Origin of the sequence: Brachymonas sp. J145, assembly GCF_036312245.1 — a bacterium.
Lineage (GTDB): Bacteria > Pseudomonadota > Gammaproteobacteria > Burkholderiales > Burkholderiaceae_C > Brachymonas > Brachymonas wangyanguii.
Map to the genome: position 1 here is coordinate 1 of NZ_JAZDCI010000002.1, position 56589 is coordinate 56589.

Genomic DNA, 56589 nt, shown 5'->3' on the forward strand with positions numbered 1-56589 from the left:
TGGAGTTCCCCCTATCTCACGGACGGTTGAGCGCTGAAGAATTCAGCGCGGTAACGGTGGTATTTTCTACCGGGGACTGCCCGGATTGTGCATTGATTTGCTCGAATTCGTTGGGAGCAAGGTAGCCCAGTGCGCTGTGCAACCGATGTGGGTTGTACCAGCCCTCTATCCAGGTAAACACGGCATGCCTGGCCTCGGTCTGGCTTTTCCAGCTTCTTCGGTTGACCAGTTCGCATTCCAGGCTGGCAAAGAAACTCTCGGCCATGGCGTTGTCGTAAGCATCCCCCACCGATCCCATGCTTGGGCGCACGCCCATTTCCTCGCAACGCTTGCCAAACACCGTGCTGGTGTATTGGCTGCCCTGATCGGAGTGGTGGATGACGCCCTGGGGCTTGCGCGTGAAGGCGGCCATCTCCAACGCCTGCACCACCAGATCGGCCGTCATGCGCGTGCCAAAGGCCCAACCCACTACTTTGCGGCTGTATACGTCGATGACTACCGCCAGATAGGCAAACCCGCTCCAGGTAGGCAGGTAGGTCATGTCTGCCACCCAAAGTTGGTTAGGAGCATCCGCCGCAAAGCGGCGATTGACCAGATCGCTGGCCAGCCCAGCCTCTCGATCACGGCGCGTTGTCACGCACCAGCCGCGCCGGCGGCTGACACCCTTCAGACTCGCCTGACGCATCAGGCGTTCGACGCGCTTCTTGTTGACGATCACCCCATCGCGCGCCAGTTGCGCGACCATGCGCGGCACGCCGTAGGTGGTATCGCTCATCTGATGGATGGCTTTGATGCGCAGCAGCAGCTCGGCATTGGCCTGATCGCGTGCACTGGGTCGGCGATTTAGCCAGTCGTGGTAACCACTGCTGGACACACCCAACACCCGGGCCATGGTGCGTATTGGGAGATCGGCCTGGTTCGCCTGCATCAGCGCGTAGACGGCGTGGACGTCTTCTCGCTTTGTCCGGCAAACCAGGCCGTAGCCTTTGCCAGGATGTCGCGCTCCGTTTGAAGACGCTTGACCTCCCGGCGCAAGCGGACGAGTTCCTCGCGCTCGGACGTTGTCAACACATCCTTGCCGGATAACGGCTTGCCAGCATCGGCTGCAGCGCGTGCAACCCAGTTGGCAATGCTCACCGCTGACACATCGAACTCACGTGCCAGCTCGGATTGGCTGCGACCGGAATGAAACAGCTCGACGATCTGCTGTTTGAATGCCTCGGGGTACGGGGGCTTGGTTTTTCCCATGGGGGCTCCTTTCTTCTCAGTGAAAGTGTCCGTCAAATGGGGGGAACTCCAACCAGCCTCGTTGCGCAGGGTTTGCGCTGCCAGCGCATGGGCTGACAAGGGGCTGCCCTGCAGCCGGGTCAGCAGCGACAGTTTGTCCAGCAGATTGGACGGTGCGGACTGGGTCATGACAATTGGAAACAGAAAATGCAAAGACTGCCAAAGTGTACGCCGTGACGGGGTCATAACCGTGTCGAAAGCCTGCTTTTTCCCCGAACACGGGTATTAATTGCCGCAATATCACAGCAATAATGGCAATTAGCCCATATCCAGCTCCTGCATCTTGCGCGAAATCGTGTTGCGGCCGATGCCGAGCCGCTGGGCGGCCTCGACACGGCGCTGCTGCGTGGCCGCCAGCGCCGCCCGGATCAGGGCGCGCTCACACTCCGCGATGAGCCCGGGCCAGATATCGGACTCGCCGGCCTGCAGCAGCGCCGTGGCCTGCTGCTCCAGCCCCTGTTGCCAGGAGACGATCGCGTCCTGTGGCACGACAAGCTCCCTGGCCGTTGCTGCCGGCAAGACGCTGCCCTGACTTTGCCCCAGCACCTCCGGCGGCAAGTCCTTGCTGTCGATCAGCGATGCGGGCGCCATCACCGTCAGCCAGTGGCAGATGTTTTCCAGCTGGCGCACATTGCCCGGAAAGGCAAACTGCTGCAGCTCGCGCAAGGCGGCCTCACCGAGGCGCTTGGGTTCGACCGCCAGTTGCTGCGCGCTACGCTGCAGGAAGTGGCGCGCCAGCATACCGATATCCTGCTGACGCTCGCGCAACGGCGGCAGACGCAGGCGGATCACGTTGAGCCGGTGGTACAGGTCTTCGCGGAACACGCCCTGCTGCACCTGTTGTTCCAGTTGCTGGTGCGTAGCCGCGATGATGCGCACATTCGCCTTGATCGCCTGCTGGCCGCCGACGCGATAGAAATGGCCATCACTGAGCACGCGCAGCAGCCGGGTCTGCAGCTCCAGCGGCATGTCGCCAATCTCGTCCAGAAACAGCGTGCCTCCTTCGGCCTGCTCGAAGCGGCCGCGGCGCAATTGCTGCGCACCGGTGAAGGCGCCACGCTCGTGGCCAAACAGCTCGCTTTCCAGCAGATCACGCGGAATCGCCGCGGTGTTGATCGCCACGAACGGCCCGCTGGCGCGCGAGGAATGGCGATGCAGCGCGCGTGCCACCAGCTCCTTACCGGAGCCGCTTTCGCCGGTCACCAGCACCGTGGCCTGGCTGTGCGCCAGTCGGCCAATGGCACGAAACACCTCCTGCATGGCCGGTGCCTGGCCCAGCATTTCCTGATGTTCGAGCGGGCTGTCATCGGCCGTGGCGGCCTGGCTTTCGCTGCTTTCGATGGCACGGCGCACCAGCTCGACTGCCCTGGGCAAGTCGAACGGTTTCGGCAGATAGTCGAAGGCACCGCCCTGGAACGCCGCCACGGCGCTGTCCAGATCGGAAAACGCCGTCATGATGATTACCGGCAACGCAGGCCATTGCTGCTGCACCCGCTGCAGCAGATCCAGGCCGGACAGACCTTGCGCATCGGGCATGCGGATATCGCTGATCAGTACCGCGGGCTGCCCGCTGGCCTCTTCCAGCGCTTGCAACACCTGCGACGGCTGTTCGAAACAGCGTACCGGCAGCGACTCGCGCTGTAGCGCGCGCTCCAGCACAAAACGGATGGACGCGTCATCGTCCACGATCCAGACTGCATTCATGGCTTTCCTTATCGCATCAGGCATGCACCATATTAGTGCATTACCCTGTCAATTGACTGGCAGCTGCTACCTGTCAACAGGTTCGCCTGCCCGTACACAGCAACCAGAGCCGCTTCACGCCAGCGGAATCAGCACCCGGAATACCGTATGGCCGGGAACGCTGTCGCATTCGATCAGGCCCTGATGCTGTTGCACATAGGTCTGCGCCAGCGTCAGGCCCAAGCCCGTGCCACCGGCCTTGCCCGTGACCAGGGGATAGAACACCTGGTCCTGCATGGCCGGCGGCACGCCCGGTCCGTTGTCGATGACAAGCAATTCCAGTGCCAACTTGTAGCGCTGCTTGCCCAGCGTGACCTGGCGCAGCACGCGGGTACGCAGCACGATCTGCGCATCGCCGGCCTGGCGCCGCGCTTCCAGCGCATGCGCGGCGTTCTGCACCAGGTTCAGCACCGACTGGATCAGGCGCTCACGGTCGCCGGTGAATTCGGGAATCGAGGTATCGTAATCGCGCACCACGCTCAGGCCCTGCGGGTACTCGGCGAGTACCAGGCTGCGCACGCGCTCGCAAACTTCATGGATATTGACCTGGCCCAGCTCGGGGGCACTGCGGTGCGGCTTCAGCAGACGATCCACCAGGGCCTGCAGGCGATCGGCCTCGCGGATGATGACCTGGGTGTATTCGCGCAGTGCCGGCTGTTCCAGCTCCATGTCGAGCAGCTGGGCGGCACCGCGCAGGCCGCCAAGCGGGTTCCTGATTTCGTGCGCCAGATTGCGCACCAGTTCCTTGTTCGCCAGGCCCTGGCTGAGCAGGCGGCCTTCACGATCATGGCGGTTTTGCGTGTCCAGCTGTACCAGTTCAATGACCACCTGCTCCGGATTGTCGGTCTGCGCGATCACCACATGTACCGGCAGCGCATCGGCGCCCTGTCGTAGCAACTGGGCGTCGTAGCGCTGGGTGGCAAACTGTGCGGTGCAGGCCTGGTGGATGCCCTGCAGCAAGGCCTCCGGTTCGGCAAAGCAGGGAGCGAGTGACTGGCCGCACAAGGTCAGGCGGGAATGGCCGAGTACATCTTCCAGCGCGGCATTGACGAACAGCAGCGTGGCATCCTGGCGCACCACGGCGACCAGCGTGGCGAGTGCATCAAACGCCGCCCAAGAGCCAGCCTCTTGCAGCGAGCGAGCATCAGTCTGCCTGCGGCGGCTTGACGGGTGCGACAGGGAATCGGACATGGGCGGTAGTGGCGGAAAAACTCCAGTCTAACGCCTGCCGGGATCAGCCGCCGGCGCGACCCAGTTCACGGCGCAGGCCGGCCAGATCGCTTTCCACGCGCTGGATGTCATTGCGCAGGCCGGCCACGCGATTCAGGTATTTCTGGTGGTTATTCAGCTCGGAACCGAGTCGTTCGGGCTGGCCATGGTTGTATTCCAGCTGCAGTTCGCGCAGGCGGGCGCTGGCCTTGTTCAGTTCGGCCTGCAGGATGGCGCGGGCATCGCGATCACGTGCCCGCTGCTGCTGTGCCGGCACATGGTTGGTACGCTGTACGCGCGGCGGCGTCGTGCTGCGCTTGCTGTTGCTGGCCGGCTTGGCCCAGTTGACATCCGGGCGCGCCACGCGCGTGACCTGGCCGGCGACCGGCACGCAACCGCCCTGCTTGATGCGGCTGGCCTGGTTGGTGTATTCGTTGCCGCAACGGTAGATCGGGCTGGCTGCCGCGCCCTGGCTCATGAGCGACAGCAGCACCAGCAGGCCGACCGGCAGACGGGAATCGATGCGAAACATGTGAATTATTAAGTATTAATTTCTGCAGCTATTCTAGCCGCAGAAACGCATCGATTGTCGGCAAGGCATTTGACATGCCGATGACATGTGCATGACATGCCACAAACAAGACAGCCTCGCCACCGGAGTGACGAGGCTGGTGTACCGGCAAGAGCGACGACTGCCGCCCTGCTGCTACGCTTACAGCGAGTAGTACATCTCGAACTCGAGCGGGTGCGGTGCCATGCGCATGCGCGTGACTTCACCCATCTTGAGTTCGATGTAGGCATCCAGCATGGAGTCGCTGAACACGCCGCCCTTGGTCAGGAAGGCGCGGTCGGCATCCAGTGCGTCCAGCGCCTGGTCCAGGCTGTGGCAGACGGTCGGGATCAGCTTGTCCTCTTCCGGCGGCAGGTGGTACAGGTCCTTGGTGGCGGCTTCGCCCGGGTGGATCTTGTTCTCGACACCGTCCAGGCCGGCCATCAGCAGCGCGGCAAAGCCCAGGTAGGGGTTCATCATCGGATCCGGGAAACGGGCCTCGACACGACGCGCCTTGTCGCTGGCCACGTGCGGGATGCGGATGGAGGCAGAGCGGTTGCGGCTGGAGTAAGCCAGCTTGACCGGCGCCTCGAAGTGCGGCACCAGACGCTTGTAGCTGTTGGTGGACGGGTTGGTGATGGCGTTCAAGGCACGGGCGTGCTTGATGATGCCGCCGATGTAGTACAGGGCGAAATCGCTCAGGCCAGCGTAGCCGTTGCCGGCAAACAGGTTCTTGCCGTCCTTCCAGATGGACTGGTGCACGTGCATGCCGGAACCGTTGTCACCGGCGTAAGGCTTGGGCATGAAGGTAGCCGTCTTGCCGTAGGCATTGGCCACGTTCCAGATGATGTACTTCTGCAGCTGGGTCCAGTCGGCACGCTCGACCAAGGTGCTGAAACGGGTACCGATCTCGCACTGGCCGGCACCGGCCACTTCGTGGTGGAACACCTCGACCGGGATGCCCATGGCTTCCATGATCAGCACCATTTCGGCGCGCAGGTCTTGCGTGCTGTCGATCGGGGGCACCGGGAAGTAGCCGCCCTTGACGGTGGGACGGTGACCCTTGTTGCCGCCTTCGAACTGGCGGCCGGAGTTCCAGGGTGCCTCGTACTCGTCGATCTCGACGAAGCAGCCGGACATTTCCGTCTTCCAGCGGATGTTGTCGAAGATGAAGAACTCGGGCTCCGGACCGAAGTAAGCCGTGTCGCCCAGGCCGGAAGCCTTCAGGTAGGCTTCGGCGCGCTTGGCGATGGAGCGCGGGTCGCGCTCGTAGGCCTTGCCATCTCCCGGCTCCAGCACGTCGCAGGTCAGCACCAGGGTGGTTTCCTCGAAGAAGGGATCGATGTTGGCCGTGTTCGGATCAGGCATCAGCAGCATGTCGGATGCCTCAATACCCTTCCAGCCGGCTACCGAGGAGCCGTCAAAGGCCTGACCGTCGGTGAAGCGGTCTTCATCGAAGTGGGAGACCGGCACGGTGACGTGCTGTTCCTTGCCACGGGTATCGGTGAAACGGAAGTCAACGAACTTGACTTCATTCTCGCTCACCATGTTCATCACGTCCTGGACGCTTTTGGCCATCGTACTTTCTCCTAACAAAGTGACTGTTCAGATCCGCCGCTCCGCCGGGACATTCCGGAGGTCTTCTGGATATCCGGAATTGCATGCAACAAGCGTGCCAACTTTCAGATCAGGGTGTTTTTCACGCCAGAAAGGGCGAAACCCACGGCTGCAGACGGAACTATCCCGGTATTGTGCCTGTTGCCGGCCAACGCGTATCTGTCCGCTCATGAAAAAATTGCATGACGCACCAAAATGAGGACAATGACGCACTTTTTTGGTGCATTGGTCGTTGCCGAATCAGGCCGGATCCGCAGCCTGCGGATACACCAGCTGAATGCCCAGTTCACGCAGGCCCTGCTCCATCTCGGCAAAAGCGGCTGGCACCTGGTCTGGCGCGCCCTTGACGCCCAGGTCGATGTGCGGGCCATGCACCGGATGCTGCAGTGTCGGCAGGCTGAACACCTTGACCAGCGGGTAGCGCGCCTCGATGGCTTCCAGCAGCGGCGTGATCCTGGCCTCGGAGGCCTTGCAGGCCAGTAGCGAACGCTCGGCCCACTCACGCTGGTCAAACCAGCGTGCGTAGTACTGGTCCAGCGTCCAGGCCATCATGGGCCAGGCCATGGCCGGGAAGCCGGGATAGAAATGCACGTGACCGATCGAGAAGCCGGCGATCTGGTTGTAGGGGTTGGGCACGATCTGGCAGCCGATCGGGAACATCGCCATCTGCAGGCGCTGCTGGTGTTCGGCATCGGTCGGGTTGTACGGCACGCCACGCTGCTCGGCCAGTTGCCGGAAGCGCTGCTCGATCAGCACCGCACCCTCGGGGTGCAGCGCCAGCTCCACGCCGAGGGCTTCGGCAGCCGCCTGGCGTGTCTGGTCATCCGGCGTGGCACCGATGCCGCCGCAGGAAAACACCACATCGCCGCAGGCCAGGACATCGCGCAGGGCCGCAACGATATCGGCGCGACCGTCCCCGACGATGCGCACCGAGCTCAGCGTCAGGCCACGCTCGGCCAGGGTCTGGATGGTGTGCGGCACATGCTTGTCCTGGCGGCGGCCGGACAGCAGCTCGTCACCGATCAGCAGCAGGTGAAAGCGCGGCATGCTGGCATGTGCCGGCGGCGCCTGGATGCCATGGGGCAGAACGGGAGCAGTCATGCGGAATCCTTGTTGGAGGCGCGGCTGGCCGCAGCGGGAAGAGTCAGGGTCTCGGCAACCGGCACGACGGGACGGCTCCCGACATCAAAGCCGGGCTGGCTGGCGACAAAGGCGGCGCGTTCACGCTCTTCCTGCTGGCGCTGCTGCTGCAGCACGGCCAGGCAGAAGTGCACGAACCAGAGCGAGGAAAACGCAAATACCAGCATGTAGATCCAGATCGCCGCCGGAATCAGTACGGCAAAAGCGACCAGGAACACCGTGGCCGAGGCCCAGACAATGCTGGGCGCGGTACCGAGCAGACCGGTGATGATGCCGATGATGAGCAGTTCGGTGCGATGGCGTTGCATCAGCTGGCGGCGCTCCGGCTTGCTGGCGTGCTCGGACCAGGCATCGAAACTCATCACGCGGTAGCTGAGCCAGCCCCAGATCAGCGGCGGCACGATTAGCACCAGCGGCGGAATGAACCAGAGCGGGATGCTGAACAACAGCAGCAACAGCGCCAGCACAGTGTGGCCAAGCGACCAGCCGATGCTGGCCAGCAGCGAGGCACCGTGCTTGCGCTCGAGTTGCGGGAAGCGGCGCTCGGCTACCAGCTTGACCAGTGCCGGCGTCATGAAGCCGGCCACCAGCAGCAACGAGGCCAGCACGATCAGCGGCGTGATGGAAAACACCACCACCAGCGGCGCGATCACGTTCTTGAAATGTGGCAGATTCAGCCAGTCCAGCGCCTGGTGCAGGGTGGCGAGCAGCGTCGTGCCTTCCAGCCACTCCAGCACGGTATCGACCGCCGGCCACCAGCCCCACTGGGCAAAGGCGAGCCCGGCCAGCAGCATCACGACAAAAGGCAGCAGCGACAGCAGGATCACGCGCGGCCGCAGGCAGTAGGCGACGGCGCGCCAGAAGGCATCAAGCAGGATTTTCATGATAGACAGCAGTGTAGCGAAGCCGGCCTATTTCTGTTGCAGCGCCTGCAGATCGTCCGGCGTCAGCCAGCGCCACTGACCCGGCGCCAGATCGGCTGGCAGCTGCAGCGCACCGATGCTGTGCCGATGCAGGCCTTCGACCCGGTTGCCGACGGCGGCCAGCATGCGCTTGACCTGGTGGTACTTGCCCTGGGTCAGCGTCAGGTCCAGCGTGGTCTCGCTGGTGATGACACAGGCAGCCGCCTGCACCGGTTTCGGATCGTCATCAAGCACCACACCGGCCAGCAGGCGTTCGACCTGGCGCTCCTCGATCGGGTGCTTGCACTGTACCTGGTAAAGCTTGGGCACCTGATGCCGTGGCGAGGCCATACGGTGGATCAGCTGGCCGTCATCGGTCAGGATCAGCAGACCGGTGGTGTCCTGGTCCAGCCGGCCGATGGCCTGTACGCCTTGCACACTGCTTTTCTGCGGGCGCTGGCGCAGCGGTGCCGGCAGCAACGTATAGATGCTCGGCCAGGCCGAGGGCTTTTGCGAGCATTCGGTGCCGGCCGGCTTGTGCAGCATCAGGTAGGCCTTGGCATGGTATTCCCAGTCCTGCCCCTGCACGCTGAAGCGCAGGCCTTCGCGCGGCTCCACCGGGTGCAGTGCATCCCGCACGATCTCGCCTTCGACCTGCACCAGGCCTTGCTGCACCAGCCCGGCACAGACACGGCGCGTGCCAAAGCCCTGCTGGAACAGCATGTCATCGAGCGCCATCGGACGCAGTTTCTCTGTCTTGGCCATGGCTTACTGTACCTTCTCGATGCGTTGCAGCTTGAAGGTCCAGCCAGCGTCCTTGCCCTTGCGGCCCCTCACGCCGGCGGCGTTGTTGAGGCTGCGGATTTCCAGCGTCTCCTCGCGCGGCTTGCTGCCACGACCGATGCCGCTGACCCGGATGCTGCGGGCATACGCTGCAGCACCAACCAGGCTGGCCTTGTCCTCCAGGCTCATCAGCATCAGGCCGCGACCGCCGTTGGGCATGGTGCGCAAGTCGGTGATGGCAAAAGTCAGCAGGCGACCATCGGTGCTGGCGCAGGCTACATGGGTGGCTTCGGCCAGCTGCTGGCCGGGTGTATCGGCAGCGCTGACGCGGGACGGTGCGCAAATCGTCTCACCCGCGTTGCAGGTCATGAAGGCCTTGCCGGCACGCTGGCGCGAGCTCATGTGCTCGATGCTGGCGAGGAAACCGTAGCCCCCGCTGCCGGACAGCAGCCAGGTACTCTGTGGCGCACCGGCGATAAAGTGCAGCAGATGGGTGCCGGCCTCGAGCTCGATCATGGCCGAGATCGGCTGGCCATCGCCGCGCGCACCCGGCAGGCCGGAGACCGCGACCGTGTAGATGCGACCATTGTTGCCAAAGGCGAGCAGTGTATCCACCGTGCGGCATTCGAAAGTGCCGTAGAGCGCATCGCCGGACTTGAAGCTGAAACTGTCCGGCGCATGGCCGTGGCCGGTGCGCGCACGCACCCAGCCTTTTTCGCTGATCACCACGGTGACCGGCTCGTCCACCACCTTGACCTCGACCACGGCGCGGCGCTCCTGCTGGATCAGCGTGCGGCGCGCATCGGCAAACTGCTTGGCGTCGGCCTCGATCTCCTTGATCATCAGGCGGCGCAGGCTGGCCTCGCTGCCGAGGATATCTTCCAGCCGCTGCTGTTCGGCGCGTAGCTCGGACAGTTCCTGCTCGATCTTGATCGCTTCCAGCCTGGCCAGCTGGCGCAGGCGGATTTCCAGGATGTCCTCGGCCTGGCGCTCGGTCAGACGGAAACGCTCGATCAGCGCCGCCTTGGGATCATCACTGGCACGGATGATGGCGATCACCTCATCGATATTCAGCAGGATCAGCTGGCGCCCTTCCAGGATATGGATGCGGTCCAGCACCTTGTCCAGCCGGTGGCGGCTGCGGCGCTGGATCGTGGTCTGGCGAAAGCTGATCCACTCCTGCAGCATCTGGCGCAGCGATTTCTGCGTCGGCTTGCCGTCGATGCCGATCTGCGTCAGGTTAATCGAGGCCGAGGTTTCCAGGCTGGTGTGCGCCAGCAGCGCGCCAATCAGGTCCTGCTGGCTGACGGTTCGCGTGCGCGGCTCGAACACGATACGCACAGGCGCCGTCTTGCTCGATTCGTCACGCACGCCATCGAGTACCGCCAGCAGGCTGGCCTTGAGCTGCAGCTGCTCCTGGCTGAGCGCCTTCTTGCCGCTCTTGATCTTGGGGTTGGTCAGGTCCTCGATTTCCTCGAGCACCTTTTGCGCGCTGACGTTGGGCGGCAGCTCGGTCACCACCAGCTGCCACTGGCCGCGCGCCAGGTCCTCGATCACCCAGCGCGCGCGTGTCTTGAGCGAGCCACGGCCGCTGCGATAGGCGTCGGCGATGTCTTCGGCGCTGCTGATGATCTGGCCGCCACCGGGAAAGTCCGGTCCGGGCAACAGCTGGAGCAGCTCCTCATCGGGCAGGTTGGGCTGCTTGATCAGCGCAATGCAGGCATCGGCCACTTCACGCAGGTTGTGGCTCGGGATTTCGGTCGCCATGCCGACGGCAATGCCGCTGGCCCCGTTGAGCAGCACGAACGGCAGGCGCGCCGGCAGCTGCGCCGGCTCCTCGGTGCTGCCGTCGTAGTTGGGAATGAAATCGACCGTGCCCTGGTCGATTTCGTCGAGCAGCAGCGTGGCGATTTTCGACAGGCGCGCCTCGGTATAGCGCATGGCGGCGGCACCGTCGCCATCGCGGCTGCCAAAGTTGCCCTGACCATCGATCAGCGGGTAGCGCTGCGAAAAATCCTGCGCCATGCGCACCAGTGCGTCATACGCCGCCTGGTCGCCATGCGGGTGGTAACGGCCGAGCACGTCACCGACGACGCGGGCGCACTTGACCGGCTTGGCACCATTGGCACCGTTGCTGCCGCCAAAGGACAGGCCCATACGGTCCATGGCGTAGAGAATGCGGCGCTGTACCGGCTTCTGGCCGTCGCAGACATCGGGCAGCGCACGACCCTTGACCACGCTCAGGGCGTATTCCAGATAGGCACGCTGCGCGTACATGGCCAGGTTGGGCTGGTCGTCCTGCCCGTCGGGCATCAGTTCGGGGAAAGTGGTATCGGTACTCATGGTGAATCGGTTCAGGCTGCCGGGCGGCAGACAGCCTGCGGCAACCGGCCTGCCCGCTCAGGGGGAGGCCACAGCGCGCAGGCTGCAGGAATCAGGTCAGGGGTGGGCCAGCGATGCCGGTTGCACTACCACATCTGCCCCCAGGCGGGTGGCATCGAGGTCGGCTTCGGCGATCTTGGTCGAGACGGTATCGAGCGCTGACGGCGTGTTACCCACTGGCGCTGGCGGCAGCTCTGCCAACCGGTTCTCGGAGCGCAGGCGCTGGACCACGATCGGATCCGCAGGAGGTGGCGGAGCGACCCTGGCCGTGGCCGGAATGCTCATGCTGACGCGGTTCTTGCCGACCTGCGCCTTGCCCAGTGGCATGGCACGCGCGACGGCCAGCGGGCTGGCACTGGCCGGGTTGAGCGTGTTGTAGAGCGCCATCACGGTGCGCACGTAGTTCTGCGTTTCGCGGTAGCGCGGAATCTGGTTGCCGGCACGCGCCACGGCACCATGGCCGGCGTTGTAGGCCGCCACCGCCAGATCCAGACGACCCGGATACTTGTTGACCAGGAACTTGAGGTAACGCGTACCCAGGCGGATGTTGAGCGCCGGATCGGTCAGCTTGTCCTCGACCGAGTACTGGGCATCGGAGCGCAGGCCGAGATCCATGGCGGTGGTCGGCATGATCTGCATCAGGCCAACGGCACCGACTGGCGATACGGCACCGGCATTGAAGCCGGATTCGGCCGCGATTACCGCCTTGACCAGGTTGTAATCCAGGCCATTGCGCTTCGCTTCGCGCCTGATATGGCTGCTGACCTGGCTGTAGGAACGCGAGCGGTTGATCTGCGATGCCAGCCGGACCGCCTTGCTGCCGGCGGCGGCGTCAGCCGACGCGTTGAAGACCAGGCCGCTGGCCGCCGGGCCAGGCTTGCGTTGCTGCTTCTGCGCCAGCGCCGACTTGCGCGGATCAAAGTCGAAGTTCTCGTTCTTGAAGTAGAGCTTGTAGCGGCTGTCCAGCTGGGATTCGGCGAAATGGGTCATGCCCTGATCGTCCACATAGCCCCAGACATCGGCTTGCGCCGCCAGCGGCAGACCGCCCCCGATCAGGGTGGCCAGCAGCCAGGTACGAAAAACAGGTTTCATGTCAGATATCCAGTTCCAGTTCGAGGGCCGAGCCATGCAACTCCATCAGCTCGCGGCGCGCAGCAGCCTCGCCCTTGCCCATCAGCTTGCCCATCAGTTCCTGAGTCTGTTCCAGCCCCCAGGTTCCCAGATGCACCTGTAACAGTCGGCGCGTATCAGGATTGAGTGTGGTTTCCCACAGTTGTTCGGCCGACATCTCGCCCAGGCCCTTGAAGCGGCTGATGCTGATCTTGCTGTCGGCCACACCATCCTTGCGCAGTTTTTCCAGGATCGATTGCATCTCGGCTTCATCCAGCGCGTAGTGCTTGGAGGCCGGCTTCTTGCCGCGCGCGGGCGCATCGACTCGGAACAGCGGCGGCTGCGCGATGTAGACATGGCCGGCATCGATCAGCGCCGGGAAATGGCGGAAAAACAGCGTCAGCAGCAGTACCTGGATGTGCGAACCGTCCACATCGGCATCGCTCAGGATGCAGATCTTGCCGTAGCGCAGGTTGGACAAGTCGGGGCGGTCGCCCGGGCCATGCGGATCAACGCCGATGGCCACCGAGATATCGTGGATCTCGGTGTTGGCGAACAGGCGGTCACGATCGACTTCCCAGGTGTTCAGCACCTTGCCACGCAGCGGCAGCACGGCCTGGGTTTCCTTGTCGCGACCCATCTTGGCACTGCCACCGGCGCTGTCGCCCTCGACCAGGAAGACCTCGTTCAGGCCAAGGTCACGGCTTTCGCAATCGGTCAGCTTGCCGGGCAGCACGGCAACGCCGCTGCCCTTGCGCTTCTCGACCTTCTGGCCGGCGCGCTGGCGGCTTTGCGCCGCACGGATCACCAGTTCGGCCAGCTTCTTGCCGTCTTCCAGGTGCTCGTGCAGCCACAGCTCAAACGCCGGACGGACAAAGCCGGACACCAGCTTGAGCGCATCGCGCGAGTTGAGCTTTTCCTTGATCTGGCCCTGGAACTGCGGATCCAGCACCTTGGCGCTGAGCACATAGCTGGCGCGCGCGAACACGTCTTCGGGCATCAGCTTGACGCCCTTGGGCAGCAGCGCGTGCAGCTCGACAAAACTCTTGATCGCCTGGAACAGGCCATCGCGCAGGCCGCTGTCATGGGTGCCGCCGGAATGGGTGGGAATCAGGTTGACATAGCTTTCGCGTACCGGGCCGCCTTCTTCGGTGAAGGCGACACACCAGGACACGCCCTCGCCTTCGGCAAACTGCTCGGAACCGTCTTCGGCAAACTGCTCGCCATGGAACAGCGGGATCAGCGGATCGGCGGTGAGCGTCTGCGACAGGTAGTCGGCCAGTCCACCCTTGAACTGCCAGGAAAGCGTCTCGCGCGTTTTTTCGTTATGCAGGCTGACCGAGACACCGGCCATCAGCACTGCCTTGCTGCGCAGCAGGTGCACCAGGTCAGATTGCGGCAGCTGGGCACTTTCAAAATAGCGTGGCTCGGGCCAGACGCGCACTGTGCTGCCCTGGCGACGATCACCGCTGGCGCTGGGGCGCAGCTGCAGCGGCTCGATCACGTCACCGTGCGAGAACACCATGCGCGCCACCTGGCCGTCACGGTAGCTGCTGACCTCGAGCCGGCTGGACAGCGCATTGGTGACGCTGACGCCAACGCCGTGCAGGCCACCGGAGAAACTGTAGGCACCGCCCTGCCCCTTGTCGAACTTGCCGCCGGCGTGCAGGCGGCTGAACACCAGTTCCATGACCGGCGCGTTTTCCTCGGGGTGCATGCCGAACGGGATGCCGCGACCATCGTCCTCGACCGAGATCGAGCCGTCTTCGTGCTGGATCACCTTGATCTTCTTGCCGAAACCGGCCAGCGCCTCGTCTGCCGCGTTGTCGATCACCTCCTGCACGATATGCAAGGGGTTGTCGGTACGGGTGTACATGCCCGGACGCTGCTTGACCGGCTCCAGCCCCTTGAGGACACGGATGGAGCCTTCGGAATAGGAAGGAAGATGGGATGCGGTACTGACCATCATTTCATTTTAGTAGGATTCCTCCGACAATACCTGTGAATTTTTACAGGTATGCGACGGCCAGCAGGCGCAGGTCAAAACTGCTACCATCAGCCTTCTGTTGCGCACGCGCGTGTGCGATCTCTATATTCCAGCCCTCCTGACAGCCCCATGTCCAGCACCCCCACGCCCAGCCCGGCCCATCCCCCGCTCCCCCTGTGGCAAATCCTGCTGTGCGGCGCCATGATCGTGACCCTGTCGATGGGCGTGCGCCACGGTTTCGGCCTGTGGCTGCAACCCATGACCCAGGCCAATGACTGGACGCGCGAGCACTTCTCCTTTGCCATGGCGGTGCAAAACCTGGCCTGGGGCTTCTGCGGCATTTTTGCCGGCATGCTGGCGGACCGCTACGGCGCCTTCAAGGTGCTGGTCGGCTGCGCGCTGCTGTACGCGCTGGGCCTGCTGGGCATGGCGTATTCGACCACGCCGATGATGCTGGCGCTGACCTGCGGCGTGCTGATCGGCATGGCACAGGCCGGCACCACCTATGCCGTGATCTACGGCGTGATTGGCCGCAACGCGCCGGTAGAGCGCCGCTCCTGGGCAATGGGCGTGGCCGCCGCCGCCGGCTCCTTCGGCCAGTTCCTGATGGTGCCAGTGGAAGGCTGGCTGATTGCCACCTCCGGCTGGCAGCTGTCGCTGGTCTGGCTCAGCATGGCGGCGCTGCTGATCATTCCGCTGGCCTGGGGCCTGCGTGAGCCCGGCTTTCACGGCAGCGCGCCGCGCCAGCGCGAACAGAGCGTGGCCGATGCCCTGCGCGAAGCTACCAGCCATCCGAGCTTTCTGATGCTGATTGCCGGCTACTTTGTCTGCGGCTTCCAGGTCGTGTTCATCGGCGTACACATGCCGAGCTATTTGCGCGACTACGGCTTCTCGCCGCAGGTGGCGAGCTATTCGCTGGCACTGATCGGCCTGTTCAACGTGTTCGGCAGCTACCTGACCGGCAGCCTGGGCCAGCGCATGAGCAAGAAAGTGATCCTGGCCAGCATCTACATCCTGCGCTCGCTGGCCATCATCATCTTCCTGCTGGTACCGCTGAGCCCGACCAGCGTCTATATCTTCTCGGCCGTGATGGGTTTCCTCTGGCTGTCCACGGTGCCGCCGACCAACGCGCTGGTGGCGCAGATCTTCGGCGTGGCGCACCTGTCCATGCTCGGCGGCCTGGCCTTCTTCAGCCACCAGATTGGCTCCTTCCTGGGCGTCTGGCTGGGCGGTCTGCTGTATGACCAGACCGGCAGCTACGACATCGTCTGGTATCTGGCGATTGCGCTGGGCATCATGGCAGCGGCGCTGAACCTGCCGATCCGGGAATCCGCCATTGCGCGACCGACCCGGGTCGTGGCATCCTGATGGCCATGACACATCGATCCCCCCTGCTCCGCATCGGTGCCTGGCTGCTGGCCGGCCTGGCGCTGCTGTTCGTGTTCCTGCTCTACACCCAGCCCGACTTCATGCTCAACGTGGACGCGCTGATGTGGAGCTGCTTCGGGCTGGCGCCGCGCTGACGTGTACGTTAACCTGCCGTAACCTTTGCCGGCCGGCAAGTCCTGCACGAAGTCGGCAAAATGTGGCAACATCCCGGGATTACAATCCGAGGCAGAGGCAGCCGCTGCATGGCGTGCTGCGTGCACCGTTTCGCACCGTACCTGAAAAGAGTCCTGCATGACCACCCTCACCGGAAGCATTGTCGCCCTCGTCACTCCGTTCCAGCCTGATGGACAAGTCGATTACGCCTCGCTGCGCAAGCTGATCGACTGGCACATCGCCGAAGGCACCGACTGCATCGGCGTGGTGGGCACCACGGGCGAGTCCCCTACCGTCAATGTCGAAGAGCATTGCGAAATCATCCGCGTCGCTGTCGAGCAAGCCGCTGGCCGCGTGCCGGTAATGGCCGGCTGCGGTGCCAACTCCACCGCCGAAGCGATCGAGCTGGCGCGCTACGCCAAGGGCGTGGGTGCCAGCAGCCAGCTGCAGGTGGTGCCCTACTACAACAAGCCGACCCAGGAAGGCCAGTACCTGCACTTCAAGGCGATTGCCGAAGCCGTGGGCGACCTGCCGATGGTGCTGTACAACGTGCCGGGCCGTTCCGTGGCCAACATGGACAACGCCACCGTGCTGCGCCTGGCGCAGATCCCGGGCATCATCGGCATCAAGGAAGCAACTGGCGACATCGCCAAGGCACAGTGGCTGATCCGTGACGTGCCCGAGGGCTTTGCCATCTATTCCGGCGACGACCCGACCGCCGTGGCGCTGATGCTGTGCGGCGGCCAGGGCAATATCAGCGTGACCGCCAACGTGGCACCGCGCCTGATGCACGAGCTGTGCGTGGCCGCGATTGCCGGCGACCGCAACACCGCCATGCAGATCCAGAACCGCCTGCTGCCGCTGCACCGCGATCTGTTCGTGGAAGCCAACCCGATTCCGGTCAAGTGGGCGATGGAACGCATGGGCCTGTGCGGTGGCACCATGCGCCTGCCGATGACCCCGCTGAGCAGCGCCAACCACGCCGTGGTGGAAGCTGCACTGAAGGCCTCCGGCCTGATCTGACGACCGACTCCCGATGTACCAAGGACATTCCCCCGTGAAGAATCTGCACAAACTGACGCTGACCGCCCTGGCCGCCAGCCTGCTGGCTGCCTGTTCCCCGTTTGCCGGCGGCACCAGCGGCATCGATTACAAGTCTGCCGAACGCGGCAACGCGCTGGAAATCCCGCCGGACCTGACGCGCCTGGACACCAGTACCCGCTACAACGTACCGGGTGACGCCAGTGCCGCCACCTTCGAGGCGCAGCGCGCCGTGACGGACAAGCAGGTCGGCACCGTGCAGAACGTCGCCACCGACCAGATCGGTGACGTGCAGATCAAGCGTGAAGGCAACCAGCGCTGGCTGGTGGTGCCGCGCAAGCCGGCACAGCTGTGGAATCCGCTCAAGGCCTTCTGGGAAAACAACGGCTTCGTGCTGACCACCGATGACCCGCGCCTGGGCGTGATGGAAACCGACTGGGCCGAGAACCGCGCCAACATCCCGATGGATCCGGTGCGCCGCCTGCTGGGCAAGGCGATCGATTCGCTCTACTCCACCGGCGAGCTGGACCGCTACCGTACGCGCGTCGAAAGCAATGCCGCTGGCGGCACCAACATCTTCATCACGCACCGTGGCATGGAAGAAGTGCTGACCGGTCGCGAGAAGGAAACCTCGACCTGGCGCTCGCGCCCGAACAGCCCCGAGCTGGAAAACGAAATGCTGCGCCGCCTGATGGTGTCGCTGGGCGTGCCGCAGGCGCAGGCCGATGCCGTGGTACGCCAGCAAGGCGCTGCTGCCAAGACCGCCAGCCAGCAGGCCCGCGCCACCGTGCAACACGATACGGCTGCCGGTACGCTGCTGCTGCAGGACGGTACCGAACAGGCCTGGCGCCGCCTGGGCCTGGCCCTGGACCGCACCGGCTACACGGTGGAAAGCAGCAACCCGCAATCGGGCAGCTATCTGGTGCGCTATGTGCAGCCCAGCGCCGAACGCGAAAGCAATCCTGGCATCCTGACGCGCCTCTTCGGCAAGAGCAAGAAGGACACGCCCAAGCCGGTGCGCTACCAGGTACAGGTGCAGCCGCAAGCCCAGGGCAGCCTGGTGCGCGTGCTGAACGAAGGCGGCCAGCCGGTGAGCCAGGCCGAAAGTGCCCCGATCCTGCGCGTGCTGGCCGAGGACCTGCGCCAGTTCTGAGCCTGATCCGCCAGCCCTCCTGCAACGCCCGCCTCCTGAGCGGGCGCTTGCTTTTGGAGGCTGGCTTGGCACGATTCCATGAGTATCCGATTCAAGAGCCTGGGCAGCGGCAGCGCTGGCAATGCCACCCTGATCGAAGCACGCGAAGGCATTTCCGTCAGCCGCCTGCTGGTCGATTGCGGCATGCCGCAGCGCCAGCTCACGGCGCGGCTGCAGCAGGCCGGCGTGGAGCCGGAGCAGCTCAGCGGCATCTTCATCACGCATGAGCACAGCGACCATATCGGCTGCGCGCCTGGCTTTGCCGCGCGGCATCGTATTCCGGTCTGGATGAGCCGCGGCACCCACGCCGCCGTCGGCCAGCCGGAATCGCTCTCGGAGCTGATCCGCTTTGCGCGCGACGGCGAACCGATCGATTTTGGCGCGATGGAGCTGCAGCCGTTCACCGTGCCACACGATGCGCGCGAGCCACTGCAACTGGTCTGCAGCGACGGCGACCGCCGCATGGGCCTGGTGACCGACCTCGGCCATGCCAGCATCCACGTGGTACAGATGCTGCAACAGTGTCACGCGCTGTTACTCGAAAGCAACCACGATCCGGCTATGCTCGAAGCATCCCGTTATCCCCGATTCCTGAAAGCGCGCGTGGCGGGAGCCTATGGCCATCTGAGCAATGCGGCTGCCGGTGAACTGGCACGCCTGCTCAAGCACGACCGGCTCGGCCATGTGCTAGCCGCTCACCTGAGCGAACGCAACAACCGCCCGGAACTGGCCGCTGCCGCGCTGGCGGCCGGGCTCGACCGTGCGCTCGACGAGATCATGCTGGCCACTGCCGAAAGCGGCAGTGTCTGGCTGGAGGTCTGATGTCCACCCCCCCACCTGATGCCGGACTGCAGCAGCTGCTGCAGTTGCAGCGCGATGCCGCGCTGGTCCAACCCTACCCCTCGCACGCACAGCGCCAGGATCGCCTGGCGCGGCTGCAGCGCCTGCTGGAACTGCAGGGCGAATCCCTGGCCGAAGCGATTTGTGCCGATTTTGGCCAGCGCAGCATGGTACAGACGCGCATGGCCGAGCTGCTGGTACTGCAGCAGGAGTTGCGCCATGCCCGCCAGCGACTGGGCCGCTGGATGCGCATGCGCCGCGTGCGCACCGGCTGGGCCTTCTGGCCGGCCGGCAACCGCCTGCTGCCGCAGCCGCTCGGCGTAGTCGGCATCGTCTCGCCCTGGAACTACCCGCTGCAGCTGGCGCTGTCGCCGGCGATAGGCGCGCTGGCCGCCGGCAACCGGGTGATGATCAAGCCCTCCGAATCGACGCCGCGCTTTGCCGAAGCACTGCAACAAGCGGTGGCACGCCTGTTTGACCCGGCCGAACTGGCCGTGGTGACAGGAGATGCCGATGTCGGCCGCGCCTTTGTCGCGCTGCCGTTTGACCACCTGATGTTTACCGGCTCCACCCAGGTGGGCCGCCAGGTGGCCGAAGCGGCGGCCAGCCAGCTGGTACCGGTGACGCTGGAACTGGGTGGCAAGTCGCCGGCGCTGATCGACCTGTCGGCCGACATGGCGGAGGCGGCACGCCGCATCGCGCACGGCAAGCTGCTGAATGCCGGCCAGACCTGCGTCGCACCGGACCATGTGCTGGTGCATCGTTCGCAGCTGGCATCGTTTGTATCGCACTACCGCGAAGCCGTGCAGGCGCTCTACCCCGGCCTGCCGGCCAATCCGGACTACTGCGCCATCATCAATGCGCGCCAGTTCCAGCGCCAGATCAGCCTGCTGCAAGAAGCGCACGACGCCGGCTGCCAGATCGAGGTACTGGCCGAGACCGACATGCAGCGCCGCCTGCTCGGACCGAGCCTGGTGCTGCAACCGGCACCCGACCTGCGCCTGATGCAGGAGGAGATCTTCGGCCCGATCCTGCCGGTGCTGGTGTACGACCAGCCGGAGCAGGTGCTGCAGCAGCTGCGCCAGCAGCCTCGCCCGCTGGCGCTGTACTGGTTTGGCCAGGACCGGCAGGCGCAACAGCAGCTGCTGCGCGAAACCCATGCCGGCAGCGTCGGCATCAACGACTGCATCTGGCAGGTGGCGCAGCTGCATCAGCCGTTTGGCGGCATTGGCCCGAGTGGCCAGGGCGCCTATCGCGGCGTCTGGAGCTTCCGCCGCTTCAGCCACGAGAAGCCAGTCTTCCTGCAATCGCGCTGGAGCGGCACGCGCCTGCTGTATCCGCCCTACGGCCCGCGCATCGAGAAACTGCTGGCCTTGCTGCAACGCTGGAGCTGATGTTGCAGCGCGTCAACAATCGCAAGAAAAGTAACGATAACAATTCTCATTTGTGTACAATGCGGGTTCGTCAGCATCTGGACTGACGTTCCTGCAAGCCACACTGCCATCTGTCCCGCCTCTGGCGCACCCTCTCCAGGACGGTTGATGCAGACATAGCCAGCATGTGTTTTTCACCTCTGTTTATCTGGCCATGACTCCATCTGCACGACCACTTTCTCCTGCCGACACCCCTGTTTCCTCTTCTACTTCCCGCATCCTGCCGCTGGGCGCTGCCCTGCTGATGGGATCGGTCAGCGCTTCGGCACTGGCCCAGCCCGTGATCGACGGTGGCGAGACCATCCTGGACACGGTGGAAGTGACCGACACCCTGGTCACGCCCGCCAGCAAGGTCGATCTGCGCGCCACGCGCACCCAGATCGGCAAGGGCGACCAGGCGCTGCGCGACATTCCGCAAAGCGTCACCGTGATGACGGAAAAGCTCATCAGCGACCGCAACCTGGATGATTTCCGCGAAGTGCTGCGCACCACTGCCGGCGTGACTTTCCTGGCTGGCGAGACCGGCGAGGAAGATGTGCGCCTGCGCGGCTTCTCGCTCGGCACCGCCGGTGACATCTACCGCGACGGCCTGCGTGATGGCAGCCTGTACGAACGCGACACCTTCAACGAGGACCGCGTGGAAGTGATCAAGGGATCGGCCTCGATGCTGTTCGGCAAGGGCTCGACCGGCGGCGTGATCAACCAGGTCAGCAAGCAGCCCTTCCTGATGACCCAGCACGAGGTCAGCGCCACCGTGGGCAGCGGCGATGAAAAGCGCATCCAGGGCGACTTCAACTGGCAGACTGGCGACGATGCCGCCTTCCGCCTGAACGTGATGAAGCAGGAAGCCGACAACTGGGGCGCCGAGCAGGACAAGTGGGGCGTGGCACCGACCTTCCGCTGGGGCATCGGCACCAGGAACGAGTTCTCCGTGGGCCTGTACCACCTGGATACCAAAGGCCGCTCCAGCTACAGCCATCCGTGGTACCTGAGCGACCCCGCCAATCGCTCCGGCACCATCATTCCGACGCTGGAAGCAAAAAGCTTTTACGGCCTGGACAGCGACAAGCTGAACACCCAGGCCACCTATGGCACGCTGCAGCACACGCATCGCTTTGACGATGGTGGCGAGCTGAAATCGCAGCTGCGTCATGGCCGCTATGAGCGCGACCTGTGGGCCAGCGTGATCCGCCTGGGCGAGACCAACGGCCAACCCACCACGATCGAGAATTTTGGCCCGGACACTACCATTACCCGCACACCCAAGGGCCGTGTCGGTCGCAGCGACGTGACGCAGTTCCAGAGCGATTACAGCAATACATTCCACTGGGGCGGCCGCGAGCACAAGCTGCTGGCCGGCATCGACCTGTACCACGAAGATGCCAAACGCAACAACAACTTTCCTGGTGCTGCGAGCGGTCTGACGACCACCGTCGGCCAGCCCAACAATGGCGACTGGCGCCCGGACCTGCGCGGCGAGCCAGTCTACAACACCTTCCAATCGAAGAATATCGGCGTCTACGTACAGGACACGGTGGCACTGAACGATCACTGGAAGGCCATTGCCGGCCTGCGCCTGGACCATTTCAAGGGCAGCTACAACACGGCGGCTACTGCCACTGCGGACGCCTACAGCTTCGACAAGAGCGAAACCCTGCTCAGTCCGCGCCTGGGCCTGCTGTACCAGCCGAATGACTTGTCGTCCTACTACCTGTCCTACGGCACCTCGTACAACACCTCGGGCGATGCCTACCAGTTTGCGCCCAACCCGACCTCAGATGCCAACCGCAAGCTGGCCAACACGCCAGCCGAGAAGTCGCGCAACTTCGAGATTGGCGGCAAGTGGGACGTGCTGGACCAGCGCCTGTCGCTGGGGGCAGCCGCCTTCTATTCCGAGAAGTACAACGAGCGCAACCAGGACCCGGATAGCGCCGCCGAACAGTACCTGCTGTCCGGCAAGCGCCACGCCATGGGCATGGAATTCAACGCTGCCGGCCGCCTGACGCCCAAGTGGGAAGTGTTCTGGAACCACACCTGGATTCCGACGGCGAAGATCGACAAGAGCAACCAGGTGCTGGCCGCCAACGGCGGTGGTGCCCAGGTCGAAGGCGATCGCCCGGGCCTGACGCCCAAACACAGTGGCAGCCTCTGGACCACCTACCGCGTGCTGCCCAAGCTGCGCCTGGGGGCCGGTGCCAACTACCGCAGCAGCCAGCATCCGGATGGCAGCCGCGCCGTCAAGGCCGACAGCTTCGTGACCTGGGATGCCATGGCCGAATACAGCTTTACCGATGCCACCGCACTCAAGCTCAACGTCAGCAACCTGACCGACGAGCTCTACGCCGACACCCTGTATCGCGGCTTCTACGGCCCGGGCCAGCCGCGTCGCGTTCAGCTGACGCTGAAACACCAGTTCTGATTTCCGCCACTCGACCGGCGCTGCCTGCAGTCGCCGGTCTTCTTCCCTTGTCCCGCCATGCTGTTGACAATTGATTCCGTGCTGGATGCCAGCCAACTTGCCGAAATCCGCCAGGTGCTGCTGCACGATGCCGACTGGCGCGACGGCAGCCACAGCGCCGGCGTGGTGGCGCGCCAGATCAAGCGCAACCAGCAACTGGCACCCGACAGCGCGGCCTCGCAGCGCATCCGCGAGATCGTGCTGGGGGCGCTGCACCAGCACCCGCTGTTCTTCAGCGCCGCGCTGCCGCACCGGATCTTCCCGCCACGCGTCAACCGCCATGGCCCGGGCGAATACTACGGCCCGCATTACGACAATGCCGTGCTGCGCGGCCCGGACGGTTATGTACGGTCGGATGTCTCCTGCACCGTATTCCTGAACGATCCCGCCAGCTACACGGGCGGCGAACTGCAGATTGCCGATACCTTTGGCGAGCAGCGCATCAAGCTGGCCGCCGGCAGCGCTGTGATCTATCCCTCCAGCAGCCTGCACCAGGTCCTGCCGGTAACGCAGGGCGAGCGCATCGGCTGCTTCTTCTGGCTGCAAAGCCTGGTGCGCAGTGACGAACAGCGCCGCCTGCTCTACGAACTGGATATGGCGCTGACGCGCCTGCGCCAGCAGCATGGCGAATCGGCCGAGACCACGCAGCTCACCGGCACTTATCACAACCTGCTGCGCCTGTGGGCCGAAACCTGATGCAGCCGCCCCGCCTCGATCCGTTGCCGCCCGGTCTGGTTTCGCTCGATGCGCACCAGCGCCATGCCGAACAATGGCTGGGTCCGGACCGCCTGGCCTTCTTCACCGGTGCCGCTGCCGATGGCCTGACCGATGCCGAGAACCGTGCGGCCTGGTCACGGCTGCAGCTGGCACCGCGCGTGCTGGCATCGATGCAGGACAGCCACACGCGCACGCCCCTGCTGGGCCAGACGCTGGACTGGCCGCTGCTACTGGCACCGGTCGCGCACCAGCGGCTGGCCCATCCCGATGGCGAGATCGCCACCGCCTTTGCCGCCCAGGTCAGCCAGACCGGCATGGTGCTGAGCACGCTCTCGAACACGCCGGTGGAACAGGTGGCCGCCATTCTGCAGCACGAACCAGCGTTGGCACCGCCGCTCTGGTTCCAGCTCTACCTCCAGCCCGATCGCGCCGACACGCTGGCGCTGCTGCGCCGCGCCGAAGCCACCGGCTGCCAGGCGTTGGTACTGACAGTCGATGCACCGGTGCAAGGCATCCGCGATGCCGAACGGCGCCATCCGCTGCAGTGGCCGCCGGAGATCCGTTCCGCCCACCTGCCCGCAGCCGTGCATCAGCCCGGCGCCGGCCTGTGCCAGGGCCTGGCCAGCAGCGCACCCACCTGGGACGATGTACGCTGGCTGCTGGACCAGACCGCGCTGCCGCTGCTGCTCAAGGGCATCACGCACCCGGACGATGCACGCCTGGCGCAGACGCTGGGGGTGGCCGGCCTGATCGTCAGCAACCATGGCGGCCGCACGCTGGACACCATGCCCGCTACCGCCACCCTGCTGCCGCGGGTACGCCAGGCAGTGGGCAGTGGCTTCCCCGTGCTGGTCGATGGCGGCATCCGCCGTGGCACCGACTTGTTCAAGGCGCTGGCGCTGGGTGCCGATGCCGCCCTGCTCGGACGGCCACAAGTCTTTGGTCTGGCCAATGCCGGTGCGCGCGGCGTCGCCCATGTTCTGCGGTTGCTGCGCGATGAATTCGAGGCCGCCATGCTGCTGTGCGGCTGCCCGCACGTCGCCAGCATCCAACCCTCCCATCTTTTTATTGATTGAGAATCATTTCTATTTATAATGCACTTCTTTAATTTGAATGAGACTTGTTTCCATGATCTGGAGCCTGATTCTGTCGCTTGCCGTGGTGGCGCCCTGCGCCTGGCTGGTGTCACAGCGTTGAACCGCCACCCTGCCCCATGAGCACCCTGATCCTGTCTTCCCCCCGTTTCACGCCGGCCTGGCGCGATGGCGCCATCGTGGCCGCTGTCCTGCTCGCCCATGCAGCCTTGCTGGCCAGCCTGAACGCCACGCGCCCGACGCCGCCGGAGCCACCCACGCCACTGACGGTGCAACTGCTGACACCGGCTCCGCTGCAGGCTGCCCCGCAGCCGGAGCTCGTTGCCGCGCCAGAGCCAGCAAAGCCACCGGTCGCCAAACCGCTGCCCAGGCCAGAGCCACGGCCCCAGCCCAAGCCTGCCCCGCAACCGGTCAGCAACAAGCCAGCGCCGAACCCGCTACCGCGCATGACCGCAGCGGCTGCACCAACCCAGCCCAGCCCGGCCGCTGAAAGTACCGCACCCGCCGCCAAGCCAGCGCCAGCCACGAACACCAGCCCGGGCCCGAGCAGCCAGGACAAGGCCCCAGCCGAAGTCGTGCTGCCCAGCACCCGCGCCAGCTACCTGCACAACCCCAAGCCGCCCTACCCACCCGCCAGCAAGCGCAACGGCGATACCGGCACCGTGCTGCTGCGCGTAATGGTTGATGCCAAGGGCAACGCCCAGGACGTGACGCTGCGCCAATCCAGCGGCTACCCGGAGCTGGACCAGTCGGCACTGGAAACGGTACGCCGCTGGCGCTTCGTGCCCGGCAAGCGCAACGGCGAAGCCACTGCCATGGCCGTGACAGTCCCGATCGCCTTCCGCCTCAATCGCTGATTCCCCCTGTTTTTCCCTTTCTTCATCCAAAGGTTTTTTCACCATGTCGATTCCCTCTAGCTCCTCCATGGACCTGGCCCTGCTCTGGACACAGGGCGACTGGGTCACCCGCACCACGGCGCTGATCCTGCTGCTCATGTCGGTCGCCACCTGGGCCGTGATCCTGATCAAGGCCTGGGACCTGTGGCGCCACAACCGCCTCGCCAGCCGCACCGACCAGTTCTGGCACAGCGCCAGCCTGGCCGAAGGCCTGGACCAGCTCGGCGGCAACAGCAGTCCGTTCCGCCAACTTGCGCTGCAGGGCAAGGAGGCCAAGAAACACCACGAACAGAGTGACAACGAGCTGCACAGCAGCCTCAGCCTCAGCGACTGGATCCACATGAACCTGCGCAGCAGCCTGGACGGCAGCCAGGCACGCCTGCAATCCGGCCTCGCGATCCTCGCCTCCATTGGTTCCACCGCGCCGTTTGTCGGCCTGTTCGGCACGGTCTGGGGCATTTACCACGCGCTGATGGGCATCAGCAGCTCCGGCTCGGCCTCGATCGACAAGGTCGCCGGCCCGATCGGCGAGGCACTGGTCATGACCGCCATGGGCCTGGCGGTAGCGATTCCGGCGGTGCTCGGCTACAACTTCCTGCTGCGCGGCAACAAGCGCGTCGGCCAGCGCATGCACCGCTTCGCCCATGACCTGCACGCCTGGCTGGTGACCGGCTCGCGCGTGCAGACCGCCCCGGACAGCCACTGAGCCGCAGCGCAAGGAGTCTTCCCATGGCATTTTCTTCTTTCGAATCGGATGACACCGACGTGATGAACGAGATCAACATGACCCCGCTGGTGGACGTGATGCTGGTGCTGCTGATCGTCTTCATCATCACCGTGCCGGTGCTGAACCACGCCGTACCCCTGTCGCTGCCGCAAGCCAGCAGCGAACCCGAACAGCGCAAGCCCGATGCGATCCAGCTCGGTATCGATGCCCAGGGCGCGCTGTTCTGGAACGGCCAGGCGCTGCCAGCCAGCGAACTGCAGCCGCGCCTGCAGGCCGCCGCCACGCAACGGCCACAACCGCAGCTGCAGTTGCAGGCCGATCGCAATGTGCGCTATGAGGCCGTGGCCCAGACCCTGGCCGCGGCCCAGCAGGCCGGACTGAGCCAGGTCGGCTTCGTCACGGAGCCACAGCGATGATGGCGTCGGACGAGCCTCGCCCGCCCGCTGCCGCCCCGACTCCGGCGGCAGCCACGGACGGCACGCCAGCAGCCGCGCCGCCAGCGATCCCGAGCGAGCAGCTGATGCGCGGTCAGCGCAGCATCACCATCGTGCACCGCGGCGTCACCTACCAGCTGCAAGCGACGCGCCAGGGCAAGCTGATCCTGACCAAGTAGCCCAGCCCACCATTTACCTTCGCTCACGATTCGCTACAGCTGCAGCAGACCGGCTTGCGTTACCCTTGTATGCAAGGAGTACTACGCATGATTCACATCTCTTCTTCCCGATTCCGCACCACGGCGGCTGCCATTCTGGCGATCAGCGCCGTGTCCCTGCTCTCGGCCTGCGCCGGCGTGCGCTCGACCAATACCTCGGGCGTTTCCGGCAGCGGTGTGCAGGCCTATGGCCTGGCCGATATCAGCGTCGGCAGCAGCCGCTCCACGGGCTATAGCCGCAGCGGCCTGTCCAGCCACCAGTCGCATATCGGCATCAGTGGCTCTACAGACCTGAACTGACGGATACATCTCTCCGTCATCGGAATGCGACATACTTGTTTACAATGATTCGCATCTTGCAGTGAACTGCAAGCTTTGGCCCACATCCAAATCATCATGGTGGGCCCAAAGACCACCTGACCTTTCATTACTACAGGAGCTACCCGCCCATGAACGACCGATTGCACTCCCCCAGCTGGGGCCGCGCTTCGATCACCCCCGTACAGCGCAACCGCGTGCTGCGCAACACTTTCTGGCTGCTCGCACTGAGCATGATCCCGACTGTCATCGGCGCCTGGATCGGTGTCAGCACCGGCATCGTGTCCGGCCTGGGCACCGGCCTGAGCCTGATGCTGTTCTTCGGCGGCGCCTTCGGCTTCATGTACGCCATCGAGAAGACCAAGAACTCCGCTGCCGGCGTGCCGGTGCTGCTGGGCTTCACCTTCTTCATGGGCCTGATGCTGTCGCGCATCCTGGGTGCCGTGCTGGGCATGGGCAACGGTGCCGGCATCGTGATGAGCGCCTTCGCCAGTACCGCCGGCGTGTTCGGCGTGATGGCAGCGCTGTCCACCGTGATCAAGCGTGACCTGTCCGGCATGGGTTCCTGGCTGTTCGTCGGTGCCTTGGTCGTCCTGTTCGGCATGCTGGCCAACATCTTCATTGGCTCCGGCCCGATGATGATGGCGCTGTCCGTGCTGATGACCGGCGTGTTCAGCCTCTACATCCTGTACGACCTGAAGCGCATCATTGACGGCGGCGAGACCAACTACATCTCTGCCACGCTGGCGCTCTACCTGGACATCTACAACGTGTTCCAGGGCTTCCTGGCCATCTTTGGCCTGGGTGGTGGCAGCAGCGACTAATCAGCTGACCGCCTGAACGACGAAAGCCCCGCTCTGCGGGGCTTTTTCGTGGGTGATGGGCTGTAACGATCCAGACTGGTCGGATCCCTAGCACTTACTGCGCCAGCCCCCAGCGCGCATCATCGCGCTCAAACACCGCCATGCTTTCCACGTGCGCGGTGTGCGGGAACATGTTGACCACGCCCGCCGCACGCAGGCGGTAGCCGGCCTGGTGCACCAGCAAACCGGCATCGCGTGCCAACGTCGCCGGGTTGCAGCTCACATAAACGATGCGACGTGGCGGCTGCCAATCAGCGGGTGCCACATACGCATCGGCTTCGGCCTGGCCAATGCGCTGCTGGTGGATATCGGCCAGCGCCTTGGACAGCGCAAACGCGCCCTCACGCGGCGGATCGACCAGCCACTTGTCGGCAGCGCCGTCGGCTACCAGCATCTCCGGCGTCATCTCGAACAGGTTGCGCGCCACGAACTGCGTCGGCGCCAGCGTGCGGCCATGGGCGTTCGGGTTGTTGGCAGCATAGTTCTCGCGCGAACGTGCCACCAGCGCCTCGCTGCCCTCGATGCCGAACACCTCGCGCGCCTGCGTCGCCAGCGGCAGCGTGAAGTTGCCCAGGCCACAGAACCAGTCGATCACGCGCTCATCGGGCTGCACCTGCAGCCACTGCAGCGCCTGGCTCACCAGCACGCGGTTGATATGCGGGTTGACCTGGGTGAAATCGGTCGGACGGAACGGCATGGTGATGCCGAACTGCGGCAGACTGTACGAGAGCTGCGGCGAATCGGTGCTGATGCAGTGCACCGTATCCGGCCCCTTGGGCTGCAGCCACCATTGCACGCCCGGATGTTCGGCGGCAAAGGCGTGCAGCTTGTCCAGATCGCCCTGGCTCAGCGGCTCCAGATGGCGCAGCACCAGTGCCGTGACATGGTCGCCACAGGCCAGTTCGATCTGCGGGCAGGTGTCGCGCGCATCCATGCTGGCAATCAGCGCGCGCAGCGGCAGCAGCAAGTCACTGACATGGCGCGGCAGCACGGCGCAGCTCTGCATGTCGGCAATGTAGCGGCTCTTGCGCTCGTGGAAGCCGATCAGCACCTGGCCCTTCTTGACCACATGGCGCACCGACAGGCGTGCGCGCCAGCGGTAGCCCCAGTCCGGACCGTGGATCGGGCGCAGCAGCTGACCGGCGGTGCACTTGCCCAGATGCCAGAGGTTGTCTTCCAGCACGCGCTGCTTCATCGCCACCTGCGCCGCCGGATCCAGGTGCTGCATCTTGCAGCCGCCGCAGGCGCCAGCATGCAGGCCAAAGTGCGGACAGGCCGGACGCGCGCGCTGCGGCGATTCCTTGTGGATCCGCGTCAGCGTGGCGGCTTCCCAGTTGTTCTTCTTGCGGTGGCTGGTGGCACTGACCCATTCGTAAGGCAATGCGCCATCGATAAAGATCACCTTGCCGTCATCGCGGCGCGCCACGCCCTTGGCGTCCAGGTCCATGGCGTGTACCAGCAGCCAGTCGGGCTGCACGCCTGCGGGCGGTGGGCCAAACTGCGCACGCAACTGCGTGATGGCATCGTGTTCCTGGGAGGCTTCGGGGGATTCGGGGTTTTGCGTGGTTTCCATGGGCAGCATGCTAGCAACAAAAATCGCTTCTTGCGCCAGGCACAAGAAGCGATGCGGGTCAGGCGCGATCAGGCGCTGGTGCGATCAACGCAGATAGCTGGTCGGGTTGACCGACTGGCCGTTGCGGCGCACCTCAAAGTGCAGCTTGACGCGATCGGCATCGGTATTGCCCATTTCAGCAATCGTCTGGCCTTTCTTCACGTTCTGGTTCTCGCGCACCAGCAGCTTGCTGTTGTGGGCGTAGACCGTCAGGTAGGTCTTGTTGTGCTGCACGATGGCCAGGTTGCCATAGCCGCGCAGGCCGGAGCCAGCGTAGATCACCTGGCCGTCAGCAGCGGCCATCACCGGATCGCCCTGCTTGCCGCCAATGCCGATGCCCTTGTTCTTCACGGAATCGAACGGAGTCACGATGCTGCGGCTTTGCGTGGGCCAGGACAGCGCGATCTCGCCCGCTGCGGCAGTTGCCGTGCTGGTGGCGGACGGGCGGCTGGGCGCCGACGTGGCAGCCGGACGGCGCGGGGTGCTGGTCACCACCGGCGCACTACCGGCCGGCGGATCCACGCGCAGCACCTGGCCGACTTCGATCAGGTTGGGGTTCGGCACCCAGGCGGTGTTCCAGCTCATGATGTCGAGCGGGCTGCGGCCATGGGTACGGGCAATGCCGTAGATGGTGTCGCCGGGCTGCACCGAGTAGTAGCCGGGCTGGTTGCGGAATTCGTAACCGGGCAGCGTGGCCGGATCAACACGGACGATGCCACCCGTGGAACGGTTTTCGACAGGCGCTCGCGGAGAAGAGCCACAGGCAGCAATCAGGGCCACCATGCCAGCACACACCGTGATGCGCAGCGCGTGGCGCCAGGTGTCGGGGGCAAGGGCTGAAGTGCGGGTCATGCGGAAAATCCTTGTAACAGCTAGCAGAATGATCCCGCCCGGAAAGGGATCGACAGGTGCAGGGCGGGACAGGAAATGGCGGAACAGCCCGGATGCCGCAGCATTCAGGCCATGCCCGATTTTAAGGGAACAAAAAGTACTGGTTCGAGTAAAGCCTGTTGCAAACCGTTAGCAGTCTTGTCCAACACCACCAGCACCTGCTGGCCGGTGCCCATGGCGGCCGGCGCCACAATGCGTCCGCCCATGGCCAACTGGTCGACCCAGGCCTGCGGGATATGCTCGCCACCGGCAGCGGCAATGATCCCGGCATAGGGTGCGCCGGACGGGTAACCGATCATGCCATCGCCCAGGATCAGGTGCACATTCGGGATGCGGAACGGGCGCAGGTTGGCGCGCGCCTTCTCGTGCAGGCCCTTGAGTCGCTCGATGCTGTAGACCTCGGTCGCGACCTGGCCGAGCACGCAGGCCTGGTAGCCGCAGCCGGTACCGATTTCGAGCACGCGGCCTAGCCGCGCCTGCGGCCCCTGCTCGCGCATCGCCGGGCTGGCCAGCAGCAGTTCGATCATGCGTGCCACCACGCTCGGCTTGGAAATCGTCTGTTGCAGTCCGATCGGCAGGCTGGTGTCCAGATAGGCCTGGGTGAACAGCGCGCTATCGACAAAGCAGTGGCGCTCTACCGCCAGCAGCGCCTGTACCACGCGGCCATCGTGCAGGCCGGATTGCTGCAACGATTGCACCATGTGGGCGCGCATCGCCGCCGCATTGCCGGTACCAGAACTGCCGACGGTGCCGGGACGGCTCACCTGCACGATGTGCGGCATGAGCGGCTGGGCCGGACGGCGTGCCGCCAGTGCCTGGCGCGCCGCAGCCAGCTCCTGTGGCGTGGCATCCAGCGGCAGGGTCGGCACCAGCGGACCAGTGCCCAGCGGCAGCCGCGCTGCCGGACGGCTGGAGGCTGCCGGTGACGGCGCTTCCGGATTCCACTGGTTGCGCGCCGGAAAAGTCGGGCGAGCCACTTTAGCCGCCCTCCCCATCGTGCAGCTTCGGTCCGCCCACGGCAAAGGCCTGCGCCCAGTAGCCCAGCGCGCCATGGTCGGTCAGGTCCACCTTGAGCGGCGTGATGGCGATATGGCCTTGCGTGGTGGCGTGGAAATCGGTGCCTTCGGCATCGTCCTTGGCGGCACCGGCAGCACCGATCCAGTACATGGTCTCGCCGCGCGGGTTCTGCTGCACGATCACGCTCTCGGCCGAATGGCGGCGACCCAGGCGGGACAGGCGGAAGCCCTTCAACTCGTCCAGCGGCAGGTTGGGGATGTTGACGTTGAGCAGCCAGGGATCAGCCGTGCCGGGCTTTTCCGGCAGGAACTGCATCATGTGCTGCACCAGCCGGCGCGCGGCCTGCGCCGCGGCATCGAGATGGCCCCAGCCGCGCTCGACCTGCGAGAACGCGATCGCCGGGATGCCGAACAGATAGCCTTCCATCGCCGCGCCGACGGTGCCGGAATAGATAGTGTCGTCGCCCATGTTGGCACCGTTGTTGATGCCGGAAACGATCAGGTCCGGCGGGTCATCGAGCAGGCCGGTGAGCGCGATATGCACGCAGTCGGCCGGCGTGCCGTTGATGTAGCGGAAGCCATTGGCGGCGCGCTGCACGTACAGCGGCGAATGCAGCGTCAGCGCGTTGGACTTGGCGCTGTTGTTGTATTCGGGGGCGATGACCTCGACATCCGCCAGGTCGCGCAAGGCATCGTGCAAGGCCTCGATGCCGGTGGCCTGGTAGCCGTCGTCGTTACAAATCAGGATTTTCATGGGCGTGGACTGGCACCCGGCATGGGTGCAATGTAAGCCATTGTAGTCGCTGCACAAGTGCCGGCCATGACAGCCGCGCTACTCCCGGAGGCCGGGTATTGGCACTGTCGGCCAGGCGCCAATAGTTACGTTTACACACGACTGTTGCGTGATTTACGTCACATCAGTTGTTAAAGTAAACGAAATCAATTTCTATTCACAGTCCCACAGTCCCCCTGATTCCCTCTGGAGATTCCCATGCAAAAACTGCTCACCCTGGCCGCCGTGGCTGCCCTGCCCCTGCTCGCAACTGCACCGGCCCAGGCCGCTACCTACGCGATCGACCCGATGCACACTTTCACCACGTTCGAGATCGGCCATTTTGGCGCTTCGGTGAACCGTGGCCGTTTTGACGAGAAGTCCGGCACGGTGGAATTCGACCAGCGCCGCAAGACCGGCAAGATCGACATCACCTTCAAGGCGGCATCGATCAACACCGGCACCAAGGCCTTTGACGACCACCTGAAGAGCGACGACCTGTTTGCCGCCGAGAAGCACCCGGACATCCGTTTCGTGTCCGACAACTTCATTTTTGATGGCGACAAGGTCAAGGCCGTGACCGGCAAGCTGACGCTGCTGGGCCAGACCCACCCGATCACCTTCAACGCCAACCAGTTCAACTGCTACCCCAACCCGATGGCCAAGACCGAAGCCTGCGGTGGCGATTTCGTAGCCGAAATCGACCGCACCCAGTGGGGCATGAACTACGGCGTGGACTTTGGCATGCCCAAGAGCGTGCGCATCCTGGCCACGATCGAGGCCTTCAAGCAGTAATCTGCCCAACGACGGCCGGCCCACGCGAGCCGGCCCGCTCCATGTCACCGGCGTGACACGGAACTTTCATGCTGGCCCGGGACAATGCTTGCAGCGCCCGGGCAGCTTCGCGTCCATGCAAGCGGCTGCCCTCTTTTCACAGACAGGACACCCGCCTTGCAAAAAGACAAAGCCGTTGCCTCCCTCGGCCAGCAGTCGCTGCTGATGCCCGCCTGGATCACCGCTGCCCTGGCAGCCAATGACCGGCTCAAGCTCTATCTCTCGCTGTTGCAGGCCGCCTCGCGCCATGCCCTGACGGCCGATGACTCGAATATCAACTGGAGCCAGGAACTGGCGCGTGCCGGCCTTGGCCAGACCGGCTGGACGCAGGATCTGGTGCGCCATGCCTACATGGACGACCAGCTGCTGGTGCTGCCCAACATGGCGCAGCTGCTGCAGGCGCTGGACGCTGACCTGGAAACCATGGCCCGCCCGATCACCGACGGCGGCATGGTGGCCGATGCCGAGTCCTTCCGCAAGCGCCGCGAACACTGGCATGACTGGCTGACATCGCGCCATGACGACGAAGGCCTGAGCGCCGCCAACCTGAACAGCCTGACGCATGGCGACCGCAGCTCCGGCGACAGCTTCCACCTGCTGGTGATGGACCTGCACAAGCAGATCAACGGCCTGGCCAGCGCGATCGCCACCGAGAACCTGGACGGCGCCCACGTCTGGCATATCCAGCCGGAAGACCGCCCGCTGGTGCGCGCCTTCATGCGCGGCCTGAACCGCACGGCGCCGCTCAAGTTCGGCCACCCGGGCCTGGACACCGCCGTCACGCGGGACGGCGAGCGCCTGCTGATCCAGAACGACATCGGCACCAACGATGCCCACGTGCTGGTGATCACGGTCGAAGGCCGCAGCATCCGCCTGACCTACTCCGAGCTGCACGTGATCCGCTTCAAGTTCTTCCAGCGCCTGCTGGAACAGGCCGGTTTCAGCTGGGAAGTGGCGGAATCGGTGATGACGCCGGGCATGAACGAGAACAAGCCCTATACCGTGGGCCAGGCCACGCTGCACGCCGAAGACGATGCCGCACTCGAGCAGGGCCTGGAAGACGTGGCGGCACGCATCGTGTTCGTGATCGACTGGAACCGCGCACGCAAGCGCCTGCAGATGTTTGTCAACAAGGCGACGGCGGTGGACCTGCTGGAGCGCGCCTCCTCGCGTGGCCATGGCCACATGGGCTGGCTGATGTCCGGCGGCGAGCAGCTGGTCTACAGCACCATGGAAGCCGTCGGCAGCGATGCCTTCCGCTTTGGTGACCGCCTCGACACCGTGCTGGGTGAAACCGGCGCGCGCCAGTTCCTGCTGGAGCTGATGCGCATGTGTACCGCACTGATGCTGGAACAGCAGCCGCAGGCGGTGATCGAGGACAAGGCACGCCTGCTGATGGGCCGCGCATTGGCCCAGCACCATCTGGAATTCGACCTGATGGCGGAACATGCCGCCTACTGCCACGCGCTGGCGCAGACCGTGTGCGACCTGATCGCGCAAGGCGAGGAAGACAGCAGCCAGCTGGTGGCGCGCATCAAGCGCTGGGAGCATCGCGCCGACGGCCTGGTGGTGCAGGCGCGCCAGCGCGCCGAGCGCCAGCCGCGCTGGAAGCCGGTGGTGCAGCTGCTGCTGCAGGCCGATGACGTGGCCGACGCGCTGGAAGAAACTGCCTTCCTCTGGACCCTGGTGCAGCTGCATCCGGCACCGCTGCCGGCCGCCGTGCAGGCCACCGTCGGCAAGCTGGCCGACACCACGCTGGCAGCGATCCAAGATCTGGTCAAGGCGATCGAGATTGGCCGCCTGCTGGACCCGGAGCTGGACAGCCGCGACAGCGATGTGTTCCTGGAAACCCTGTGGCGCATGCTGCGCGCCGAGCGCACCTGCGACGAACTGCTGCGCGAAGCGCGCCGCACCATCGTCATCACGCTGCATGACCAGCCTGCCGCGATGCAGCTGGCCACCGAGCTGGCCACCACGCTGGAAAAGGCCTCCGACGCGCTGGTCGCGACCGGTTACGCCCTGCGCCAGATGGCATTCGAGAAATCCGGAGTCCACGCATGAACGCCCCCCTGAGCACCCAGGCCACCGTCTGGCCTGACCATTTCTACCTGATCGATTCCTCCCGCACGCTGGAACACAGCCTGGCCGAAGACGCCGGCCGCGACAGCATGGGCTCCAAGGCCTTCAACCTGCTGCGCATGGCGCAGGCCGGCCTGCCGGTACCGGCGGCGCTGGTCGTCGGCACCTACTTTGCCCACCACCGCAAGCAGTACCAGACACCGCTGCGCGAGATCGGCCTGCCGGCGCTGGAACAGGCCACCGGCCTCAAGCTTGGCGATCCGCGCAAGCCGCTGATCGTGTCGGTGCGCTCCGGTGCGCCGGTATCCATGCCCGGCATGATGGAAACGCTGCTCAACATCGGCCTGTGCGATGCCACCGTGCCCGGCCTGCTGCGCCAGACCGGGAACCCGCGCCTAGTCTGGGACGCCTACCGCCGCCTGGTCGCCAGCTATGGCGAAGTGGTGGAAGGCCTGCCAGCCGCGCTGTTCGAAAACGAGCTGCAGCGCGTGACCCAGGGCCGTGACGAGCGCCAGCTGGACTTCAGCGAGCTGCGCGAACTGACACAGAGCTTTCTGCTGCTCTACCAGCAGCACGCCGGCCACGCTTTCCCGCAGGACGTGCACACCCAGCTGCTGCAGGCAGTGCAGGCGGTATTTGCCTCGTGGGAAGCCGACAAGGCACGCGAATACCGCCGCCTGAACGGCATCGATGCCGCCATGGGTACCGCCGTGACGATCCAGCGCATGGTGTTCGGCAACGCCGGTGGCCGCTCCGGCGCCGGCGTCGGCTTCACGCGCAACCCGAGTACTGGCGAGCCGCTGCTGTGGATCGACTTCCTGGCCAATGCCCAGGGCGAGGACGTGGTGTCCGGCCGCCGCAACGCGCATGGCCACGAGGTCATGGCCGACCTGCTGCCGGAAGCCTGGCAGGCGCTGGAACAGGCCACTGACGCGCTGGAAGACATCTTTGCCGACATGCAGGATTTCGAATTCACCGTGGAGGAAGGCGAGCTGCACCTGCTGCAGGCGCGCTCCGGCAAGCGCACGCCGCTGGCCACTGCCCGCATCGCGCTGGACCTGCATGCCGAAGGCCTGATTGATACCGACACCGCCCTCGAGCGCACCGCCGCGCTGCAGCCGGAGGACTTGGCCACCAGCCATCTGGCCGATGACAGCGGCACGCCGGCACAGCCCGCCGGCCAGGCCGCCAGCGCCTGCTCCGGCGTCTGCAGCGGCGAGATCGCGCTCGATACCGCGCGCGCCCTGCAGCGTGCTGCCGAAGGCGCGGCCGTGATCCTGGTGCGCCCCGATGCGGAAACGCACGACATCGCCGCACTGGAAACCTCGGTCGGCCTGCTCACGCGCAACGGCGCGCGCACCTCGCACGCCGCGGTGGTGGCACGCCAGCTGGGCAAGGTCTGCCTGGTCGGTTGCGAAACACTGAGCATTGACATGGGCAGCCGCAGCCTGCAACTCGGCGCGCTGCAACTGCGCGAAGGCGACACGCTGACGCTGGACGGCAACCAGGGCCTGATCTACCAAGGCACGATTGCCACCGTGAAGCAGCCTGATCCGCAAGTGATCGCGCGCCTGCAGGCGCTGCGCGAACAGCAGTCGGCCTGATCGCCAGCCACGACCACAGCAACGACCGGGCCAGCCCCGGTCGTGCTGTTTACAGCGTGAAGATCTTGCCCGGGTTCAGGATGTTGCGCGGGTCCAGCGCCTGCTTGAGCGTGCGCATCAGGTCAATCGCGGCATCTCCCGCTTCTTCCTGCAGCAGCTCCATCTTGTGCAGGCCAACGCCGTGCTCGCCGGTGCAGGTGCCGCCAGCGCGAATGGCGCGCAGCGCCTGACGGCGATTGAGCGATTCTGCCAGCTCGCGCTCGGCCGGAATAGCCGGATCGGTCAGGTACAGCATGTGGAAGTTGCCGTCGCCCACGTGGCCGACCACCATGTAAGGCAGGCCCGAGGCATCGGCCTCCTGCGCCGTCTCGACCACGCATTCGGCCAGGCGCGAAATCGGCACGCAGGTATCGGTCGTGACGGCACGGCTGCCAGGCTTGAGTTGCAAGCCGGCAAACAGCGCATTGTGGCGCGCCTTCCACAGGCGGCTGCGCTCCTCCGGCTGGTGCGCCCACTCGAAAGCGCTACCGCCATGGCCGGCGGCAATCTCCTGCACCAGCTCGGCCTGCTCCTGCACGCCCGCGGCACTGCCGTGAAACTCCATCAACAGCATCGGCGATTCGGCCAGCTCCAGCTTGTCGTAACGGTTCACGGCGCGCACGGCATTGGCGTCCAGCAGCTCGCAGCGCGCAATCGGCACGCCCAGCTGGATGATCTGGATGGTGGTGTTGACGGCATCGGCCACCGTGGGGAACTGCACCACGGCCGCCGCCACATGCTCTGGCTGCGGGTAGATACGCACCGTGATTTCGGTGATCACGCCCAGCGTGCCCTCGCTGCCGACGAACAGGCGCGTCAGGTCGTAGCCGGCGCTGGACTTGCGCGCATGCGTGCCGGTCCGCACGATGCGGCCGTCGGCCGTGACCACCGTCAGGGCCAGCACGTTCTCGCGCATGGTGCCGTAGCGTACCGCGTTGGTGCCGCTGGCACGCGTGGCCGTCATGCCGCCAATGCTGGCGTTGGCACCCGGATCCAGCGGAAAGAACAGCCCGGTATGGCGGATCTCGCTGTTGAGCTGTTCACGCGTCACGCCGGCCTGCACGGTCACGCTCAGGTCGTCCTCGCTCACGCGCAGCACGCGGTTCATGCGCGATACATCCAGGCTGATGCCGCCCTGCACTGCCAGCAGATGCCCTTCAAGCGAGGAGCCGGCCCCGTAGGGAATCACCGGCACCGCATGCGCATGCGCCTGCTGCATGACAAAGGCGACTTCTTCGGTGGACTCACAGAACACCACCAGCTCGGGCGGGTCCACATCAAACGGCGATTCGTCACGGCCATGCTGCTCGCGCACCGCCAGGGACGCCGAACAACGCTCGCCAAATCTCTGTTGCAAGGTATCGCGCAGCGCGTCGGGCAGCGGGCGCGGGGAATGGGATACAGGCGCAGTCACGGTCAATTCCTCCAAGAATCAGGCCGCTAGCCTAACACGATCAGGCTGACAGCCGCCCCGCCGCATCCACGCCCTGATCGCCTACGATAGACGCTTGACCAGACATCCCTTATTGCACAGGAGCTTCACTTGACCCCCATCGCCCAAGACCGTTTCGCCCTCGTCCTCGGAGCCCAACAGCTGGAAAGCAGCTTCGAGCAGGCCATCTTCCGCATGGACATCACGCCAGAGCACACCAACATCCTCGGTGGCGTCCATGGCGGCGTGATCTTCTCGCTGGCCGATTTCGCCTTTGCCTCGGCCTGCAATGCCGGTGAAGGCAGCTTTATCGGCTTGCAGGCCGAGATCCGCTACATGGCCGCGGCCAAGGACAAGCAGCTGATCGCCACCGCCAAGCGCGTTGGCGGCACGCGCAAGTTCGCCCACTACGAAGTCATGGTCACCGACGGACTGGGCAACGCGCTGGCGCTGTTCACCTCGACCGCCTATCGCGTGGCCTGAGCTCGCTTGCGGGTCATGCGGCATCGCTGCACACTTTATATCTTTCGATATTAAAATGCATGGATTATTCCACCCATGCTGCAAGGAGACCCGCATGACCAAGATCCTGACCGCCACCCTCGCCGCCGGCCTGCTGGCCCTGGGCACTGCCGCCCAGGCCGAAGAGCTGCTCGTCAACATTCACTCCGGCCAGCCCATGGCCCAGGGTGCCGGCCTGGTCCTGGCCACGCAAGCCCAGGCGCAAAAGCACTCCGTGCGCGTGCTGCTGTGCGATGCTGCCGGCGACATCGCCCTGAAAGGCCAGCAGATGCCCGCCCTCAAGCCGAACAACGTCACGCCGCAGCAATTGCTGCAGGGCCTGATCAAGAACGGTGCCAAGGTCGAAGTCTGCGCGCTCTACCTGCCCAACACCGGCAAGCAGCCGTCCGAGCTGATCGACGGCGTGACGCCGGCCAAACCGGCTGACGTGGCAGCCCACCTGGTCAAGCCGGGCATGCACACCCTGGGCTTCTGATCCCCTCGCCCACAACCTGCAGCGAACCTCGTCCCCGGATCAGGTTCGCTTTTTTGACTGTTCCCGGAGCGCCACATGTCCAACTTGCTCAACTGGATGCAGAAAAACCTGGTCTGGAGCATCCCGATCTCCATGCTGCTGGGGCTGCTGTTCGGCCTGGCCACCAATGCCAGCTTCCTGCGCGATGCCATCCTGCCGCTGACCTTCCTGATGGTATATCCGATGATGGTCAGCTTCCAGGCACGCGCCCTGGTACGCATGGATTCCGGCAAGCTGCAGCTCACCGCCATGCTGATCAACTTTATCCTGATGCCGGCGATTGGCTATGGCCTGGGCCTGCTGTTCTTTGCCGACCAGCCGATGGCGCGCCTGGCCCTGCTGCTGACCTCCCTGCTGCCCACCTCCGGCATGACGATTTCCTGGACCGGCTTTGCCAAGGGCAACGTCCCGGCCGCGGTGCAGATGACGGTACTCGGCCTGCTTGCCGGTTCGCTGCTGACACCGATCTACCTGAAACTGCTGCTCGGTGCCACAGTCGAGATCCCGCTGCTGCAAGTCTTCACCCAGATTGCCCTGATCGTGTTCCTGCCGCTCCTGCTCGGCCTGCTGACGCAACGCTGGCTGATTGGCCGCCATGGCGAGCAGGCCTTCCACCAGAAGATCAAGCAGAAGTTCCCGCCCTGGTCCACGCTGGGCGTGATCGGCATCGTGTTCGTCTCCATGGCGCTGAAGGCGCGTGACATCGTCTCCGATCCGGCCCTGGTACCGGCCTACTTCCTGCCGCTGCTGGTCATGTACGCCATCAACTTCGTGCTCAGCACCGTCATCGGCAAGCGCCTGTTTGCGCGCGGTGACGGCATCGCACTGGTCTATGGCACGGTGATGCGCAACCTGTCGATTGCGCTGGCAATTGCCATGGGCGTATTTGGCGCTGCCGGTGCCGATGCCGCGCTGCTGATTGCACTCGCCTACATCGTGCAGGTGCAGGCCGCCGCCTGGTATGTCAAGCTCACGCCGCGCCTGTTTGGCCCGGCCCCCGAGGCCAAGGCCTGATGCCATGCACCGGAGGCGTGCCGCCCTGCGCCACGCCGCTTTACTTCGCCTGCAGTTGATTTAAAATTCAAACAAGTATTGAAACAATAAATCCTCTGCAAGGGTGACGGCATGGAGATCTTCCGCTGGTTCAACAACCAGGTGCTGCGCATGGACTGGCTATCTGCCGGGGTGCGCAGCCTTCCAGAGCCACTTCCCGCCCGAGCGCACGCGCCAGATCCTGAAGCGCTTCCAGGGCATCCGCGGCAAGCTGCTGGGCTAAGTCGCCCGCCTCAGTCCTCGAAACGCCGGTCTGCGCGCAGCTGCGTCAACGGCGGATTTTCATTGCGCGCCAGCCAGCCAATGCGCACCCCCTCTGGAGCACGGTTGTCATAGCGCGGGTAGAACGGCTTGATATCCAGTAGCGGCGAGCCGTCCAGCATGTCCACCTGATCGATCAGCAGGCGACAGCCCTGCACCTCCAGCAGCCGCACCGTGCTCAGTCCGATGCGGTTCGGCCGCTTGGGCGAGCGGGTGGCAAAAATGCCATGTTCCTCGGTATCCATGAACGGCACCACACGCAGTGCCGGTGTGCGGATCTGGTGGAACTGGTAGACCAGGGTCAGGTGGCTGAAGCCCTCGATATCCTTCAGCCCGTCGGCATACTCCGGCAACAGATCGATATGGCCGCGCACGCCTTCAGCTGCCAGCGGCTGGATCGGTGTATTGACGGCCTGCCGGAACGGCGTGTGGATGGTGCCAATCGGATGCAGCAAGAAGGGTTCCATCATGCGCGGCGTGCCAGTGCGTGATGGCCACCTGCCATGACCCAAGCCTGCACAAGCGCCTGTCGGCCACGCCCTTGCGCTACCTGCTGCGGGGCAAAATCCGGCAGATAGTGCTGCAGCAGGCGCATCTCGTCAGCGGGCTGACGCAGACCCAGCCCCTGCCACCAGTCGCGACTGTCGCAACAGATCAGGCACGCCAGCATCTGTGCCAGCCAGCCGGCGGCCACCTGTGGTGCATGCGTCGGTTGCTGCGGCTGCAACAGGGAGGCCAGCACCGCCACGTCGGGTGGTACCTGTTGTTGCAGGTGTCGATACTCAGCGGCGGGCATCGGCTGTACTGCGCCCAGTCGTGGCAGGCAGAAACGCACCACGGCCAGCAATTCGTCCTGGGGCAGGCCCTGCGTCCAGACAAACAGCGGCAACTCACCCGACTGCGCATCTGACAGAACACGCGTCAGGCCATGACGCAACAGGTTTTCCGGGGAAGCGGTAGCGGACATGGACAGCTCCTGGCAAGGCAGATTCCGGGTGGACTCCGCATCGTTATATATTTGATTATATTTCGATGGCCTGTCAGGCACCAGAGGCTCTCAGGCCTGCCCGGCCAGCACCTGCTGCACCCAGCGCTGCAAGTCTGCCGCCGGCATGGCGCCAGACTTGCGCGCCACTTCGCGCCCGCCCACATACACCGCCAGCGTGGGAATGCTGCGAATGCCCAGCGCGGTGCCGGTCTGCGGGTTGGCTTCGGTATCAAGCTTGGCAAAGATAGCCTGGCCCTGCATGGCCTGCGCCGCCTGTTCGAACTGTGGCGCCATCATGCGGCAGGGGCCGCACCAGGGCGCCCAGAAATCCACCACCACCGGCAGTTCAGTGCCGCTGGTATAGCGCTGGAAGCTGGCATCGGTCAGCGCCACGGGCTGCTGCGGCAGCAGGTTTGTCTGGCAGCGGCCACAGTTCAGTTCCTTGGCCAGATCGGATTCGGCCACGCGGTTCTTGGCCTGGCATTGGGGGCAGATGAGATGCATGAGGGTCTCCACGGCTTGTGTTCAATCTGGCTGTACATATGGAGCAAGGCGCTGCCGCTTTCAAGGCAGCTGTTGGCCGCATCCGTCAGCACTTGCAACACGATCCGGGGGTATCTCACGCCATGAGACTCGGGCTCCCTAGCATGACAGCCATCACGTTGACAGGAGGTTTTCATGCAGATTCCCGTTTTCTATTCCGAACAAATGGTGGCCGATTCCATGGGTTTTTCGCCCAGCGCTGGCAAGCCAACTGAGGTCGTGCAATCGTGGCAGGCACTCGGTCTGCCGCTGCAGATCCTGCCGCCGACGCCCGCCAGCCGCACCCAGCTGGAGCGCGCCCATGAGCGCTGGTATGTCCAGGGCGTGCTGGACGGCAGTATCCAGAACGGCTTTGGCAACCACTCGCCCCAGGTTGCGGCATCGCTGCCCTACACCTGCGGCGCCATGATCGATGCCTGCCTGGCCGCGCTGCACAACCGCACGGCAGCGGTGGCACCCTGCTCCGGCTTTCACCATGCCGGCTACGACTTTGGCGGTGGTTTCTGCACCTTCAACGGCCTGATGGTGGCGGCGCTGGATCTGCTGATAACCGGCAAGGCGGCAAAGGTCGGCATCCTCGACCTGGACATGCACTGGGGCAATGGCACGGCCGATATCATCCAGAAGCGCGGCCTGGGCCAGGTCGTGGTGCACGATAGCCGCAGCGTCAGCCAGCACCGGGCCGAGGCTTTTCTTGACCAGCTGGCGCAGGATATCCGGCAGCGGTTTGCCGATTGCGACCTGCTGATCTACCAGGCCGGTGCCGACAGCCATATCGATGATCCGCTGGGCGGCTACCTGACGACGGCGCAGATGCTGCGCCGCGACCAGATCGTGTTTGCCACCTGCCGCGAACTCGGCCTGCCGGTAGCCTGGAACCTGGCCGGCGGCTATCAGCGCGACGACAACGACAGCATCCGTCCGGTGCTCGACTTGCACGACAATACGATGAAAGCCCACGCCCACACCTTTCTGCTGGAGGCCGCTGCCTGACATGGAACGTTCCGTCCGTCTTTCCCGCATCCAGGCCCTGATGAGCCGGGCCACCGGCGTGACCCTGGCCCAGCTCATGGCCGATCTGGAAGTCTCGCGTGCCACCATCCACCGGGACCTGGAGCTGATGCGCAGCCAGATGAACACGCCCATCGTCTGGAACCGGGATACCGGCACCTACCATATCGATCCCGAACAAGGCTTTGGCGTGCCCAGCCGCATGCTGCCCGGCATCTGGCTCAAGCCGGCGCAGGCCTATGCCTTCCTGACGCTGAACAACATGGTCGAGAAGATCGCGCCGCAGCTGCTGGGGCCGTTCGTCTGGCCCATGCGGGACATGCTCAAGCGCATGCTGTTCGAGACTGAGTACCCCATGCACCGCCTGGACAAGAAGATCGCCATCGAGATGCCAGGCGTGCCGGAGCTGTCAGACCTGACATTCACCACGCTGATCGATGGCCTGCTGCGCGAACAGCCATTGCGCATCACGCTGAAAACGACGGAAGGCGCACCTCCTCCCATCATCAGTGGCACGCCCACCCAGCTGCGCATCCGGCACGATGGCTGGCAGCTGCAGCTGGAGACCGCGCCGGCACAGGAGCAGCAGGTGGATCTGCGCGATGTACTGGATGTCGCCCTGGTGCAGCCCGCCAGGCGCCAGCCCTCTGCACCGTCAACGTAGACGGCCTTCATTCCCCCCTGAATCCACCCAGCGCGAACCCCGCGCCAGCATGGTGCTGCCCGTCAGCGCCCGCCCTGCTGCATTCTTTTTTTAGGAAAACCTCATGCAAGCCATCATCGCCTATCTGGTCGGACTGTTCATCATTACGCCCCTGATCATCAACATCACCGGCCTCGTATTCGCAAAAATCGCCGCGGAAGAAGCCTCCCGGACCTTGCTGGTAATCGGAGCCGGCATAGGTGCCGTGGCCAGCTACCTGATCCTGAAACCCTGGTTCGGCATCATGGACACCAGCTTTCCGTGGTACGCCTACCTGATCTGCATGACACCCGTCATCCTGAATGATCTTCACCGCATTGGCCGCGGGTCAAATCCCGATTACCTGATGGCGCTATTGGTGGGTATGGGTGTTGCCCTGGCGGTTTTCTGAGAGCACGTATTTGAATCAACAGGAGAAAGACATGAAACCAGCACCATACCGTCACACCAGTCTTGATGAGGAGATGGACGAATACCCATCAGAGGGTCCTCTGAGCAGCCATATGGGGCCGCATCTCGAGAAGCTGATGAATGCCTTGCAAGAAGCCAGCCGGCATTTGATCCAGGCATCCGACGCGGCAGAGGATCTGCGTCGGGATCTTCGCATGCAGTTCCATATCCGCTCTCGCGGCCTGCATTCCGATGCCAACAAGACCTGCCAGTTTGTCGAGATGGCAAAGGCCACACTGGCTCGCAGTACGGCCGCTGCCTATGCTCAACTCGAGGCCATCGGGCAGTACCGTGACTGACATCCTGGCCAGTCACACGGGAGCAGACAAGAAAAAGGCACCTGGCGCATCAGCCCCAGGTGCCTGTCTGTCCGTATGGCAGCAAGCGCTTATTCGTCGCCCACCAGCACCTCATTGCGCCAGACGCTGAACGAGATATTGCTGGTTTTCAGGAAGCTCACGATACGCGCCTGCGTCACGCCACCTTCCAGATCCAGGTCGAGTTCCAGCACCGGGTCGTTTTCGTCATCCAGGTAGCTGCGGGAGTATTTCTTGGTGCGGTTCCAGCTGTTGATGCGGCTCAGCGGCACGTTCCGGTCAAACGAGGCACGGAACAGGATCGATTCCTTGTCCTTGGGAATCAGCAGCAACGCCGAATAGCCATCGATTTTCCAGACCAGATCGCCATCCTTGTCGACGGTGTAGCTGTAGCCTTCCTGTTTCATGATGGATTCCAGCTGCGCGGTCGATGTCTTGCTGACCACGGCCTGCGCCTGGGCAGTGCCGGCTACGCCCAGCATCAGGGCCAGTGCGGCCAGCATGGTGAAGAAACGGTTTTTCATGTTATCTGCTCCCTGTCAACGTGTATGAATGCCAAGCATGGGCATGCCCTAGCAGCAAGCGCACAGTATAGGGACTGCCACAGCGGATAGTAACACCAAGCCCTGCATGACAGGGAAAATCCGGCCTTCAGACAATAAAAAAGCACCCAATTTTTACATTGGGTGCTTTCTATATTGGTAGGCGCGACTAGATTCGAACTAGCGACCCCCACCATGTCAAGGTGGTGCTCTAACCAACTGAGCTACGCGCCTGAAACTTGTTCAGAAGTGAGATTATAGACCGGATTTTTGCGTTTGTGCAAGACGTGCGGTCAACTTTCCACATTTTTTCATCGACGGCGCGCGCCATGCACCCCTGGCAGTCCCTGCAAGGCGTGCAGCACCTTGCCCAGCTTGTGCGTATCGCTCACCTGCACCGTCATGGTCATGTGCGTGATGCCCTTGCTGACATCATTGTGCATGCCCAGCACCGGCATCTTCTCGGCGGCAAACAGCTCGCTGATGTCGCGCAGCAGGCCGGTACGCGCATTGGCCTGGATCAGCACGTCCACCGGGTACTGCCCGGCCGTGCTGTCAGATCCTTCCCACTCCACATCGATACAGCGTTCGGGATGATCGCGCACCATGCTGCGGTAGTTGGCGCAATCCAGCCGGTGTACGCTCACGCCCTTGCCGCGCGTGACAAAGCCGCCAATCGCATCAGGTGGTGCCGGCTTGCAGCACTTGCCGAGCTGCGTCAGCAGCGACCCCATGCCCACCACCAGCACGCCACCCTTTTGGCCGGCACGCCGGGCGCGTTCGCCCATGGCGGTGGTCTTCTGCAGCACCACCTCATCCTCGGTCAGTTGTGGTGCCTGCGGCTTGAGCACGGCCTCGATATTGCGCAGCGAGAACTCGTCCTTGCCCACCACCTCGAACAGCGCATCCGGGCTGTCAAAACCCAACTGCTCGGCCAGATGCACCAGGTTGGTCGAGGTCTTGCCTTCGCGCTGCAGCAGTTTTTCCACCGCCTCGCGGCCGCGCGCCACGGTTTCCTGCGTGATCTGCGCGTTGTACCAGGCACGCACCTTGGCACGCGCGCGGTTGCTGACCAGATAGCCCTGCTCCGGATTCAGCCAGTCGCGTGACGGGCCACCTTCCTTGACGGTGACGACTTCCACCGTCTGGCCGCTCTGCAATTTGGTCTGCAGCGGCACCATCTGGCCGTCCACGCGTGCACCACGGCAGCGGTGGCCGACACTAGTATGCACCGCATAGGCAAAGTCCACCGGCGTGGCCCCCTGCGGCAACTCGACAATCGCGGCATCGGGCGTCAGCACATAGATGCGGTCTTCCAGCAAGGCATGCTGGGTGCCGGCGCTTGGGCCTCCGGGCTGCTCACTGCCAGTCTGGGCAAAATCACGCTCCCAGGCCAGCAGCTGGCGCAGCGCTGCGATCTTGCTGTCGTAGCTGCTGTTGGCGCTGTGGCCGGCATAGCCCTTGGCTCCGGCTTCCTTGTAGGCCCAATGCGCCGCCACGCCGGTTTCGGCATGGTCGTGCATCGCCTGGGTGCGGATCTGGATCTCCAGCGGCCGCCTCGGATGGCCCTCCTCGGCATGCATCACCACCGTATGCAGCGACTGATAGCCGTTGGCCTTGGGCTTGACGATGTAGTCATCGAATTCGGACGGCACCGCCTCGAAAGTGCTGTGCACCCAGCTCAGTGCCGCATAGCAGTCCTTCAGCTCCGGCACGATGACGCGCAGCGCCATCACGTCGTAGATGTGGTCAAACTCCAGCTTCTTGCCGCGCATCTTCTTGACGATGCTGTAGATGTGCTTGGGCCGCGCCTGCAGGCTGGCGCTGATACCCTGGCCCAGCAGGCCCTCATGCACCTGCATGCGCAGGCGCTCCACGCGCTGCTCGCGCTCGACGCGCTTCTCGTCCAGCAGTCGCGCCACATCGCGGTAGACATCGGGCTCGAGAAAGCGGAACGCCAGGTCTTCCAGCTCCCACTTGATCTGCCAGATACCGAGCCGGTTGGCCAGCGGTGCCAGCACATGCAGCGATTCGTAGGCCATGGCATACGGGCATTCGCTCTTGCTGGCGGCAAAGTGGCGCAGCGTCTGCAGCCGCGATGCCAGCCGCAGCAGCAGCACGCGCAGGTCGCGCGAGAACGCCAGCAGCATCTTGCGCACCGCCTCGAGCTGGCTCGACATGTCGGCGACCTGGTCGCGACCCTGTTCGCGGTGGTGCTTCTGCAGCTGCATCAGGCGCATCGCCTGCAGCACCAGCTCGGTGTATTCCTGGCCAAAGTTCTGGCCGATGATGTCCTCGGGCTTGCTCAGGTGCGAGGCGGTATAGATCAGGTAGGACGCCGCCTGCAGCGCCGGCGCACCCCCCATCTGTTCCAGGATGCGCGCCATGCCATCGGCATGCTGCAGTTCGTTCTCGCCGGTGCCCAGCTTGCTGTTGGCCAGCAGCGGCGCGGCAAAATGGCGCGCCCGCGTCAGGATGTCTGCCGATTCCGGCAGCATGTCCGAGGCGGCCTGCACCACGTCCGACACCCCCTGTCCCGGCTGGGGCAAGGGTGGGACGGGATTCTGTCCAGTGTTCATGTCTTTCTTCAGGGTGCCGCTGCGGCACAAAAAAAATATCAGGCAGCCTGGGCTTCAGGCTCCGGCAAGGGGTTCAGCAGGAAACCGGTGACGGCATCACGCTGGTCCTGCGCCACGATGGTGGGCGCATGGCCAACGCCGGCAAACTCGACCAGTTGGGCGCGCGGGCCGCGCTGCCGCATGGCCTGCGCGGTTTCGTGCGGCAGCAGATCGGAATCGGCACCGCGCAGCAGCAGCAGCGGCGCCTGGATCGCGTCGTACATCTGCCACAGCATGGCCTCGCCCTGCGCCCAGGCGTCCTGGCTGATATCGCCAAAGGCACGGCCAATCGCCGGATCATAATGCTGACGCCAGCCGCCCTGCGGGTGCGGCATCAGCTGCGCCTGGTTCAATTGCGTCCATTCCTCATCCGAATGCGGGCCAAAGGCGGCAAAGCGTTCACGCAGATGCGCCACTGCCTCTGCCTCACTGGCGAAATGACCGGTGTCGCCCACATAGCTGCCGATGCGGCTCAGCGCCTGCCAGGACAGCGTCGGGCCCACATCATTCAGCACCATGCGGCTGAAGTGCGGCACGCCCTGCGGCCAGACCGGCATTGCCTGCGCCGCCGTCATGCCCAAGCCGATCAGGCCGCCCATGCTGGTACCGACCCAGTCGAGACGGGTGATGGGAGCCTGCTGCTGCAAGTGCGCCAGCAGCTGCAGCATGGCGCCCACGTAAACCGGTACCTGGTACAGCGTGTGGTCACGCAGCCATTCGCTCTGGCCACGACCGGCAATGTCCGGGCAGATGATGCGCAGTGGCGGCAGACCACGCGCAGCGGCATCGGCCAGCAGCGTCTGGGCCAGCGCGTCAAAGTCGCGGCCCTGACGCGTCAGGCCGTGCACACAGACCACCACGTGCGCGGCATCAGGCTGGCCCCACTGCCACCAGGCCTGCCGGAAGGCCTGCGGCCCTGCGTTGCAAACCATGTGATGAAGGGCGGGTGCCGATGTCGTCATGTTGTCTCCTCGCTCGCCGTAGGGATGCCAATAATCTGGCCCCGCGGCGCTGTTATGATGATTTTTGATACTACCTGATATTCACCTATTTGCGAGGAGAGACACATGTTGAAAGGCAAGACGGCATTGGTTACCGGTTCCACCAGCGGCATCGGTCTGGGCATTGCCAAATCACTGGCGGCCCAGGGTGCCAACGTGGTACTGAACGGTTTTGGCGATGCCGACGGGCCGCAGCGCGAAGTACTGGAAGCCGGTCGTGACCACGGCGTGCGCGTGGCCTACCACGGCGCCGACATGAGCAAGCCGGACCAGATCGAAGCCATGATGCAGTTTGCCGCGCAGGAATTCGGCCGCGTCGACATCCTGGTCAACAACGCCGGCATCCAGCACGTGTCCAACATCGAATCCTTCCCGGTCGAAAAGTGGGACGCCATCATCGCCATCAACCTGAGCAGCGCCTTCCACACCATGCGCCTGGCACTGCCGGCCATGCAGCAGGCCGGCTGGGGCCGCATCATCAACGTGGCCTCCATCCACGGCCTGGTGGCATCGGCCGGCAAGACCGCCTACGTCGCCGCCAAGCACGGCATTGTCGGCATGACCAAGGCCGTGGCACTGGAAAACGCCCAGAACGGCGTGACCTGCAACGCAATCTGCCCGGGCTGGGTGCTGACCCCGCTGGTGCAAAAGCAGATCGATGATCGCGCTGCCGCACAAGGCATCAGCGTGGAGCAGGCACAAAAGGACCTGCTGGGCGAAAAGGAACCCTCGCTGCGCTTCACCACGCCCGAAGAGCTGGGCGCGCTAGCGGTGTTCTTCTGCTCGCCGGCCGGCAACAACATCGTGGGTGCGGCCTGGAACATGGACGGCGGCTGGACGGCGCAGTAATCCGGCAGCACTCCTGGCAGGCTGTGGCCTGCCCCGGACGGCATGCGGTCATTGACGGCATGCCGTTTTTCTGGCCCGCTGATCTCCGACTGGCGTTACAGCGCATTGCAACTGCGTCCCGTTTGCGCGCGCCATTCCCGGCTACATTCACGGGATGTCCTTTTATTTCCGCATGCTGCTATTGCTGTCGGCGCTGACCATGGTCGGCCCGCTGGCGATCGACGCCTACCTGCCCGCGTTCCGTTCGATCCGGGCCGATCTCGGCACCACCGATGTGCTGATGCAGCAGACGCTCAGCCTGTTCCTCTACGCCATGGCCGGCATGATGCTGTTCTATGGCACGCTGTCCGATGCCTTTGGCCGGCGCAAGGTGATCCTGGGCTCGCTGGTGCTCTACACCTTGGCCTCGATTGGTGCGGCATTCAGTCCGAGCATCGAATGGCTGCTGGCTTTCCGCGTGCTGCAAGGGCTGGGATCGGGCGGTGGCGGTGTCGTTGGCCGTGCCGTGGTGCGCGACCTGTTCCACGGCCCGGATGCGCAGCGCATGATGTCGCACATGACCATGGTGTTTGGCCTGGCGCCGGCGCTGGCGCCCATCATGGGCGGCTGGCTCGAGGTGCACCTGGGCTGGCGCTGGATTTTCGGTGCTTCGGCGGTCTTCGGCGCGCTGCTGCTGGTGCTGTGCTGGCGCTATCTGCCGGAAAGCCTGCCGGAGGAAAAACGCCAGCCATTCAAGGCCTCGCAGCTGGCGCGCGGCTATCTGTCCTCGGTCACCCACCTGCGCTTCATGCTGCTGGTGTTCCTGATGGCGCTGGCCTTTGCCGGCTTCTCGCTCTACGTCGGCTCGGCTGCACACTTCATCATGGATCTGCTGCACCTGGAGGAAACCGATTTCGGCTGGATGTTCATCCCGCTGGTCGGCGGCCTGATCACCGGCTCGGCGCTGGCCGCGCGGCTGGCGACGCGGCTGACACGGCGCCGCTTCGTCGTGCTGGCCTACTGGATCACCGGCCTGGGTGTAGCCCTCAACCTGGGCTACAACCTGTGGGCCGGTCCGGCCATCAGCGTGCCCTGGGCGGTGCTGCCGCTGTTTGCCTATTCCTTTGGCCTGTCCTTCCTCACGCCCAGCGTGACCATGGCGGCGATGGACTACTTTCCGCGCAACCAGGGCATGGCGGCATCGATGCAGTCCTTTGTGCAGATGTCGGTGTTTGCCACGGTGGCCGGCTTTGTCGTGCCGCTGCTATTTGGCAGCGGGCTGAAGCTGGCGATCGGCATGGCCAGCGTCTGGGGCGCCAGCCTGCTGCTGCTGTGGACCTTCATGGCGCTGCAGGCGGCACAGCGCCGACAAGACGGCCAAGGCTGACGAGGCCCCATCGCCAGCAGGGAGCCAGCGCCAAATGGCTGGCGCTGGCAGCCCAATGCGCGATAATAGGGAAATACCCCTCCCAGCAGCGCCCAACGCGGGCGCCCACTTGAAGATACCCATGACCGATACTTCCCGTGCGCCGGCCGATGCCGTGCTCGCTCCCATCTCCCCCGTGGCCGATATCGTGGCCGACATGCGCGCGGGCAAGATGGTGATCCTGATCGATGACGAAGACCGCGAAAACGAAGGTGACCTGATCCTGGCCGCCGACCATGTCACGCCCGAAGCCATCAACTTCATGGCACGCTATGGCCGCGGCCTGATCTGCCTGACGCTGACGCGCGAGCGCTGCCAGCACCTGGGCCTGTCGCCGATGACGACTAACAACGGCACCGTCTACGCCACCGCCTTCACCGTCTCCATCGAGGCCGCCGAAGGCGTCACCACCGGCATCTCCGCCGCTGACCGTGCCCGCACCGTGCAGGCCGCCGTGGCACCCGATGCCAAGGCCAGCGATCTGGTGCAGCCTGGCCATATCTTCCCGCTGCAGGCGGTGGATGGTGGCGTGCTGATGCGCGCCGGCCATACCGAAGCCGGCTGCGACCTGGCCAGCATGGCCGGCACCAGCCCGTCCGCCGTGATCTGCGAGATCATGAACGATGACGGCACCATGGCGCGCCTGCCCGACCTGCAGAAATTTGCCGCCGAGCACGGCCTGAAGATCGGCACCATTGCCGACCTGATCGAGCACCGCAGCCGCACCGAATCCATGATCCGCAAGATGGCCAGCCGCAAGCTGATGACGGCGCACGGCGAATTCATGGCGCACGCCTACCAGGACCTGCCGAGCGGCAACCTGCATCTGGCGCTGGTCAAGGGCAGTTGGGACGAGGCCGACGAAGTGCCGGTGCGCGTGCACGAGCCGCTGTCGGTGCTGGACGCACTCGAGGTCGATCGCCAGCTGCACAGCTGGAGCCTGGAAGACAGTCTGCGCTACATCCACGCCCAGCAGCGCGGCGTGGTGGTGCTGCTGAACTGCGGCGAAAGCGCCGAGCAGCTGCTAGCCCAGTTCAACGGTACGGCGCAACCCAGCGTGGCCCCGGGCAACCGCAGCCACGACCTGCGCAGCTACGGCATTGGCGCCCAGGTGCTGCGCGAGTGCGGCGTGCGCAAAATCAACATCATGGGCAAGTCGCGCCGCATGCCGAGCATGGCCGGCTACGACCTGGAAGTGGTCGGCTTCACCTCCCCGCCCAGCCAGTCCTGAACCCTATCTGAGAGAAACATCCATGAAAGACGCCAACAAGGGCTCCCCCGAAATCACCAGCCAGCTGGATGGCAAGAAGCTGCGCATCGGCATCGTGCAGGCCCGCTGGAACGCCGACATCACCGACACCCTGACCGAAGCCTGCCTGTCCGAGTTGATGGAGCTGGGAGTCAAGGCCAAGCACGTCACCTTGGTGCAGGTGCCAGGTGCACTGGAAGTGCCGCTGGCGCTGCAGGCGCTGGCCGACCGCTCCGGCTACGACGCGCTGATCGCGCTGGGCTGCATCATCCGCGGCGAGACATACCACTTCGAGCTGGTGGCCAATGAATCCGGTGCCGGCGTCACGCGTGTGTCGCTGGACCATGCGCTGCCGATTGCCAACGCCATCCTGACGGTCGAGAACCTGGAGCAGGCCCAGGCACGCCAGGTCGAAAAAGGCGTTGATGCTGCCCGCGTGGCCGTGGAAATGGCGCTGCTGATGCAAACCATGGCAAGTTGATCCACCATGCAGACTCCTGATACCCCCGATACCCCGCAAACGCCGGAACAGGCGCTGGCGGCCTCACTGCAGCCGCAACAAGCGCAACAGAAACCGGCCAAGACGGCCGGCAAGCCGCGCAGCAAAAGCGGCAAGTCTCCGCGCAGTCTGGCACGCGAATTCACCGTGCAGGCACTCTACCAGTACCTGGTCGGCAAGAACGATGCCGCCGCGATTGACGCCTTCACGCGCGACCTGAGCGGTTTCCACAAATGCGATCTGGCGCATTTCGACGCACTGTTCCACGGCTGCGTGGCCGAGGCCGAACAGCTGGACGCCCTGATCACGCCGCAGCTGGACCGCAGCTGGCCGGAAATCTCCCCGATCGAACATGCCGTGATGTGGATCGGCGTGTATGAGTTCCAGCATTGTCTGGACGTGCCGTGGCGCGTCGTGCTCAATGAGTGCATCGAGCTGGCCAAGTCCTTTGGCGGTACCGATGGCCACAAGTACGTCAACGGCATCCTGCATGCGCTGGCCGGCCAGCTGCGTGCCACCGAGGTCGAGCACGACCGCAAACCGCGCGCATGAGCAGCCCCGCCGCCCTGCGGCTGGCCGAGCGCGCCCGCCATATCGAGCCCTTTCATGTGATGGAAATCGCCAAGGCGGCGCAGGCGCTGCAGGCCCGGCTGCCGGCTGGTGCCGATCCGATGCTCTACCTGAACATCGGCGAGCCGGATTTCACCGCCGCACCGCTGGTGGCCGAAGCCGCGCAGCGCTGCATCCGTGACGGCCAGACCCAGTACACCGCTGCCAACGGCCTGCCGGCACTGCGCAAGCGCATCAGCCAGTGGTACGCCGACCGTTTTGGCCTGCAGATTGACCCGGATCGCATCGTCGTCACCGCCGGTGCCTCGGCCGCGCTGCAACTGGTCTGCCTGGCACTGATCCAGTCCGGCGACGAGATCCTGATGCCGGACCCGAGCTACCCGTGCAACCGCCACTTTGTCAGCGTTGCCGGTGGCACGCCACGCATGATCCCGGCCACAGCGGAACAGCGCTTCCAGCTCAGCGCGCAGCAGGTGCTGCAGCACTGGACCGATGCCACACGCGGCGTCATGCTGGCCTCGCCGTCCAACCCGACCGGCACCTCGATTGCGCCGCAGGAACTGCGTGCCATCCACGAGGTGGTCAAGGCCCGTGGCGGCGTCACCATCGTGGACGAGATCTACCTGGGCCTGAGCTACGACGATGCCTACAGCCACAGCGCGCTGGCAATCGATGACAACATCATCAGCATCAACAGCTTCAGCAAGTATTTCTGCATGACCGGCTGGCGCCTGGGCTGGCTGGTGCTGCCGCCGGCACTGGCACGCCAGGTCGAACTGCTGGCGCAGCACCTGTTCATCTGCGCCAGCACGGTATCGCAGCATGCGGCACTGGCCTGCTTCGAACCGGAGAGCCTGGCGCTGTACGAGCAGCGCCGCGCCGAATTCCGCGCACGCCGCGACTGGTTCGTGCCACAGTTGCAGGCTCTCGGCCTGGACGTGCCGGTGATGCCCGATGGTGCCTTTTACGCCTGGGCCGATTGCAGTCCCTGGTTCGAACGGCTGGGCGTGGACAACAGCTGGGACGCGACTTTTGCCCTGATGCAGCGCGCCCATATCGTGGCCACGCCGGGGCGTGATTTCGGCACCGCCGATACCAGCCGCTTCCTGCGTTTTTCTACTGCCAGCGCCCTGCCGCTGCTGCAACAGGCGATCACCCGCCTGCAGCAGCTGTAACCGACTGCTGCACCGCAACATCATGTTTCACTTTGCCATCCGCGTTTACTGGGAAGACACCGATGCCGGCGGCATCGTCTTCTATGCTAACTACCTGAAATTCTTCGAGCGGGCACGCACCGAATGGCTGCGCGCCAAGGGCATCGAACAGCAGGCGCTGCGCGAGCAGACCGGCGGCATGTTCGTGGTCACCGGCACCGAAATGAAGTACCACCGTCCGGCACGACTGGACGATGTGCTCTGCGTCAGTGCCACACCGCTGCAGCTGGGCCGCGCCTCGGTCGTGATCGGCCAGAGTGCGCGCCTGGGTGCCCCGGACGGGCCGCTGCTGTGCGAAGGCACTATCCGCATCGGCTGGGTGAATGCCGAGCGCATGCAGTCGGCCCGCATGCCGGCCGATCTGCTGCAGGCACTCGAGGATGGCACCGCCTGAGGGCGGCCAACAAGGGAATGGAATGAACAACGACATGAATATCCTGCAGCTGGTGCTGAATGCCAGCTGGATCGTGCAGGCCGTGATGGCGGTACTGCTGGTGGTATCGGTGGCCAGCTGGGCCGCGATTTTTGCCAAGATCGGCCAGCTGCGCCGCTCGCGCACGCAAAACGCCGAATTTGACCGCAACTTCTGGTCTGGCAAGGGCCTGCAGGAATTGCACGCCGCCGCCAGCCAGAACGCCAAATTGGCCGGTCCGCTGGAACGCATGTTCGCCAGCGGCATGCGCGAATTCCTCAAGCAGCGCGAGCGCCAGGTGGACGATGCCACCACGCTGGACGGCACGCGCCGCGCCATGCGCGCCAGCTACCAGCGCGAGCTGGATACGCTGGAAGGCAAGCTGTCCTTCCTGGCTTCGGTCGGCTCCATTTCGCCCTATATCGGCCTGTTTGGCACGGTCTGGGGCATCATGCACGCCTTTACCGGCCTGTCGGCCATGGAACAGGTGACGCTGGCCAGCGTCGCGCCCGGCATCGCCGAAGCCCTGGTGGCCACCGCACTCGGCCTGTTCGCCGCGATTCCGGCGGTGCTGGCCTACAACCATTTCAGCCGCGATATCGATCGCCAGTCGGTGGCCATGGAAACCTTTGCCGAGGAGTTCCTCAACATCCTGCAGCGCCAGAGCCACGCTGCGGCGCACTGAGCGGAGCCTGTCATGCCCGGATTTGCGCCCCGCCACCGTCGCCGCCGTGCCATGAACGAGATCAACATGGTCCCGTTCATCGACGTGATGCTGGTGCTGCTGATCATCTTCATGGTCACCGCGCCGATGATCCAGCCTTCACGCGTCGATCTGCCCAGTGTCGGCAGCAGCGCCAGCCAGCAGCAGGACGCGGTGCGCATAGTGCTGACGGCAGACGGTGCCATCAGCGTTGGCCGTGATCGCCAGGGCCAGCCGCAGACCGTGACAACAACCGATCTGGCCAGCGCCGTGCAGGCGGCCCAGGCCGGCCAGGCCGATGTGCCGGTGCTGATCAGCGCCGACAAGACGCTGCAATACGACAGCGTGATGCAAGTCTACAGCCAGCTGAAACAGGCCGGCGTGCAGCGCATAGCGCTGGCAG

At 64.6% G+C, this 56589-nt stretch carries 56 protein-coding genes and 1 tRNA gene (1 of these 57 only partly in view); 34 read left to right on the forward strand and 23 right to left on the reverse strand.

Going from position 1 to position 56589, the window contains the following annotated elements:
- Positions 1–16: 16 nt before the first annotated feature.
- From V1261_RS02290 to V1261_RS02340, 11 genes are all read right to left on the reverse strand, one after another.
- Positions 17–1248 (reverse strand): IS3 family transposase gene (locus V1261_RS02290; protein ID WP_405197982.1). Its coding sequence is split into 2 segments (ribosomal slippage): positions 17–981 and positions 981–1248, totalling 1233 coding nucleotides; the frame shifts between segments, so codons are not numbered across the junction.
- Positions 1249–1545: 297 nt separating this feature from the next.
- On the reverse strand, positions 1546–2991 hold the full coding sequence (gene ntrC / locus V1261_RS02295) for a nitrogen regulation protein NR(I) (RefSeq protein ID WP_329769827.1): 1446 nt from the start codon (positions 2989–2991) through the stop codon (positions 1546–1548).
- 114 nt (positions 2992–3105) lie between these two features.
- Positions 3106–4221, reverse strand: a complete 1116-nt coding sequence (glnL, locus tag V1261_RS02300; protein ID WP_329769828.1) for a nitrogen regulation protein NR(II) — start codon at positions 4219–4221, stop codon at positions 3106–3108.
- Between the two features lie 43 nt (positions 4222–4264).
- Positions 4265–4771 carry a hypothetical protein gene (locus V1261_RS02305; protein ID WP_329769829.1) on the reverse strand — a complete coding sequence of 169 codons (507 nt, stop codon included), beginning with the start codon at positions 4769–4771 and terminating at the stop codon, positions 4265–4267.
- Between the two features lie 180 nt (positions 4772–4951).
- Entirely contained in the window at positions 4952–6367 is a 1416-nt protein-coding gene (gene glnA, locus V1261_RS02310; RefSeq protein ID WP_329769830.1) for a type I glutamate--ammonia ligase, read from the reverse strand.
- Between the two features lie 279 nt (positions 6368–6646).
- Positions 6647–7507, reverse strand: a complete 861-nt coding sequence (locus tag V1261_RS02315; RefSeq protein WP_329769831.1) for a competence/damage-inducible protein A — start codon at positions 7505–7507, stop codon at positions 6647–6649.
- Positions 7504–8430: an EI24 domain-containing protein gene (locus tag V1261_RS02320; protein WP_329769832.1), complete on the reverse strand. Its 927-nt coding sequence runs from the start codon at positions 8428–8430 to the stop codon at positions 7504–7506. Before V1261_RS02320 ends, V1261_RS02315 begins: the two co-directional genes overlap by 4 nt.
- Before the next feature lie 27 nt (positions 8431–8457).
- Positions 8458–9186, reverse strand: a complete 729-nt coding sequence (locus V1261_RS02325) for a pseudouridine synthase (protein WP_329770113.1) — start codon at positions 9184–9186, stop codon at positions 8458–8460.
- A 30-nt stretch (positions 9187–9216) separates the two neighbouring features.
- Positions 9217–11574, reverse strand: a complete 2358-nt coding sequence (gene parC, locus V1261_RS02330; RefSeq protein WP_436231781.1) for a DNA topoisomerase IV subunit A — start codon at positions 11572–11574, stop codon at positions 9217–9219.
- Between the two features lie 96 nt (positions 11575–11670).
- A complete protein-coding gene (locus tag V1261_RS02335) occupies positions 11671–12705 on the reverse strand; it encodes a lytic transglycosylase domain-containing protein (RefSeq protein ID WP_329769833.1) in 1035 nt (344 codons plus the stop codon).
- A 1-nt stretch (position 12706) separates the two neighbouring features.
- Entirely contained in the window at positions 12707–14692 is a 1986-nt protein-coding gene (locus V1261_RS02340; RefSeq protein WP_329769834.1) for a DNA topoisomerase IV subunit B, read from the reverse strand.
- A gap of 147 nt (positions 14693–14839) precedes the next feature.
- On the opposite strand from V1261_RS02340, the gene V1261_RS02345 reads away from it, so the two are divergent.
- The 15 genes from V1261_RS02345 to V1261_RS02415 all read left to right on the forward strand — a co-directional run bounded on the left by V1261_RS02345 (position 14840) and on the right by V1261_RS02415 (position 28444).
- Positions 14840–16078, forward strand: coding sequence for an MFS transporter (locus V1261_RS02345; protein ID WP_329769835.1), 1239 nt, complete (start codon positions 14840–14842; stop codon positions 16076–16078).
- Positions 16079–16083: 5 nt separating this feature from the next.
- Positions 16084–16233: a hypothetical protein gene (locus tag V1261_RS02350; RefSeq protein ID WP_329769836.1), complete on the forward strand. Its 150-nt coding sequence runs from the start codon at positions 16084–16086 to the stop codon at positions 16231–16233.
- A 157-nt stretch (positions 16234–16390) separates the two neighbouring features.
- Complete coding sequence (gene dapA, locus V1261_RS02355; RefSeq protein ID WP_329769837.1) at positions 16391–17275, forward strand: 4-hydroxy-tetrahydrodipicolinate synthase; 885 nt, start codon at positions 16391–16393, stop codon at positions 17273–17275.
- A gap of 34 nt (positions 17276–17309) precedes the next feature.
- Complete coding sequence (gene bamC / locus V1261_RS02360; RefSeq protein ID WP_329769838.1) at positions 17310–18446, forward strand: outer membrane protein assembly factor BamC; 1137 nt, start codon at positions 17310–17312, stop codon at positions 18444–18446.
- A 78-nt stretch (positions 18447–18524) separates the two neighbouring features.
- Complete coding sequence (locus V1261_RS02365) at positions 18525–19307, forward strand: MBL fold metallo-hydrolase (protein WP_329769839.1); 783 nt, start codon at positions 18525–18527, stop codon at positions 19305–19307.
- A complete protein-coding gene (locus V1261_RS02370) occupies positions 19307–20719 on the forward strand; it encodes a coniferyl aldehyde dehydrogenase (RefSeq protein ID WP_329769840.1) in 1413 nt (470 codons plus the stop codon). Before V1261_RS02365 ends, V1261_RS02370 begins: the two co-directional genes overlap by 1 nt.
- A 193-nt stretch (positions 20720–20912) precedes the next feature.
- Positions 20913–23177: a TonB-dependent receptor gene (locus tag V1261_RS02375; RefSeq protein ID WP_436231780.1), complete on the forward strand. Its 2265-nt coding sequence runs from the start codon at positions 20913–20915 to the stop codon at positions 23175–23177.
- A 57-nt stretch (positions 23178–23234) separates the two neighbouring features.
- On the forward strand, positions 23235–23912 hold the full coding sequence (locus V1261_RS02380; RefSeq protein ID WP_329769841.1) for a Fe2+-dependent dioxygenase: 678 nt from the start codon (positions 23235–23237) through the stop codon (positions 23910–23912).
- Positions 23912–25009, forward strand: a complete 1098-nt coding sequence (locus tag V1261_RS02385) for an alpha-hydroxy acid oxidase (protein WP_329769842.1) — start codon at positions 23912–23914, stop codon at positions 25007–25009. The genes V1261_RS02380 and V1261_RS02385 overlap by 1 nt, the downstream gene beginning before the upstream one ends.
- A gap of 137 nt (positions 25010–25146) precedes the next feature.
- Positions 25147–25884: an energy transducer TonB gene (locus tag V1261_RS02390; RefSeq protein WP_329769843.1), complete on the forward strand. Its 738-nt coding sequence runs from the start codon at positions 25147–25149 to the stop codon at positions 25882–25884.
- A 43-nt stretch (positions 25885–25927) separates the two neighbouring features.
- Positions 25928–26629 (forward strand): MotA/TolQ/ExbB proton channel family protein, encoded by a 702-nt coding sequence (locus tag V1261_RS02395; protein ID WP_329769844.1) that lies wholly within the window; start codon positions 25928–25930, stop codon positions 26627–26629.
- 23 nt (positions 26630–26652) lie between these two features.
- Positions 26653–27066: an ExbD/TolR family protein gene (locus V1261_RS02400; protein ID WP_329769845.1), complete on the forward strand. Its 414-nt coding sequence runs from the start codon at positions 26653–26655 to the stop codon at positions 27064–27066.
- Positions 27063–27263: a hemin uptake protein HemP gene (locus V1261_RS02405; RefSeq protein WP_329769846.1), complete on the forward strand. Its 201-nt coding sequence runs from the start codon at positions 27063–27065 to the stop codon at positions 27261–27263. The genes V1261_RS02400 and V1261_RS02405 overlap by 4 nt, the downstream gene beginning before the upstream one ends.
- An 87-nt stretch (positions 27264–27350) precedes the next feature.
- Entirely contained in the window at positions 27351–27602 is a 252-nt protein-coding gene (locus V1261_RS02410) for a hypothetical protein (RefSeq protein WP_329769847.1), read from the forward strand.
- 149 nt (positions 27603–27751) lie between these two features.
- Positions 27752–28444: a Bax inhibitor-1 family protein gene (locus V1261_RS02415; RefSeq protein WP_329769848.1), complete on the forward strand. Its 693-nt coding sequence runs from the start codon at positions 27752–27754 to the stop codon at positions 28442–28444.
- A 94-nt stretch (positions 28445–28538) separates the two neighbouring features.
- On the opposite strand, the gene rlmD is transcribed toward V1261_RS02415, so the two are convergent.
- The 4 genes from rlmD to surE form a co-directional block, all read right to left on the reverse strand.
- Positions 28539–30065 (reverse strand): 23S rRNA (uracil(1939)-C(5))-methyltransferase RlmD, encoded by a 1527-nt coding sequence (gene rlmD / locus V1261_RS02420; RefSeq protein WP_329769849.1) that lies wholly within the window; start codon positions 30063–30065, stop codon positions 28539–28541.
- 75 nt (positions 30066–30140) lie between these two features.
- Complete coding sequence (locus tag V1261_RS02425; RefSeq protein ID WP_329769850.1) at positions 30141–30947, reverse strand: peptidoglycan DD-metalloendopeptidase family protein; 807 nt, start codon at positions 30945–30947, stop codon at positions 30141–30143.
- A 104-nt stretch (positions 30948–31051) separates the two neighbouring features.
- A complete protein-coding gene (locus tag V1261_RS02430) occupies positions 31052–31981 on the reverse strand; it encodes a protein-L-isoaspartate(D-aspartate) O-methyltransferase (protein ID WP_436231779.1) in 930 nt (309 codons plus the stop codon).
- Positions 31965–32756, reverse strand: coding sequence for a 5'/3'-nucleotidase SurE (gene surE / locus V1261_RS02435; RefSeq protein ID WP_329769851.1), 792 nt, complete (start codon positions 32754–32756; stop codon positions 31965–31967). Before surE ends, V1261_RS02430 begins: the two co-directional genes overlap by 17 nt.
- A 237-nt stretch (positions 32757–32993) precedes the next feature.
- On the opposite strand from surE, the gene V1261_RS02440 reads away from it, so the two are divergent.
- The 3 genes from V1261_RS02440 (at position 32994) to V1261_RS02450 (ending at position 37291) form a co-directional block, all read left to right on the forward strand.
- Positions 32994–33569, forward strand: coding sequence for a YceI family protein (locus V1261_RS02440; protein ID WP_329769852.1), 576 nt, complete (start codon positions 32994–32996; stop codon positions 33567–33569).
- Positions 33570–33725: 156 nt separating this feature from the next.
- The gene (locus tag V1261_RS02445) at positions 33726–35669 is read left to right on the forward strand and encodes a DUF47 family protein (protein WP_329769853.1); all 1944 of its coding nucleotides are present in this window, start codon (positions 33726–33728) and stop codon (positions 35667–35669) included.
- The gene (locus tag V1261_RS02450; protein ID WP_329769854.1) at positions 35666–37291 is read left to right on the forward strand and encodes a PEP/pyruvate-binding domain-containing protein; all 1626 of its coding nucleotides are present in this window, start codon (positions 35666–35668) and stop codon (positions 37289–37291) included. Before V1261_RS02445 ends, V1261_RS02450 begins: the two co-directional genes overlap by 4 nt.
- Before the next feature lie 49 nt (positions 37292–37340).
- Here the strand turns inward: V1261_RS02450 and V1261_RS02455 are convergent, their stop codons facing one another.
- Positions 37341–38744, reverse strand: coding sequence for an FAD-binding oxidoreductase (locus tag V1261_RS02455; protein ID WP_329769855.1), 1404 nt, complete (start codon positions 38742–38744; stop codon positions 37341–37343).
- A 129-nt stretch (positions 38745–38873) separates the two neighbouring features.
- Here V1261_RS02455 and V1261_RS02460 point away from each other — a divergent pair, with 129 nt between their 5' ends.
- The 3 genes from V1261_RS02460 (at position 38874) to V1261_RS02470 (ending at position 40812) form a co-directional block, all read left to right on the forward strand.
- Positions 38874–39245, forward strand: a complete 372-nt coding sequence (locus tag V1261_RS02460; RefSeq protein WP_329769856.1) for a PaaI family thioesterase — start codon at positions 38874–38876, stop codon at positions 39243–39245.
- 94 nt (positions 39246–39339) lie between these two features.
- Entirely contained in the window at positions 39340–39759 is a 420-nt protein-coding gene (locus tag V1261_RS02465; RefSeq protein ID WP_329769857.1) for a DsrE family protein, read from the forward strand.
- Positions 39760–39834: 75 nt separating this feature from the next.
- On the forward strand, positions 39835–40812 hold the full coding sequence (locus V1261_RS02470) for an arsenic resistance protein (protein WP_329769858.1): 978 nt from the start codon (positions 39835–39837) through the stop codon (positions 40810–40812).
- 272 nt (positions 40813–41084) lie between these two features.
- Here the strand turns inward: V1261_RS02470 and tsaA are convergent, their stop codons facing one another.
- The 3 genes from tsaA to trxC all read right to left on the reverse strand — a co-directional run bounded on the left by tsaA (position 41085) and on the right by trxC (position 42604).
- A complete protein-coding gene (gene tsaA, locus V1261_RS02475) occupies positions 41085–41582 on the reverse strand; it encodes a tRNA (N6-threonylcarbamoyladenosine(37)-N6)-methyltransferase TrmO (RefSeq protein WP_329769859.1) in 498 nt (165 codons plus the stop codon).
- Positions 41579–42079: a nitrogen fixation protein NifQ gene (locus V1261_RS02480; RefSeq protein WP_329769860.1), complete on the reverse strand. Its 501-nt coding sequence runs from the start codon at positions 42077–42079 to the stop codon at positions 41579–41581. Before V1261_RS02480 ends, tsaA begins: the two co-directional genes overlap by 4 nt.
- Before the next feature lie 90 nt (positions 42080–42169).
- Positions 42170–42604, reverse strand: a complete 435-nt coding sequence (trxC, locus tag V1261_RS02485; RefSeq protein WP_436231778.1) for a thioredoxin TrxC — start codon at positions 42602–42604, stop codon at positions 42170–42172.
- A 174-nt stretch (positions 42605–42778) separates the two neighbouring features.
- Between trxC and V1261_RS02490 the strand changes: the two genes are divergently transcribed.
- The 4 genes from V1261_RS02490 to V1261_RS02505 all read left to right on the forward strand — a co-directional run bounded on the left by V1261_RS02490 (position 42779) and on the right by V1261_RS02505 (position 45106).
- Entirely contained in the window at positions 42779–43636 is an 858-nt protein-coding gene (locus V1261_RS02490; protein WP_329769862.1) for an arginase family protein, read from the forward strand.
- A gap of 1 nt (position 43637) precedes the next feature.
- Positions 43638–44318: a helix-turn-helix transcriptional regulator gene (locus tag V1261_RS02495; protein WP_329769863.1), complete on the forward strand. Its 681-nt coding sequence runs from the start codon at positions 43638–43640 to the stop codon at positions 44316–44318.
- A gap of 103 nt (positions 44319–44421) precedes the next feature.
- Positions 44422–44748 carry a hypothetical protein gene (locus tag V1261_RS02500; protein ID WP_329769864.1) on the forward strand — a complete coding sequence of 109 codons (327 nt, stop codon included), beginning with the start codon at positions 44422–44424 and terminating at the stop codon, positions 44746–44748.
- A gap of 31 nt (positions 44749–44779) precedes the next feature.
- Positions 44780–45106 carry a hypothetical protein gene (locus V1261_RS02505; protein WP_329769865.1) on the forward strand — a complete coding sequence of 109 codons (327 nt, stop codon included), beginning with the start codon at positions 44780–44782 and terminating at the stop codon, positions 45104–45106.
- An 89-nt stretch (positions 45107–45195) separates the two neighbouring features.
- Here V1261_RS02505 and V1261_RS02510 read toward each other — a convergent pair whose 3' ends face one another.
- From V1261_RS02510 to V1261_RS02525, 4 genes are all read right to left on the reverse strand, one after another.
- A complete protein-coding gene (locus V1261_RS02510; RefSeq protein WP_329769866.1) occupies positions 45196–45648 on the reverse strand; it encodes a YbjN domain-containing protein in 453 nt (150 codons plus the stop codon).
- 175 nt (positions 45649–45823) lie between these two features.
- Positions 45824–45900, reverse strand: a tRNA-Val gene (locus V1261_RS02515).
- A 77-nt stretch (positions 45901–45977) separates the two neighbouring features.
- On the reverse strand, positions 45978–48245 hold the full coding sequence (locus tag V1261_RS02520) for a RelA/SpoT family protein (RefSeq protein WP_329769867.1): 2268 nt from the start codon (positions 48243–48245) through the stop codon (positions 45978–45980).
- A gap of 38 nt (positions 48246–48283) precedes the next feature.
- A complete protein-coding gene (locus tag V1261_RS02525; RefSeq protein ID WP_329769869.1) occupies positions 48284–49246 on the reverse strand; it encodes an alpha/beta fold hydrolase in 963 nt (320 codons plus the stop codon).
- Positions 49247–49351: 105 nt separating this feature from the next.
- Here V1261_RS02525 and V1261_RS02530 point away from each other — a divergent pair, with 105 nt between their 5' ends.
- The 9 genes from V1261_RS02530 to tolR all read left to right on the forward strand — a co-directional run.
- A complete protein-coding gene (locus V1261_RS02530; protein WP_329769870.1) occupies positions 49352–50134 on the forward strand; it encodes a 3-hydroxybutyrate dehydrogenase in 783 nt (260 codons plus the stop codon).
- Positions 50135–50288: 154 nt separating this feature from the next.
- On the forward strand, positions 50289–51500 hold the full coding sequence (locus tag V1261_RS02535) for a multidrug effflux MFS transporter (RefSeq protein ID WP_329769871.1): 1212 nt from the start codon (positions 50289–50291) through the stop codon (positions 51498–51500).
- Between the two features lie 121 nt (positions 51501–51621).
- Complete coding sequence (gene ribBA / locus V1261_RS02540) at positions 51622–52770, forward strand: bifunctional 3,4-dihydroxy-2-butanone-4-phosphate synthase/GTP cyclohydrolase II (protein ID WP_329769872.1); 1149 nt, start codon at positions 51622–51624, stop codon at positions 52768–52770.
- 22 nt (positions 52771–52792) lie between these two features.
- Complete coding sequence (gene ribH, locus V1261_RS02545; protein ID WP_329769873.1) at positions 52793–53269, forward strand: 6,7-dimethyl-8-ribityllumazine synthase; 477 nt, start codon at positions 52793–52795, stop codon at positions 53267–53269.
- Between the two features lie 6 nt (positions 53270–53275).
- On the forward strand, positions 53276–53839 hold the full coding sequence (gene nusB, locus V1261_RS02550; protein ID WP_436231776.1) for a transcription antitermination factor NusB: 564 nt from the start codon (positions 53276–53278) through the stop codon (positions 53837–53839).
- 14 nt (positions 53840–53853) lie between these two features.
- Positions 53854–55032, forward strand: coding sequence for a pyridoxal phosphate-dependent aminotransferase (locus V1261_RS02555; RefSeq protein WP_329770117.1), 1179 nt, complete (start codon positions 53854–53856; stop codon positions 55030–55032).
- 19 nt (positions 55033–55051) lie between these two features.
- Positions 55052–55465 (forward strand): tol-pal system-associated acyl-CoA thioesterase, encoded by a 414-nt coding sequence (gene ybgC, locus V1261_RS02560; protein WP_329770118.1) that lies wholly within the window; start codon positions 55052–55054, stop codon positions 55463–55465.
- 22 nt (positions 55466–55487) lie between these two features.
- Positions 55488–56168, forward strand: coding sequence for a protein TolQ (gene tolQ / locus V1261_RS02565; RefSeq protein ID WP_329769874.1), 681 nt, complete (start codon positions 55488–55490; stop codon positions 56166–56168).
- Positions 56169–56180: 12 nt separating this feature from the next.
- A protein-coding gene (gene tolR, locus V1261_RS02570) for a protein TolR (protein WP_329769875.1) crosses the window boundary here: on the forward strand, positions 56181–56589 show its 5' portion. The gene runs 23 nt beyond the window's last position; the window shows 409 of its 432 coding nt (coding positions 1–409); its start codon is at positions 56181–56183; the stop codon falls past the right edge of the window.

Bases quoted from the DNA above. Each gene is read 5' to 3' on its own strand.
- ntrC (WP_329769827.1), bottom strand. From the start codon at position 2,991: ATGAATGCAGTCTGGATCGTGGACGATGACGCGTCCATCCGTTTTGTG.
- glnL (WP_329769828.1), bottom strand. From the start codon at position 4,221: ATGTCCGATTCCCTGTCGCACCCGTCAAGCCGCCGCAGGCAGACTGAT.
- V1261_RS02305 (WP_329769829.1), bottom strand. From the start codon at position 4,771: ATGTTTCGCATCGATTCCCGTCTGCCGGTCGGCCTGCTGGTGCTGCTG.
- glnA (WP_329769830.1), bottom strand. From the start codon at position 6,367: ATGGCCAAAAGCGTCCAGGACGTGATGAACATGGTGAGCGAGAATGAA.
- V1261_RS02315 (WP_329769831.1), bottom strand. From the start codon at position 7,507: ATGACTGCTCCCGTTCTGCCCCATGGCATCCAGGCGCCGCCGGCACAT.
- V1261_RS02320 (WP_329769832.1), bottom strand. From the start codon at position 8,430: ATGAAAATCCTGCTTGATGCCTTCTGGCGCGCCGTCGCCTACTGCCTG.
- V1261_RS02325 (WP_329770113.1), bottom strand. From the start codon at position 9,186: ATGGCGCTCGATGACATGCTGTTCCAGCAGGGCTTTGGCACGCGCCGT.
- parC (WP_436231781.1), bottom strand. From the start codon at position 11,574: ATGAGTACCGATACCACTTTCCCCGAACTGATGCCCGACGGGCAGGAC.
- V1261_RS02335 (WP_329769833.1), bottom strand. From the start codon at position 12,705: ATGAAACCTGTTTTTCGTACCTGGCTGCTGGCCACCCTGATCGGGGGC.
- V1261_RS02340 (WP_329769834.1), bottom strand. From the start codon at position 14,692: ATGATGGTCAGTACCGCATCCCATCTTCCTTCCTATTCCGAAGGCTCC.
- V1261_RS02345 (WP_329769835.1), top strand. From the start codon at position 14,840: ATGTCCAGCACCCCCACGCCCAGCCCGGCCCATCCCCCGCTCCCCCTG.
- V1261_RS02350 (WP_329769836.1), top strand. From the start codon at position 16,084: ATGACACATCGATCCCCCCTGCTCCGCATCGGTGCCTGGCTGCTGGCC.
- dapA (WP_329769837.1), top strand. From the start codon at position 16,391: ATGACCACCCTCACCGGAAGCATTGTCGCCCTCGTCACTCCGTTCCAG.
- V1261_RS02365 (WP_329769839.1), top strand. From the start codon at position 18,525: ATGAGTATCCGATTCAAGAGCCTGGGCAGCGGCAGCGCTGGCAATGCC.
- V1261_RS02370 (WP_329769840.1), top strand. From the start codon at position 19,307: ATGTCCACCCCCCCACCTGATGCCGGACTGCAGCAGCTGCTGCAGTTG.
- V1261_RS02375 (WP_436231780.1), top strand. From the start codon at position 20,913: ATGACTCCATCTGCACGACCACTTTCTCCTGCCGACACCCCTGTTTCC.
- V1261_RS02380 (WP_329769841.1), top strand. From the start codon at position 23,235: ATGCTGTTGACAATTGATTCCGTGCTGGATGCCAGCCAACTTGCCGAA.
- V1261_RS02385 (WP_329769842.1), top strand. From the start codon at position 23,912: ATGCAGCCGCCCCGCCTCGATCCGTTGCCGCCCGGTCTGGTTTCGCTC.
- V1261_RS02390 (WP_329769843.1), top strand. From the start codon at position 25,147: ATGAGCACCCTGATCCTGTCTTCCCCCCGTTTCACGCCGGCCTGGCGC.
- V1261_RS02395 (WP_329769844.1), top strand. From the start codon at position 25,928: ATGTCGATTCCCTCTAGCTCCTCCATGGACCTGGCCCTGCTCTGGACA.
- V1261_RS02400 (WP_329769845.1), top strand. From the start codon at position 26,653: ATGGCATTTTCTTCTTTCGAATCGGATGACACCGACGTGATGAACGAG.
- V1261_RS02405 (WP_329769846.1), top strand. From the start codon at position 27,063: ATGATGGCGTCGGACGAGCCTCGCCCGCCCGCTGCCGCCCCGACTCCG.
- V1261_RS02410 (WP_329769847.1), top strand. From the start codon at position 27,351: ATGATTCACATCTCTTCTTCCCGATTCCGCACCACGGCGGCTGCCATT.
- V1261_RS02415 (WP_329769848.1), top strand. From the start codon at position 27,752: ATGAACGACCGATTGCACTCCCCCAGCTGGGGCCGCGCTTCGATCACC.
- rlmD (WP_329769849.1), bottom strand. From the start codon at position 30,065: ATGCTGCCCATGGAAACCACGCAAAACCCCGAATCCCCCGAAGCCTCC.
- V1261_RS02425 (WP_329769850.1), bottom strand. From the start codon at position 30,947: ATGACCCGCACTTCAGCCCTTGCCCCCGACACCTGGCGCCACGCGCTG.
- V1261_RS02430 (WP_436231779.1), bottom strand. From the start codon at position 31,981: ATGGGGAGGGCGGCTAAAGTGGCTCGCCCGACTTTTCCGGCGCGCAAC.
- surE (WP_329769851.1), bottom strand. From the start codon at position 32,756: ATGAAAATCCTGATTTGTAACGACGACGGCTACCAGGCCACCGGCATC.
- V1261_RS02440 (WP_329769852.1), top strand. From the start codon at position 32,994: ATGCAAAAACTGCTCACCCTGGCCGCCGTGGCTGCCCTGCCCCTGCTC.
- V1261_RS02450 (WP_329769854.1), top strand. From the start codon at position 35,666: ATGAACGCCCCCCTGAGCACCCAGGCCACCGTCTGGCCTGACCATTTC.
- V1261_RS02465 (WP_329769857.1), top strand. From the start codon at position 39,340: ATGACCAAGATCCTGACCGCCACCCTCGCCGCCGGCCTGCTGGCCCTG.
- V1261_RS02470 (WP_329769858.1), top strand. From the start codon at position 39,835: ATGTCCAACTTGCTCAACTGGATGCAGAAAAACCTGGTCTGGAGCATC.
- tsaA (WP_329769859.1), bottom strand. From the start codon at position 41,582: ATGATGGAACCCTTCTTGCTGCATCCGATTGGCACCATCCACACGCCG.
- V1261_RS02480 (WP_329769860.1), bottom strand. From the start codon at position 42,079: ATGTCCGCTACCGCTTCCCCGGAAAACCTGTTGCGTCATGGCCTGACG.
- trxC (WP_436231778.1), bottom strand. From the start codon at position 42,604: ATGCATCTCATCTGCCCCCAATGCCAGGCCAAGAACCGCGTGGCCGAA.
- V1261_RS02490 (WP_329769862.1), top strand. From the start codon at position 42,779: ATGCAGATTCCCGTTTTCTATTCCGAACAAATGGTGGCCGATTCCATG.
- V1261_RS02495 (WP_329769863.1), top strand. From the start codon at position 43,638: ATGGAACGTTCCGTCCGTCTTTCCCGCATCCAGGCCCTGATGAGCCGG.
- V1261_RS02500 (WP_329769864.1), top strand. From the start codon at position 44,422: ATGCAAGCCATCATCGCCTATCTGGTCGGACTGTTCATCATTACGCCC.
- V1261_RS02505 (WP_329769865.1), top strand. From the start codon at position 44,780: ATGAAACCAGCACCATACCGTCACACCAGTCTTGATGAGGAGATGGAC.
- V1261_RS02510 (WP_329769866.1), bottom strand. From the start codon at position 45,648: ATGAAAAACCGTTTCTTCACCATGCTGGCCGCACTGGCCCTGATGCTG.
- V1261_RS02520 (WP_329769867.1), bottom strand. From the start codon at position 48,245: ATGAACACTGGACAGAATCCCGTCCCACCCTTGCCCCAGCCGGGACAG.
- V1261_RS02525 (WP_329769869.1), bottom strand. From the start codon at position 49,246: ATGACGACATCGGCACCCGCCCTTCATCACATGGTTTGCAACGCAGGG.
- V1261_RS02530 (WP_329769870.1), top strand. From the start codon at position 49,352: ATGTTGAAAGGCAAGACGGCATTGGTTACCGGTTCCACCAGCGGCATC.
- V1261_RS02535 (WP_329769871.1), top strand. From the start codon at position 50,289: ATGTCCTTTTATTTCCGCATGCTGCTATTGCTGTCGGCGCTGACCATG.
- ribBA (WP_329769872.1), top strand. From the start codon at position 51,622: ATGACCGATACTTCCCGTGCGCCGGCCGATGCCGTGCTCGCTCCCATC.
- ribH (WP_329769873.1), top strand. From the start codon at position 52,793: ATGAAAGACGCCAACAAGGGCTCCCCCGAAATCACCAGCCAGCTGGAT.
- nusB (WP_436231776.1), top strand. From the start codon at position 53,276: ATGCAGACTCCTGATACCCCCGATACCCCGCAAACGCCGGAACAGGCG.
- tolQ (WP_329769874.1), top strand. From the start codon at position 55,488: ATGAACAACGACATGAATATCCTGCAGCTGGTGCTGAATGCCAGCTGG.